The following is a 57671-nucleotide window of genomic DNA, read 5'->3' as shown; positions in this document are numbered from 1 at the left end:
GAATCAGGGCAGACGAAGGACCTGTCCGGGGTAGATCCGGTCTGGATTGGGCACAGTATCGGCGTTGGTCGCGATCAAAGCACCGAGATCCACTCCGAACTGTGCGGCGATGCCGCTCATGGTGTCTCCCTGCTCCACCACCACCTCCGTGACGCGCGGGGCCACAGGTCCCTGCTGTCCTGCCCCGACAGCGGCCTCAGAGGCCGCCTCCTGCGCCTGCAGCCGGACTTCGGGGGCATCGGGTTCCAGCCCTTCCTGACGGGCCTCCTGGGCTGCTGCGGCGTCCGCGGCTGCCTGTTGTTGGGCCGCCTGGGCTGCAGCGGCCTCGGCGGCGTCCCGGTCAGCTGCTGACACCCCGACGGCGGCAGCGTCCTCCGCGGCCTGGCTTCCGGCTGATGGGGCTGCTGGAGCGGTGGCCTCGGCGGGAGCTGCGTCGCGGGCAGCGGACCCTGCATCATCCCTGTGATCCTTGTCGCCGTGCAGTAATTGATCGCCGCGCCCCTTGTCACCCAGGCCCAGGTTCTTCTTCACGTTGTCCAGCAATCCCATGGAGCACCCTCCTGCGTTCTACTTGCGTTCTGCCGTGCCTCGATCGTACGGCCGGCCGGGGCCACAGGGAACCCGTGCCCTTATGGGACGCCAGGGAGCGGGATCGGGGGCGATGGAGCATCGACCTTAAATGCCGCAGGGGGCCGGCTCGAAAGCCGACCCCCTGACGGGAATAACTGAGTGTCCAGCATGTGGTGGTGTTTACCACCAGGAAGTGTTTACCACTTGCCCTTGCGGTTGAAGTCGCGGTTTGCGCCTTCTCCACCGGTGCGGGGCTTGCGGGCGCCGTCACCATGACCGCCGAAGCGTGAGCCGCTGGCCTGGCCGCGATCGCGGTCGCCGTAGCTGCCTGCAGTGCGCTCGGAACGGTCGCTGTAGGAGCGGCCGCCACGGTCAGCGGAGGTACGCTCGCCGTCGGACTTGCGGAAGTCCTTCTTGAAGCCACCATTGCCCTTGAAGTTGCCGCCACCACGGTTCTCGCGGTCGCCATAGCCACCACGTCCACCGGCGCCACCACCGGAGTAACTGCCGCGGTCGCCACTGGGCTTGCGGCCGTTGTCCAGTTCGAGGTGGATCAGTTCGCCACCGATGCGGGTGCGGGACAGAGCGCGCAACTGATCCGCGCTCAGGTCTGCCGGAAGCTCCACGAGGGAGTGGTCCGAGCGGATGTCGATGCCACCGATCTGTGCGGAGGAAATGCCACCTTCGTTGGCAATGGCGCCAACGATGGAGCCCGGCATGACACGCTGACGGCGTCCGACGGCGATCCGGTAGGTAGCGTTGCCCTCGGTGAGTGCGCGGGTCGGGCCACGCGAGCCGAAGCCGTCCTTGGAGCGCTCGCGCTTCTGGTACTCAGGAGCGGCAGGCAGTTCCTTGACCAGCAACGGCTGTCCCCCCTGGGCCATGACGGCCAAGGCTGCAGCGATCTCGGAAGCCGGAACGTTGTGCTCTTCCTCGTAGGAGGAGATGAGGTCGCGGAACGCTGCAACATCCTCGGACGCAAGGGTCTCGGTGATGCGCTCGGCGAACTTGCCCAGGCGCAGCGTGTTCACGGTCTCGGCGGTGGGCAGGTGCATCTGCTCCACCGGCTGGCGCGTTGCCTTTTCGATGGAACGCAGCAGGTACTTCTCGCGCGGCGTCATGAACAGGATCGCGTCGCCGGAACGGCCTGCACGGCCCGTACGACCAATGCGGTGCACGTAGGACTCGGTGTCATGCGGGATGTCGTAGTTGATGACGTGGCTGATGCGCTCCACGTCAAGGCCACGGGCAGCGACGTCGGTAGCGACGAGGATGTCGATGCGGCCTTCCTTCAGCGCGTCCACAGTGCGTTCGCGCTGCTGCTGCGGGATGTCGCCGTTGATGGCGGCAGCCTGGAAGCCGCGGGACTTCAGCTTGTCGGCGAGGTCCTCGGTAGCCATCTTGGTGCGCACGAAGGCAATAACGCCGTCGAACTCTTCAACCTCGAGGATGCGGGTCAGTGCGTCCAGCTTGTGCGGGCCCATGACCTGGAGGTAACGCTGCTTGGTGTTGGCGCCGGTGGTGGTCTTGGACTTCACCGAGATTTCAGCCGGGTTGTTCAGGTACTGCTTGGACATGCGGCGGATCTGGCCCGGCATGGTGGCAGAGAACAGCGCAACCTGGCGGGTTTCCGGAGTCTGCTGGAAGATCTGCTCAACGTCATCGGCAAAGCCCATGCGCAGCATTTCGTCAGCTTCGTCCAGCACCAGGTACTGGAGCTCGGACAGGTCCAGGGAACCCTTGGCGATGTGGTCGATTACGCGGCCGGGGGTACCGACAACAACCTGGGCGCCACGGCGCAGTCCGGCGAGCTGCGGGCCGTAAGCCGAGCCACCGTAGACCGGGAGGACCGTGAAGTCGTCAATGTGCTTGGCGTAGGAGGTGAAAGCCTCGGCAACCTGGAGGGCCAATTCACGCGTCGGGGCCAGGACCAGTGCCTGGGTCTTGCGTGAGGGACCGTTGAGGTCGTGGAGTTCTGCCAGGCGGGACAGGGCGGGAACAGCGAAAGCTGCAGTCTTGCCGGTACCGGTCTGGGCGAGGCCAACGACGTCGCGGCCTTCGAGGAGCAGCGGGATGGTGGCTGCCTGGATGGGTGACGGCTTCTCGTAGCCGACATCCTGCAGCGCGGCCAGAACGCGGCCGTCGATGCCAAGATCGACGAAGCGTACGCCTTCTTCTTCCGCTTCTTCTGCCTTGGGGGCAGGAGCTTCGGTTTCTTCTGCCTTGGGAGCAGGAGCTTCGGTGAAGGTGGGGGCTGCAGACTCGGCTGCAGCGTTCTCGACGGGGGCAGCGGCAGCAGCCGGTGCTTCAGCTTCGGCGGGCGCGGTGGTCTCTGCTGCAACAGCGGACTCAGCGGACTCAGTGGTCTGGGCGTCGAAGTTTTCGTTGAGATTTTCGGTCATAGGGGGAAATTCCTCATCCATAGGGTAGTCGGCGCGGCCCGGTTGGGCTTGGCCGCAGTACTCGTCGCGAAGGCAGGCAAAGTGCCCTGCTCTCGCAAGAAGTCCGGCGCTATCGCAATCCCATGGCAGGACTTCCCGCTGCATCTCTTGGCTGCTATCCCAGCAGTCTGTACAGCGTTTTCTTTAGCCGGCTCTCCCTATGAAAATGCCCGCACACAATTGCGGGCCCCAACACTTACCAGTCCTGCCTCAAGAATTGGGCAGGATAAAGGGATTTCCGGAGTGGGGGATATTTCAAGTGTAGGGCACGGGGTGGCCTCACCGCGACTTAAGCCTCAAGGAAGGGCGGTGAGCTTGTTCACACCCTTGCTGTCGGCGCCGCTTCGCAACTACTGAAGGCCGTGACGGCGCAGGACTTTGTCGAACGTGGAGTGGTAGTCGTCCTGGAGCCGGATCTCCCCGTCGGCCTGCGCATCGAGCAACGCCTGGACAAGGTCCGGCGTCGGCTCGCTGAACCACTGGCCCACCGTGATGCCATGCTTCGGGACGAACGTCCGGTGAATATGGTCGCCTGCGGACAAGGTCCCTGTCTTGATCACCCGGAGGTACGTGCCCACACGTCCGGCCTGCGTGAACCGCTTCACCCACTGCGGCTCGTCCAGAACCCGCTGGAACGTAGCGCAAGGAACCCGCGGGGACGTCACTTCGACCTCCACTTCCAGGCCGATCCGCCACCGTTCCCCGATGACCGCACCGGTGGTTTCGATGCCGGCCACCCGCAGGTTCTCGCCGAAGAGACCGGCCGGCACCTCCCGTTGAAGCTCGCCCGCCCAGTAATCGGCATCCGCCTGCGAATAGGCATACAGCGCTTGGTCTTCTCCACCATGGTCGATGCGGTTCGCCTGCACATCCCCGTGGACGCCCAGTTTATGAACCTTGACGGGTCCTTCGACGGGGCGCTTGTCCAAGGCTGTGACTCCCACACTGCCGGAGTCGGGCAACAGCTGGTGGACACGGCAGACGGCCAGGAGGGAAGCAGTGTTCATGGGATCAGTCTACGGACGGTCCGGGGCGGGGTTAAGGATCAAAACGGTAGCCCATGCCCGCTTCCGTGTGCAGATGGCGGGGCTCTGCCGGATCCCGCTCCAACTTCCGGCGCAGCTGGGCGATGTACACGCGCAAGTATTGGGTTTCCTTGGCGTAGGCCTGCCCCCACACCTGGGTGAGGATCTGCTGCTGGCTCACCAGCTTCCCCTTATTACGGACCAGCAGCTCCAGGATGTTCCACTCCGTAGGCGTCAGCCTGACCTCAGCCCCGTCCTTCACGATTCTCTTGCCTGCCAGGTCCACCATGAAGTCGGTGGTGGCCAGCGTTGGTTCCTCATGCCCGGTGACCACACGGCGCGAGGCGACCCGAAGCCGGGCAAGCAGCTCATCCAAACCGAAGGGCTTGGTCACGTAGTCGTCCGCACCGGCGTCGAGCGCCTCCACCTTGTCCTCCGACGCGTGCCGGGCAGAGAGCACAATGATGGGCATGCTGCTCCAGCCGCGGATCCGGCGGATGATCTCCACGCCGTCCATATCCGGCAGCCCGAGGTCCAGCACCACGATCTCCACAGGCTGCTTGGCAACGGCCTGAAGGGCATCGGCACCGTTGCCTACCGACAACGCCTGGTAGCCATGGGCCTGAAGCGTGACCTGCATGGCGCGGGCGATCCGGGCCTCGTCCTCGACGATAAGTACCAGCGTCATTGCGCGCCACCAGTCCACAGCGGCAAAGTGACCACCATGGTCAAGCCACCACCCGGCGTCGGCTCCGCAGCGAGTCTCCCGCCCATGGCCTCGCAGAACCCCTTGGCCACTGCGAGGCCCAGCCCGATCCCGCCGCCGGCAGTGTGTCCGGGCGCCGGCGAATCACCGAAGCGCTGGAACGGCTGGAACATGGTGAGGACTTCCTCACTGCCCACTCCCCTGCCATGATCGACAATCCGCAGTTCGCCGGCAGGCCGGTCACCCAAGGTGATGCCGGCACCAGCCCGTGCTGTCAGGACCACATCCGATTCCGGTGCGTACTTCACGGCGTTCTCAACGATATTGGCCACCACGCGCTCAAGCATGCCGGCATCGGCCTGCACCGGGGGAAGGTTGGGTGGCAGTTCGTTGCGGAGGCGCTCAGGCGGAAGACCTCGCAGGGCCTGCGGCAGTACCTCAGCCCAGCCGATCCCGGTCAGCAGCGGATTGACCGCGTCTGCGGTGATTCGGGACATGTCCAGGAGATTATCCACCAAGTGATCCAGGCGGTCCGCATAATCCTCGATGGTCTCCAGCAGTTCCCGCTCCACCTCTGGAGGAAAACTCACGTCCTCCTGGCGCAGGCTGCTGACAGCCAGCTTGATACCGGCCAACGGCGTCCTCAGGTCATGCGACACGGCGCGCAGAATGGATGTCCGCATCTTGTTGCCCTCGGACAGCCGGACATTGTCCCGCCGGCTCTTCACCAACTGTTGCCGCTCGCGCACGGCCACCACAAAGGCTCCGAAGGCGGCCAGCAGCCGCTGGCGCTGCGGTGTCAGGGGTCCGCCGCGCAGCAGCAGCGTGTACTGGGGATCGACGACGGCGGCATGGTCGGCGGCGGCATGGGTCACCGGCGGATTGGGGCCGGCGCTCGCCAGGACCTGCGATGCGGGAGCCGCCCCGGGCGTGGCTGCCGCGCCCGGGGGTGCGGAGCCCAACAACGTCACCGCTTCCATGCCAAGGTTGCTCCGGACCTTCTCAAGGAAGGTCTCCAGGCTTCCATCCGAACTCAGGATCCGAAGAGCCAACTCGCTCAGGGCAGTGGCTTCGGCTTCGGATCGTGCTGCTTCCTGGGCCCGCCTGCTGGCCAGGCCCACCGCGAGCGCCACACCGCAGGCCACTGCCAGGAACACCACCAAGGTGAACAGCGTGGTGGGGTCGGCAATGGAAAGCGAGCCAACCGGATCGGCCGAGAAGTAGTTCAGCAGGAAGCTGCCCAAAACCGCGGCCACCACTGCAGGCCACAACCCGCCGATCGCGGCGACCGCAACCGCCACGGCCAACTGCAGCAGCATGATCATGGCGAAGTTACGGAAGTTCAGTAACGTCACCAAGAGTTCGACGGCGGGCGGCAGCATGAGTGCCAGCACCAAACCTGTCACCACACGCCCCCGGCCGATGCCTCGAACCGGCGGGAGCCGGAGCAGCACGCCGTCGTCGCCGTTGCTGTAGGTCTCAGGTGCCGCCATGGCTACATCCTTACACGCTTCCCGCGGTGGGGAGTTCTCCCCATTTACCGGCGTCATCCGTGCCTGCACGGCGCGCAAGGACTAGGCTTGCTCTGAGCATTCCGGTCCGGTGTACCGCCGGACACTTCAACGGTCTATCCAGGGGGATATACATGGGCCCGAAAGACAGCCCTGACGCAGCCGGCAACAACGGCAGCAGCAGGGACAACAACAGCGACTTCGGAGCGGGCAACAATCCGCCCAAGCCCCCACCTTGGCAGGTGCCCAAGCCAGAACTCCACCCTGAGCTGTTCACTCCTGTCCAGGAGAACCCGCAACAGGACAAACCGACGCGGAAGAGCAGGAAAGCACCTGCAGGCGCTGCTCCCAGCGCGACCGGAGCTCCTCAACCGGGGCAGCCCCTCCCCGTGGTGGATCCGTTCGCCAAGGAACGCGAACGCGGCGAGGCCGAGGCAGCGAAGAAGAAGAAGCGGTCGCAGCGCCGCACCGTCGTCGTCGGCCTTGGCGTGACAGCACTGTTGGCTGGAACCATTACCGCGATCGTTGCCAGCAACGAGCAGGAAGCTGACTACGCCCAGGTCTGTTTCAATGAGGAAACCGGCGAGCGTGTTGACGACAACGAGTGCAACAACAGCAGCTCGGCCGGCCGTAGCTCCGGTGTCTACGCCTGGTACTTCTACTCCCGCGGCGCCAGCGTGCCTGCTGTGGGGCAAAACCGCAACGCCTACCCGAGCTACACCAAGAACGTCCCAACAGGAGCCAAGTCCTCCACGGGCTACAGCACCAAGGGCGGAACGGTCAGCCGCGGCGGCTTTGGCAGCAGCTCCAAAAGCGGCGGAAGCTCGGGAGGCTAGGCGTGCGTCGACTGCCCTCCGAGCCCAGGCCGGACTGGAAGCAAAAGATCGAAGAACAGGGCCTGGTTTTTTCGACCACCACCATGCCCGACGGCCGCAAAATCGAATACTGGAACGAATCGGCGTATTACGAATTCACCGTGGACGAGGTGGAGACCCTCGAGAAAACCGCGGAAGAAATGCACATCATGTGCCTGGAGGCCGCCAAGTACCTGGCCACCGGCGCCATGGGCGACCTCGGCATTGGGCAGCAAGCCCTGGAGTTGGCAGGCGAGTCACTGCTGGCCGCGGATGTGGACGTCTATGGCCGTTTTGACTTCATCTATGACGGCAAGGGCGGCCCCGCCAAGATGTTGGAGTACAACGCCGATACCCCTACCGGGCTGATCGAAGCCTCCGTGGCCCAATGGTTCTGGCTCCAGGACGTCTTTCCGGAAAAAGACCAGTGGAACGGAATCCATGAGGCCCTGATCCGGCAGTGGAAGAAGCTGCAGTTCCGCACGGGCATGAGCACGCTCCACGTAGCCCATTCCGAAGCGGAGGAATCCGGCGAGGACTGGATGACGGCGGCCTACATGCGGGATGTCGCAAGCCAGGGTGGCTGGACCACCATCGGCATCAACATGTCCGACATCGGCTGGGACCCCAACCTGAACCGGTTCGTGGACCTGGACAACTTCATGATCAGCACCATGTTCAAGTTGTATCCATGGGAGCTGATGATGAAGGAGCCGTTCGGGCAGCGCCTTCTGCAGCGCGCCCACAATCCGCGCTGGGTTGAGCCGGCATGGAAAATGCTGCTGTCCAACAAAGCACTGCTGGCGGCCCTGTGGCATCTGTACCCCCACCACGAAAACCTGCTGCCGGCCTACCTCGGCGATCCCGGCCCACTCAAGGAATGGGTGGCCAAACCGCTGCATGGACGCGAAGGCGACAACATCCGCATCCACGCCCCCGGCATTGAGATCCAGCAGCCAGGCGGCTACGGCCGTGAAGGCTGGTGCTTCCAGCAATACCACTCCCTGCCCGACTTCGATGGCAACCATCCTGTCCTGGGTCTATGGGTAGTGGATGGCGAATCCGTCGGTTGCGGCATCCGGGAATCGGACGGCCCCATCACGGACTACTTCTGCCGTTTTGTCCCCAATACCATTGACGCCCCGGCGCCCATCGCGCCCCCTGCTACTTCCTACGGAGCTGCACTATGAGCACTGAAACCTCGACGCCGGGTGGCGGCTCAGCGGGCGGCGACCCCACCGCCGTCGTGCCCTCAAAAGGCCTTCACGCCGGGATCCTTGACCTTGGCGACTCCGTCATGCTGGGCCTGGCATCCACCGCGCCCGTCTATTCGCTGGCGGCCACGCTGGGGCTCATTGTTGCCGTCAACGGAAACTACACGCCGCTGATCCTGATCCTCGGCTTCCTCCCGGTCCTGTTCATTGCCTACGCCTTCCGTGAGCTGAACAGCGCCATGCCGGACTGCGGCACCACGTTCTTCTGGGCCCGCAAAGCCTTCGGCCCGTGGGCCGGCTGGCTCGGCGGTTGGGGCGTGGCCCTCGCCGGAATCGTGGTTTTGGCCAACCTGGCGCAGATTGCCGGCAAGTACCTTTGGCTCCTGATCGGCGATGGTTCCCTGGCCGACAACACGTGGCTGGTGACGGCCACCGGCGTGTTGTTCATCGTATTCATGACATATGTGAACCATCGCGGCATCCGGTTGGGCGAGCACGTCCAACGCACCCTGACCTATATCCAGTACATCTCACTGGGTATCTTCGCGGTGGCCATTGTCTTCCGCATTGCCGGCGGAGCGCCTGAAGGACAGGCGTTCGACTTTGAATGGTTCAACCCGGCCGGCGCATTTGCCGACCCCGGCGCAGTGGTCCATGGTGTGCTGCTGGCGTTGTTCATCTACTGGGGCTGGGACACGTGCCTGGCCCTCAACGAGGAAACCGAAAACCCTGCCAAGACCCCCGGCCGAGGGGCCGTCATCTCAGCCTCCGTGCTGGTGGCGATCTACGTTTCCGTAGCACTGCTGGTGATGATGTACGCCACGATCGGTACTGACGGCATCGGCCTGGGCAATGAGGCCAACCAGGATGACGTCTTCCTGGCCATGAAAGACGTAGTGCTGGGTCCCTGGGGCTGGCTGATCATCGTGGCTGTGCTGGCGTCCGTCCTGTCTTCCACACAAACCACCATCCTGCCCACCGCGCGCGGAACACTGTCCATGGGCGTGCACGGTGCGCTCCCCGCCCGGTTCGGCAAGGTCCATGAGCGCTTCATGACCCCGGGCTTCTCCACCCAGGTCATGGGTGCGGTGGCCGTGGTGTACTACGTAGCCATGAGTTTCCTCAGCGAAAACCTGCTGTCCGATTCCATCAGCGCCATCAGCTTGTTCATCGCGTTCTACTACGCCCTGACCGGCTTCTCCTGTGTGTGGTTCTTCCGCTCCACGCTGAAGGATTCTGCCCGCAACCTGTGGTTCCGGGGCATCCTGCCACTCCTCGGAGCGTTGTCCCTGACGGCGGCTTTCTTCATCTCGGCAGTGCAGATGTGGGACCCGTCGTACGGGGACACGCAGATCTTCGGCATCGGCGGGGCATTTGTCAGCGGCGTACTGCTGCTGGCCCTTGGTGTTGTGCTGGCCATCGTGTGCCGCTTCGCACCGTCCACCCGCGGCTACTTCACCGGTGAGCGGCCCGAGGCCGGAGTGGTACGCGGCGAATAGTCTTGGCGCACCTTCCCGGTTAGTCCTCCAGAAAGGGCCGGAAACCCCCGCGACACGGGTGTTTCCGGCCCTTTCTTTGGTTCTGTGGCTGGAAGCCGGGACCAAATGGAAAGGAACGCAGGCTCAGCGTTGCCTTGCGGCCCATTGACGCAGGCGGGTCGGCACATCCGGAACGTCCTCAATCCGGACTGAGTGACGCCGGAGGGCAACGAACCAGCAGACGAGGATGGCCACGGCACAGAAAACACCTGCACTGGACGCCATAATCCATAAACCAGGCGTCTGGACATTCAAGTCAGGCGAACCCAGGGCGGTGCCGATGGTCTTGGGCGAGAAAAAGAACACCAGTGTTGAAACAGCCAGCACGGCACTCATCACTACCCGTTGGGCCTGGTAACGGGCCGGTGTTTCCTTGATGGTCCAGGCGAACGCCGGCAGGATGACGGCCATCCAGACCCAGTGGTGGGACCACGAAACCGGGCTGATGAGCAGCATGGCAAGTGCCGTCGTCGAAAGGGCAATAACGCGTGCACCTTGGTCACTGGCCGCCTTGATGAGCAAAGCCGCCAGGATCACGGTGGCCACGCTCAAGACGATCCAGGGCAGGGTTACGGCGTCGTGCGGGACGCCGAAGTGCAGGAGGGCGCCCTTGATGGAGAGGTTGTCCACGTAGCCGGCGCCGCCGATTCTGGACGTATCGGGGAGGATTTCCAACCAGAATTGCAAGGACTCCGCAGGCCTCAACAACCAGCCAAGCAGCACCGTGCCGGCAAAGCCGATGGACATGTTCGCCAGCCCACGCCAGTCCTTGCGCATCAGGAAGTACAGGCCAAACACCAAAGGCGTCAGCTTGATGCCGGCCGCAACACCCACCAGGAAGCCTGCGCCCCGGAAGCCCCGCCGCTTGGACAGACCGCCCAGGAGGTCGATGACCATCAGGCCCATGAGGATGATGTTGATCTGCCCGAACGCCAGCGTTTCGCGCCACGGCCCCAGGAACAGGACTCCGAGGAACAACGCGGCGGCTATCCAGCAGTTCTTCTTGGACGACAGCGCACTCCGAAGATCTGGCTTCGATGACCAGTACCGGACGATGGTGACAGACACCCAGGCCGCCACGGCGACGCCTGCAACGTTGAACAACATGAGCGCCGATGATTGTGGCAATCGGGCCAACACACCAAACACGAGGGCCGCGAACGGCGGGTACGTAAAGGGGAGCTGCGGGCCGCCGGCGGAAGCGACAGTGGGGCCGTACAGGTCCGACGGCGACGTCCCGGACTGGTTCAGGATGCTTCCGCCGAACCAGTAGACGCTGAAGTCCAGGCCTTGCTTGGCCCAGTCGGCGAGCATCATCCATACCGGAACCGCCACCACGGCCAGCGGCAGCAGGCGAAGGAGCACCGAGGATGGTTGTGTACGCGGTGGTGCGGCCGCCGCCTCGGCCCTTAAATCGACGTCAGGCAGTGCCATGCAAAATCCCCCAAGTTAACCAAATCGCAGAGGGGGACGTGTGCGACCCCCGCCTCCATACTACTGAAGGGGATTCCCCGGCCGGCGGGCTGCATGGTCCAGACCGGCGGGCCAGCCGCCTAGGATGCTGGAATGAGCGATTCAACGACGAACACCTCCGACGTCCTGGCCCTCGACTCCCTGCTGACGGTGGAGGAGCTGGCTCTCCGCGACAAAGTCCGTGATTTCACGGGCCAACGGATCCGTCCCGCCATCGCACGCTGGTATGAGGACGCTCATTTCCCGAGGGAGATCGCCCCCGAGCTGGGCGAGCTCGGGGTTCTGGGGATGCATCTTGAGGGGTACGGCTGTCCCGGCAGGTCCGCCGTCGAGTATGGTTTGGCAGCCATGGAATTGGAGGCCGGAGACTCCGGGATCCGCACGTTCGTCTCGGTGCAGGGTTCCCTCGCCATGACGGCGATCCACCGCTGGGGCTCCGAGGCGCAGAAGGAGCAGTGGCTTCCGCGGATGGCGGCCGGCGAGTTGATTGGATGCTTCGCGCTAACGGAACCCAGCGCGGGTTCGGATCCATCATCCATGACCACGTTCGCCCGTGAAACTGCTGATGGCTGGGTCCTGGATGGCGCCAAACGCTGGATCGGGCTCGCGTCCATTGCGGATGTCATGGTGGTGTGGGCCAACACGGAGGATGGAATCCGGGGCTTCCTTGTACCCGCCGGAACAGCCGGGGTAACGGCGACGCCGATCGAGCCGAAGCTCTCCATGCGTGCCTCAGTTCAGTGCGATGTAACGTTCGACGACGTGCGGCTGGGTCCTGAGGCCATCCTCCCGGGCGCCGCTGGACTTCGCGGACCGTTCACGTGCCTGAACGAGGCGCGTTACGGCATCGTATGGGGGGCCATGGGGGCTGCCCGCGACTCGTACGAAGCTGCCCTGGAGTACGCGGGCACCAGGCTCCAATTCGGCCACCCCTTGGCCGGTTACCAATTGACCCAGGAGAAACTGGTGAACATGCTGGTGGAGATCCAGAAGGGCACCATGCTTGCCCTTCACCTGGGCCGTTTGAAGGACGCCGGCCATCTTAGGCCCCAGCAGATTTCCTTGGGCAAGCTGAACAACGTCCGCGAGGCCATCAAGATCGCCCGGGAAGCCCGCACCATCCTGGGCGGGAACGGCGTCACCCTGGACTATTCACCCCTGCGGCATGCCAACAACCTTGAATCCGTGCGGACCTACGAGGGCACGGATGAGGTCCACACGCTGATCCTGGGCCAGCACATCACGGGCATCGGGGCCTTCCGCGGCTAACTCACCCAAGTAAGTCGCAGTTGGGTCAGGGCTCGGGGAGGACCACCAGCGTGAAATAGCCGCGCAGGCCCTTCACCACGTCCACCTCGTCGGGGGCCAGCAGCCATTGCGTCTGCAGCCCGTCCCACAGGGCAACCAGGGACATGGCAGCCAATTCAGGGTCCACGCCGGGCCTGAGCCTGCCTTCGGCTGCCAGCTCGGCGAAGCGCAGCGCGTAGCTCTTACGCAGCCGTTCGAAGCGTTCGGTGAAGTACACCCGCCCGGGGTGCGAGTCGGTGACGGATTCCGCACACAGAACGATGTACAGCTCAACCACGCCCGGAATGTTCTCGTTGAAGAGCGCCGTCCGGATGACCGAGTCAACCAGGCCTTCTTCCATGTCGTCCGGAAAGGCGTCGCCGGTGATCTCGTCGCGCCGCTCCAGGACTGCCATCAGGAGATCCCGCTTGGATGGGAAATAGTGCAGCAGGCTGGTTTGGCTCATCCCCACCCGGTCAGCAACATCCTGCAGCGATCCGCCACGGTACCCGTGGGCAGCAAACACCTCGTGGGCAGCATCCAGGATGGTCCGGCGGCGTTCCTCGGATTTCGCGTAGGGGCCCCGCCTCGCTGCGCGGCCCACGTCCTTTGTGGTCATGGCTAGCCAGTGTACATGCGCGTTACAGCCTTCATATGAAATTCGAGTGGCTACTCGAATTTTCTGTTACCGTGGTCACACTTGCCTCGGCGGGACCCACAAATCCCAGAGCGCGGCATCGTCAACCTGACACGAAGAGGTGAAGGCTTATGACCCGATTCACGCGAAGACAACTCCTGGGCGCTGGCCTGGGAACAGCAGCCATGGGCTTGCTGACCGGGTGCGCAACTCCAGGAATGCAGTCCGTTAACGCTGCCCCCACCATTCCCGCCGCAGGAGAGCCCGTGCGGCTGACCTACTGGGCTTGGCTCAAGGACTTCCAAAACGTTGCAGACGTCTGGAATGCTGCCCACCCCACCATCCAAGTGGACGTGGTGTGGATTCCGGGAGGCAACTCCGGCGGGTATCAAAAGCTCTACTCGGCCTTGGCAGCAGGAGGCGGCCCGGACCTGGCACAGGTCGAATTCCGGTCCATACCGGAGTTCATGCTGGTGAATGGACTGGTGGACCTCTCGCGCTACGGCGCCAACGACCACGCCCACCTGTACGATCCCACCCTGTGGAAGCAGGTCAGTTACACCGGAGGCGTCTACGGTATCCCCCAGGACGCGGGCCCCATGGGCATGTTCTACCAGCCGGCCATCCTGGACAAAGTGGGGGGCAGCATCCCGAAAACCTGGGACGAATGGGCCGCCCTGGCCGCCGAACTTCGCTCCGTGGACAGCTACCTGGACTGCTTCCCCATCAGCGACGCCTCTCCGTTTGCCTCTTTCGCCGGCCAGGCCGGTGCGCAGTGGCTGCGCCCGGAGGAGGATGGCTGGATCATCAACATGACCGACGACGCCACGCTGAACACCGCGCGTTTCTTCGACAAAGCGATCGACGACGACCTCGTGACCACAGCGTACGGCTCCTTCTCCCCCGGCTGGTTTGCGGCTGCCGGCCGGGGTGGGATTGCCTCGACCATCACCGGCAGCTGGGGCGATGCCCTGGTTCAGGGTGTCAGCGGTTCCGAGGGAAAGTGGCGCGCCGCAGCGATGCCCACGTGGGGTGACACGGGCTTCGGTTCGAGCTACCTTGGCGGTTCCACGGCCGCAGTCCTTGCCAACAGCAAGCACCCTCAGGAAGCACTCGAGTTCGCGGTGTGGCTGACCACGTCCACAGAGGGTATCGACGCCCAAATCAAACACAGTGGCATCGGCTGGTCACCCAACCCCGATTTCATTGGCACGGCCCGCCAACAGCCGTCGGCGTTCTTCGGCGGCCAGCGATACAACCAGGAAGTCTTCGTCCCGGCCACCGAACAGCAGAACCCGGACTGGTCCTGGTGGCCGGTGACCCAACAGTCCTTCAACATCCTCAGCGACGGTTTCCGCAAGAAGGCCTTCGGGACGTCGCTGGTGGATTCCATCGCCGCTTCGGAGCAGCAGATCATCACCGTTTTCAAGAACAAGGGCCTCACCATCCGGAAGGAAACGGCATGACGACCACCCGCACCGCACCCCCAGTGCGCCGCCCCGCCGCCCCTGGCCGCTCCGTCAAACAGGCCGGCAAGAGGAACGGCGCTGCCGCACGCGCCCCCTGGCTGCTGCTTGCACCCTTCCTTGCCCTCTTTGTCCTCACGTTCCTGCTGCCCATAGTGGTGGCCATCATGTCCAGCTTCACCAAAGTGACCCGCAGCGGGCTGTTCGGCGAGGCCGGCGTGAGGAGTGAGTTCGCCGGTTTCAGCAACTACGCCCAGGCCTTGGCCGACGGCAGCTTCGTGGCGTCCATCGGCAGGATGCTGCTGTTCGGCGTCGTCCAGGTGCCCGTCATGATCGTCCTGTGCACGGTGCTGGCGCTCATGCTCGAATCAGCCTCGGCAAAGTGGCCGGGCTTCTTCCGCGCCGCCTACTTCCTGCCCTATGGCGTTCCCGGCGTCATCGCCACCATCCTGTGGTCTTTCCTCTACGTTCCCGGCCTGAGCCCCCTGTTCGACGCCGCGAAGATGGTGGGCCTCACCCCCGATTTCCTTGGCGCCAACAGCGTGCTCTGGTCCATCGCGAACATCGTCACGTGGAGCTACACGGGCTACAACATGTTGATCATCGTGGCGCAGCTCAAAGCCATCCCGGTGGAACTCTATGAAGCAGCCAAGGTAGACGGTGCTTCCACCTGGCGCGTGGCCAGGAGCATCCAACTGCCCCTTATTCGTCCGGCCCTAATGCTCACCACGGTGTTTTCCATCATCGGAACCCTTCAACTCTTCGCCGAAGCACAGGTCCTTAAGACGGTCGCTCCCGCCATCGACAGCCAATACACGCCCAACCTCAGCGCCTACACCACGGCCTTCGCGTACAACGACTACAACGTCGCCGCAGCCCAGTCGGTCATCATCGCCGTGGCCGCATTCGCCCTTTCCTTCGCCTTCCTCGCACTGACGAACAGGAAGTCCTCATGACCGGCACAGCAACCAAACAACCCACAGCCCCGGTCCGCAGCACACCACCCGCGGGCCCGGACCGATCCGCCGGACGACGACGCTCGTCCACCATCATTGTCACCGCCCTCTTGGTGGTGGTTGCCCTGTACTTCCTGATTCCCGTGTACTGGGTTGTCGTGGCCTCCACCAAGTCCACGGCCGATCTCTTCTCCACCAACGGATTCTGGTTCGCCCCGACATTCTCCCTGTGGGAAAACATCGGCCGTGTGCTCAGCTACGACAACGGCATTTTTGGCCGGTGGTTCCTGAACTCCGCGATCTACGCGGGCGTCGGCGCCCTCCTGGCCACGTACTTTGCCGCAGCCGGAGGCTATGCCTTGGCCAAGTACCAGTTCCGTGGCCGGAACCTGGTGTTCGGCACGATCCTGGGCGGTGTACTGGTTCCCGGCACGGCCACCGCCCTGCCGCTCTTCCTGCTGTTCAGCCAGATGGGCCTTGCGAACACCTACTGGAGCGTCCTGCTGCCATCGCTGGTATCCCCCTTCGGCCTGTTCCTTTGCAGGATCTATGCACAGGCCACCGTGGATAGCTCGCTGATTGAGGCCGCCAGGATCGACGGCGCCGGTGAGCTCCGCATCTTCCACACCATTGGGCTGAAGGTGCTGACGCCGGCACTGGTCACCGTGTTCCTGTTCCAGTTGGTAGGCATTTGGAACAACTACTTCCTGCCCCTGGTCATGCTGTCCGACTCGGAGCTCTACCCCATCACGCTCGGCCTCAACAACTGGCTGAGCCAGGTTGACCGTTTGCCCGAATTCTACGAACTGACCACCGGTGGAGTACTGCTCTCCATCATTCCGCTCAGCATCGCCATGGTTGTCCTGCAGCGCTTCTGGCGTGGCGGGCTGACAGAAGGAGCCGTTAAGTAATGACCCCGTCACCCGACGTCAACTACATCACCGATACCGGACCCGGTACCGGCAAGAGAGTCCCGGCCCGGTCCTGGCTCCACACTGACGCCCCCACGCTGTCCCTCAACGGCCAGTGGCGGTTCCGGCTTCTTCCCGGCGCACCCGGTACGCCGGGTGGACGTGGAGTCCTTCCTCCCGATGAGGACATCGAAGCCATTGCCGATGAAGCGTTGGACGACTCCAGCTGGGACACCATCCCGGTTCCGGCCCACTGGGTCTTGGAGGGTGAGGGCCGCTACGGGCGCCCCATCTACACCAACGTCCAGTTCCCCTTCCCTGCCAATGCGCCGCACGTCCCGGATGAGAACCCTACGGGCGACTACCGCCGTACATTCGAACTCCCGGCACACTGGAACGACGCCGGGAGGACAGTGCTGAGGTTCGACGGCGTCGAGTCCCGCTACAAGGTCTGGCTCAACGGGGTCGAAATCGGCGTTGGCACGGGCAGCCGGCTGGCGCAGGAATTTGATGTGACCGAGGCACTCCGCCCGGGACGCAACGTGATTGCTGTCCGAGTCCATCAATGGTCGGCCTCGAGTTATGTGGAGGACCAGGACCAGTGGTGGATGCCCGGCATCTTCCGCGACGTGACGCTCCAGGCCCGCCCGAAGAAGGGCATCGACGACGTCTGGTTGCGGACGTCCTACACCGCCGGCTCAGGCGTTATTGACCCGGAAATCACCGCGGACAACGCCGCCTACCCGGTTCGGCTGTCAGTTCCGGAACTGGACATCGACGTCGTCTGGGACTCCCCTGCCGACGTCGGCCCGGTGGCGATCACCGACGTCGAACCCTGGTCCGCGGAGGTTCCGCGCCTCTACAACGCCACCGTGGCAAGCGGAGGCGAGACCATATCGCTGCGCCTGGGTTTCCGCACCGTGGAGATCAAGGGTGACCAGTTCCTGGTGAACGGCCGGCGCGTGGTGTTCCACGGAGTCAACCGGCACGAGACGCACCCGGACCGCGGCAGGGTCTTCGATGAGGACTTCGCCCGGTCCGACCTTGCCCTGATGAAGCAGTTCAACGTCAACGCGATCCGGACCAGCCACTACCCGCCACACCCGCGCTTGCTGGACATCGCGGATGAGATGGGTTTCTGGGTGATCCTCGAATGCGATCTGGAGACCCACGGCTTTGAACGGCACGGCTGGGTGGGCAACCCCAGCGACGACCCCGCGTGGCGCGAAGCCTACGTAGACCGGATGGAACGCACGGTGGAGCGGGACAAGAACCACCCCTCAATCGTCATGTGGTCCCTCGGCAACGAATCCGGCACGGGCTCCAACCTGGCGGCAATGTCGGCGTGGACCCACGCCCGGGACAGCGGCCGGCCTGTCCACTACGAAGGCGATTACACCGGCGCTTACACCGACGTCTACTCACGGATGTACTCCTCCGTTCCCGAAACTGAAGCGATTGGCCGCGACGATTCCGGCTCGCTCCTGCTGGGTTGCTCCGCGGCGGAGTCCGCCCGGCAGCGGAGCAAGCCGTTCATCCTGTGCGAATACGTGCACGCGATGGGCAACGGTCCGGGCGCGATCGACCAGTATGAGGATCTGGTGGACCGTTTCCCCCGCCTGCATGGCGGCTTCGTCTGGGAATGGCGGGATCACGGCATCCGCACCACGACGGCCGAGGGCACGGAGTTTTTCGCCTATGGTGGCGATTTCGGCGAGGTTGTGCACGACGCCAACTTTGTGATGGACGGCATGGTGCTCTCCGACTCCACGCCCAGCCCTGGCCTCTTCGAGTACAAGCAGATCGTCTCTCCCCTGCGCTTGGGCTTCTCCACGGAAGCGTCCGACGGCGGCACGCGCCGTTACGTCTCCGTCGCCAATTTGCGGCACACGGCGGACGCGTCCGACGTCGTCCTGCGCTGGCGTACCGAAGTGGACGGTGTACTTGTTGATTCCGGAGAGCTCGACGTCGTCACTTCAGCGGGCGGGCCACTCGCCGCCGGCGACACCGCACTGATCGGGCTGCCGGAGTTCACCACCCTTGAGGCCGGAGCCGGCGAGCACTGGCTGACGGCGGAGGTTGTCCTCCGCAAGGACACCTCGTGGGCTGAAGCCGGCCATGTGATCTCTGTGGCGCAGCTCGAACTGACCGAAGCCCGTCCGCGTCTCAGCGCCCCGCGCCCTGCAGCATCCTCCCAACGTGCGGCTGACGTTGCCAAGAGAACACTTTCGTTGGGTCCTGCCACCTTTGCCGACGGCCGCTTGGTCTCCCTTGCCGGATTGCCGGTCTCCGGACCGCGGCTGGAGTTATGGCGCGCACCTACGGACAACGACGCCGGTGCGGGCCGTGGCAGCTACGACCACGCCGATCCGTGGCTCAACAACGGCAACGGCACCCCTGCCCCGTCCATGGAAGAGGTGTGGCGGGCTGCAGGCCTGGACCGGCTCACAGCCCGCGTGGAAAAAATTTCTGCCGCCGAATCCGGGGTTGTGGTCCAAACCCGCTACGCCGCTGCAGATGCTGCCCAATGGGTGTCCGTAGAGGAAAACTGGCAGCTCTCCGGTGGCGAACTGTTCCTGCGTGTGGACATCGTCCCAAGCACTGGCTGGGACATCATCTGGCCAAGGATAGGAGTCCGATTCGACCTGCCCGGGTCCGTGGACCAAGCGTCGTGGTTCGGCGCCGGACCACGGGAATCCTACCCGGACAGCATGCACGCCACGCTGGTGGGACGGTACGGAGCAGGCATCGATGACCTCACGGTGCCGTACGCCAAGCCCCAGGAATCGGGACATCGCAGTGCTATACGCTCGCTTGACCTGCAGCAGGCCGGGCAACCCTGGCTGACGCTCGATGCCGCCCCGGACTCCCGTGGCCGCCTGCCCGGGTTTACTCTCTCCCGGCACACAGCGCAGGAGATCTCAGCAGCTGGTCATCCGCACGAGTTGCCGGCAAGCAAGGGCAGCTTCCTCTACCTCGATGCTGCCCAGCACGGCCTCGGATCCAGGGCGTGCGGGCCGGACGTTTGGCCGGAGTACGCGTTGCGCCCCGAAGCGCGGACGCTGACGTTCCGGATCACTGACGCAGGCAAGCCGAGCTAGACGGAGCGTTGTGGGGCCCGCTCTGCGTCCTTCCCGGTGGGGATGGCACGCAGAGCGGGCCCCACAACCTTCAGGAACCGCAGCGTCAGGCAACCTGCACGGGCTCTTTCTTCACGGCGTCCTTCCGGATGGTGGCACTGATGACCGCAGCCACGGTGCACATGGCAGCCGCACCCAGCCATGCATAGTTGTAATGACCTGTGGCGTCCCGGATGAATCCTGCCAGCAGTGCTGCCACTGCGGCTCCGAGCTGGTGGGCAGCAAACACCCAGCCGAAGACCACGGAGCCGTCGGCGCCGAAAACCGAGCGGCAGATGGCTGCGGTGGGAGGCACGGTGGCAACCCAGTCGAGCCCGTAGACCACCACGAAAATGATCATGCTCGGCTCCACGGTCGAGCCCAGCAGCAAAGGCAGCACCAGCAACCCGATTCCCCGGAATTGGTAATACACCGCCAGCAGCACCTTGGGGTTGAATCGGTCGGTCAGCCAGCCGGAAGCAATGGTCCCCACAATGTCAAAAATCCCGACGACGGCCAACAAGCCAGCCGCTGTGGTCTCGGGCAGGCCGTGATCGTGGGCCGACGGAATGAAGTGCGTGCCGATCAGTCCATTGGTGGTTGCTCCGCAGATCGCGAAGCCCGCCGCCAAGGCCCAAAAGGTGCGGACTTTGCTGGCCCGTTTGAGGACCTGCAAGGCACGGACAGCCGCGTTCGCGGAATCCTTCGTCGCCGTCGTAGTTGCTCCGGCGTCGGCTGTTTGAGGGTCAGCTTCGTGCGCACGAGGCTCCCGCGTCACGGGTTCCTCGGCGCCGTACGGCAGGACCCCGACGTCGGCGGGTGAGTTCCGCAACCAGCGCAGCACCAGCGGCACCACGGCGAGCGCACCGGCGGCGATGAGGAGCGAGGCCCCGCGCCACCCCGGGTTCTGGGCGAGGGCGGCGATGAAGGGGAGGAACACCAGCTGCCCGGCGGCACTCCCGGCGGTCAGTATCCCGATCACCAGTCCACGGCTCTTGGCGAACCAGGTGTTGGCGATGGTGGCCGCGAACACGAGGGCCATGGAGCCTGTGCCGAGGCCGATCAGCACACCCCAGGTCAGCAGGATCTGCCAGGACTGGTTCACGAACACGGTGAGGGCCGACCCCAAACCGATGAGGCACAGCGCCAGCGAGGTTACTTTGCGGATGCCGAAGCGTTCCATGAGCGCTGCCGCGAATGGCGCCGTCAGGCCAAACAGGACCAGGTTGATGCTGACGGCCAGCGACAACACTGTGGTTGACCAGCCGAACTCCTCCTGTAACGGAACCATGAGCACGCCGGGTGCCGCACGGAATCCTGCTGCCCCTACCAACGCCAGGAAGGCCACCGCTGCCACGATCCAGGCGGGGTGGATCCGGCGTCGCCTGCCGGTGGGAGCACCCGCTGGTTTGTCCTGGTCTGTCTTTTCGGGCGGGGTCATGCGGGGATCTCCGTTTCAGGGGATGGGGGCAGGCGGGTTTCCGGCGCGACGGCCAGTGGCAGCGGATGCTCGCTGCGCGTCAAGCTGTGCCAGCTGGTGTTGGCGGCAGTCAGCGCGGTGCCGCAGTGAGTGCAGGTATCGGCTGAGGATGTTGACTGACCGCAGTCGGTGTGGACCACCTTCATGTGCGACACCTCGTTGGGTGCGTCCAGGTTCTTCTCGGCCCATATGATGATGGCGTTCAGGACGGGGAGCGCGTCTTCGCCTCTGGCGGTGAGGACGTATTCCTGCCGGGTGCGCGTGCCGTCGTGATAGGGGCGCCGGTCCAGCAGACCCGACTCAACCAGCCAGCCAAGCCGTTTGCTCAGGACGTTGTCCGCAACCTCCAATCGTTGCTTAATGGCTTCGTACCGGCCGTTGCCGAAGAAGATTTCGCGGAGGACCAGGCTTCCCCAAGGGTCGCCAAGGACATCGAGCCCGCGGGCCAGGCTGCACGTGCGGGCGGACCAGTCGGAGCGAAGAGGCATGGGGACAAAGTAGCTGACTTTTCTCAAGAAAGCTACGGTGTATCGCCTTCGTGACGCGCAACCAAGTAGTGCACGCCGGAAAGACGAGTATCCGCATCCGGTTCATATCGGCCCGGGAGTTCCTACAATCGAAAGTGTCTGGGGATTCCTGAATATCCGTTCCGGCTTTCACAGCGGATCCACTCCCGCTTGGAGTTCCCATGACTCTGCAGGGCGAACCAGAACCGCACACAACGCCGCCGACGGGCACACTGCTCCGGTTCCACCGGGCAGGGCCGCGCAGTACCGTCAAGGCCTTGGTGCTGGCCGGCGCCATGATTGCAGCCATCGCCATGACGCCGCCGCTCTCCGGTCAAAGCGCTGCTCCGGCAACGCGCCCGGAGTTAACGCGCCCGGGATCCTCCATGGCTCTCGAGGCAGCATCGTTTGAGCGGCAAGTCGCACCCGCCGTCGTGAGCCCACCGGCGGAACGTGCCACGCCCAAGGAAGCACCTCCTGCCCCGGCACCTCCACCACCCGCCGCGCCCCCTGCTCACGCACCCGAGCCACCCGCCGCACCCGAGCCACCCGCCGTACCCGAGCCACCCGCCGCACCCGAGCCACCCGCCGTCGTGATTCCACCAACGGAATATGTCCCACCCGTCAGCGAACCGGTCCCAGCACCCGCCAAGCTGGCCGCCCGGACCATCTACATTGCCGGATCGGGCGGCCAGGAGCTGGTGGACGCGTGCATCGGCCCGGTCCACTACACCCCGACCGATGCCTTCGCGGTGTTCATCACCGAGCACGACTACTGCGGCGGATGGGACCGGTTCTCCGGCATCGGCGTGGGCCAAACGGTCACATTGGCCGGTTATGGAACCTACACGGCGCACGCGCGTGGACAGGTCCCACTGGGCGGGACAACCAGTGACGTCTCAGCAGTTTTCGGCGGCTTTCCCAAAGCTGTGTTGCAGACCTGCATCCCGGGAACCAACCAGATGCTGGTGATCGCCCTCAACTAGGGGCTGGGCGGCTGCTGTGTGATCTGCGCGACACACCCCGCCGGTTTGCCCCTGTTTCACCCGAGGTTCATCCGGGCTGCTTAGGCTTACCCGGTCATCTCTGACCACGAAAGGCACTCCTGAATGTCCTCGAACTCCCCTAACATGGTTAATCGTTCAACCGAAGCGCAAGGATTCTCCCGCCGCGGCTTCCTCGGCACGGCAGCTGCCGCGACGGCGCTGGCAGCCACGGGATCCCTGCTGCCACCCTCGGTGCAGGCCGCCATGGCCAAGCCGGTCCCGCCCGGAAACCTGCAATCCATCAAGCACGTGATCGTGTTGATGCAGGAGAACCGCTCCTTTGACCACTACTTCGGCTCGCTGCGCGGCGTCCGTGGCTATGGGGATAAATCCATAGCCCGACTGCGCAGCGGCACGTCGATGTTCGAGCAGCCACGCGCAACCGGCGAAACCGTCCTCCCCTTCTCTTTGCGCAAGGCCGCCGAACTGGCAGGCAGGCCCGGCTCCGACATCCAGTACCTGGGCGACCTCGACCACTCCTTCGCCGGCACCACCACGGCGTGGAACAACGGCTGGTGCGACAAGTGGATTCCGGCCAAGAGTGCCTCCACCATGACGTTCTACGAGCGTGCGGACATCCCGCTCCAGTACGAGCTCGCGGACACCTTCACCATCTGCGACGCCTACCACTGCTCCGTCAACGGCTCCACGAACCCCAACCGCAACTACCTGTGGAGCGGCACAACAGGCACCGAGCCGGGCAGCACCGCGCGTGCAGTGACGAACGCCGCCTACGGTTATGCCCACGGTGGTTACGACTGGACCACGTACCCCGAGCGTCTGGAACAGTCCGGCGTCTCGTGGAAGATCTACCAGGACTGGGACAACTTCACGGACAACGCCGTGGAGTACTTCCAGACCTTCAAGGCGATCGGCCGGAAGATGCTCAGCTCCGTGGAAGGCAACCTGCGCACCACCGAGGAGTTCTACGACAAGCTGGCAGGCAAGTCTGCCGCCGAACAGGACCGCCTTCTCGCCCAGCTGGAGCAGGGCCGCGCAGCTCTCACAGAGGCTGAAAGGTCGCTCTTCGACAAGGCCATGTGGCGCGGGCGTCCCGATACTCTCCTGGAACGCCTCAGTGCAGACATCACCGGAGGAACATTGCCGCAGGTCAGCTGGCTGGTTCCGTCAGCCGCCGATTCCGAACACCCGGGAGCATCCACTCCTGTAGGCAGCGCCAACTTCGTCTACCGACTCCTGGACACCGTGGCCAGCAACCCTGACACGTGGGACAGCACCGCGATCTTCCTGAACTTCGACGAGAACGACGGCTACTTCGACCACGTCCCGCCTCCTGTCCAGCCACGCCCGGCGTCAGGCGAATCCACTGAATGGACCACAGCGAGGCCCATCGGACTTGGCCCCCGCGTGCCCATGACCGTCGTCTCACCCTGGACCGTGGGCGGTTACGTCAGCTCCGAGGTCTTCGATCACACCTCGGTGCTCCGCTTCCTGGAGCGCTGGACGGGTGTGGAGGAGCCGAACATCTCGCCGTGGCGCCGCGAGGTCTGCGGCGACCTGACCGGCGTCTTCAACTTCACCAGCCCGGGCACGCCGCCCGCCCTTGAGCACCCGGGCGCGGTACCTGCCAAAATCAGCCGCTGGCGCCCGAATCCTCCGACGGTCCAGATAGCGCCACTCCAGGAAACCGGAACCCGCCCTGCCCGGCCACTTCCTTACCGGCCGAAGGTTTCGGCAGCGGTCCAGTCCGGAAAGGTCACCCTGGCACTGGGCAACAGCGGCTCCCGTTCCACGCACTTCACTGTCTACGGCTATGCAGGCGAGGTCACGGAGCCGAGGCACATCGACGTCCTCGGCACCCAGAACCTCGAGCTCCCCGTGGCCGCCGGCACCTTTGATGTCATCGTCACCGGCCCCAACCGCTACCAATACGAACTGAAAGGCACGACGGCGGGCGCGGCGTCCGGCGTCGACGTCGCGTTGGCTGGCCGCCGCGGCAAGAAAGCGGTGGAACTGGAGCTGCGCAACAACGGCACCGCGACCGTGACCTTGGCGCTGGAATCACTGCAGTACACCGAAAACGCCGACACCGTGAAGCTCAAGCCGGGGCACACGAAGAAGATCGGCTGGGAAACACTGGGAGGTTGGTACGACATCCAGGTGACGTCAGCTGACGATGCGACGTTCCGGCGACGCCTGACCGGCCGTGAGGAAGACGGCCAGGAAGGCATTTCGGGCTAGGTCCGGCCAGCGGATCCCGCGCCCGGGCGCCTCACTCGCCGTTGAGCGGTGAGGAAAGCGAACGCGCGCGGGATTCGAGGGCACCCGTCCGGGATGGACGGTACGCCAGGGCCCAATACACAAGCATGGCAATGGCACACACCACGCCCAGGCTGGAAATGATGAGCTGCCATTGGGTCTGCGGGTCCTTGCCCCACTCGGCCGCCCCAGCCCAGACGGCCAGGTTCTTGGGCGTCATGTAGAAAGCGATGGTGGAGCACACCACGATGACCCAGCCCGCCGTGCGCATCCGTCCGCTGCGGGAAGGAACCCGGTGCATCGCAAAAGCCATGCTGGGCAGGGCCACTGCAACCCACACCCAGTGGTGGGACCACGACACCGGGCTGATCAGCAGCATCAGGATGGCTGTGGCCGATACTGCGATGAAATTCTCGTCAGCATCCAGGGCCCATTTGATGATGAGTCCAGCCAACACCACCGTGGCCAAGGAGAGGACCAGCCACACCACGTTGGTGATGGATGAATCCGGCATGCCGAAGTGCAGCAGCATCCCCTTCAGGGAGAGGTTGTCCACATACGCCGGTCCACCGATCCGGCCGGTGTCCGGCAGGATCCTGGTCCAGAAGGCAAGCGACGCCTGTGGCAAAACAGCCCAGGCCAGTGCGATCGAGCCGAAGAAGCCCACGGCCATCCACGCCAGGGCCTTGAAGTCACGGCGCACCAGGAAGTACAGGCCGAAGGCGAGCGGAGTGAGCTTCACTCCCGCGGCCATGCCGATCAGCAGGCCGGCGGGCCAGCGGAGGGCACCGGCCCTGGCCTTGGTGTAGAGCAGGAAATCAACCAGGATCACCCCCATCAGGATGATGTTGATCTGCCCGAAAACGAACGTGTCACGCCACGGTCCCAGGAGGAGGATGGCTCCCGTAACCACCAGGGCCGTGGTCCTGAAGCGGTAGTCTGCGAACGCTGCCCGCCACATCGACAGGCCGAAGTAGTGCCTTGCAAGCCAGGCAGCCACCACGGCGGCACCCACCAGCGCAGCAAGGATGAAGACCATGCTGCCCGCGAAGAAGCCCATGGCCGCCAACCCGGTAAAGAGCAGCGCAGCGAAGGGCGGATACGTGAACGGCAAGCCTTCCCGCACCGCGTAGAGGTCGCCACCCTCGAGGACCTTGCCCCCGCCGTAGTAGTAGACCTCGAAGTCGTTGAGGAACGGTTCGTAGTCCGTATACAGGAACCACACGGCGACCATGAGGGTCAGCGCGCCGGCCACCGTGAGGATCCAGCCGCGTTTGGTGGTGGAAACCACTGGTTGTGAAACCGGGTGTGAAGGAGAAGCCACAGTGTCAGCCGTTACTGATCTTGGCAAAGGCCTGCTCAAGGTCGGCGATCAGGTCCTCGGCTTCCTCGATCCCGCAGGAAAGGCGCAGGAGGTTGACCGGAACCGCCAGTTCGGTGCCCTTCACGGAGGCGTGGGTCATCTCCGACGGATAGTTCATCAGGGACTCGATGCCACCCAGGGATTCCGCCAGCGTGAACACCGAGGTGGATTCGGCGACGGTGCGTGCCGCTGCCTCGCCACCCTTGAACTGAACGGAGACCATGCCGCCGAACTTCTTCATCTGCTTCGCTGCAAGCTCGTGTCCGGGGTGGTCAGGGAGGCCGGGGTAGAGCACCGCTTCCACCTCGGGACGCTGCAGCAGCCACTCAGCCACTGCCTGTCCGTTGTCACTGTGACGGTCCATGCGAACGCCCAGTGTCTTCAGTCCGCGGGTTGTGAGGAAAGCATCCATGGGACCGGAAACCGCACCGACCGCGAACTGGATGAAGCCGATCTTCTCTGCCAACTCATCGTCCTTGACCACAATCGCGCCACCCACGACGTCGGAGTGGCCGCCGATGTACTTGGTGGTGGAGTGGACCACCACGTCAGCACCCAGGGCAAGCGGGGTCTGCAAGTAGGGAGACGCGAAGGTGTTGTCCACCACCAGGAGGGCACCGGCGTCGTGCGCTACGGCGGCGAGGGCTTCAATGTCGGTGATCTTCATCATCGGGTTGGATGGCGTCTCCACCCAGACGATCTTGGTGTTGTTCGCTGCGACAGCTGCTGCCACGGCGTCGAGGTCCGACATGTCCACGGGGGTGTTGCCAATGCCCCAGTCGCCCAAGACGCGGTTGATCAGGCGGTAGGTGCCGCCGTAAGCGTCGTTACCCAGGACGATGTGGTCACCGGGGCGGGCGATCGCACGGATCAATGAGTCCTCGGCAGCCAGGCCCGAGCCGAAGGAAAACGCTGCGGTACCCCCTTCGAGGGCGGCCAACTGCTCCTGGAGGGCGTCGCGGGTCGGGTTGCCGCCGCGTCCGTACTCGTACCCGGACCGCAGGTTGCCGATGCCGTCCTGGGCATAGGTGGAGCTGAAGTGCAGCGGCGGCACCACAGCACCGGTCCGGGGTTCGAAGGCCTGTCCGGCGTGGACGGCGCGGGTGTTGAACCCGGCGTTGTTGGTGGCAGACATGGAAGCTCCTCTTGGGTCGTTGGACGATTGGATGGGCGCCGGGGTTGGACCGGCGCCGGCGCCTAGTTGCTCAGGTACGCCAGAAGGTCGTGGCGCGTCAGGATACCTACCGGGGCGCCTGCGAAGGTCACCATGACGGTATCGACGTCGGACAGCAGCTCACGCGCGGCTGAAATGGTCTCCAGTGAGCCGATAACGGGCAGCCGTTCCCCCATGTGTTCGGAGATCTTGTCCGACAGCTTCGCTTCGCCACGGAACAGTTTGCTGGTGAGCCTTCGCTCGTCCACAGCTCCCACGACCTCGCCCATGACTACGGGTGGTTCCTGTGAGAGGACCGGGATGTGGGAGACACCGAATTCGTTCATGATGTTGATGACATCGCGGACGGTCTCGTTGGGGTGGATGTGGACCAGGTCCGGCATTTCGCCCGTCTTGGACTTGAGGACCTCCCCCACGGAGGACTCTTCGCCGCCGGAGAGGAAGCCGTAAGAGCGCATCCACTGGTCGTTGAAGATCTTGGCCAGATAGCCGCGGCCGGAATCCGGGAGGATGACCACCACGACAGCTGACTCATCCAGGTCCTTGGCAGCCTGCAGTGCAGCCACCACGGCCATACCGGACGAGCCGCCCACCAGGAGGCCCTCTTCGCGGGCAAGGCGGCGGGTCATGGAGAAAGAGTCGGCATCGGAGACTGCAAGGACGGCATCCGGAACGGAGGGATCGTAGTTTCCGGGCCACATGTCCTCGCCTACGCCCTCCACGAAGTAGGGCCGGCCGGTGCCGCCTGAGTACACCGAACCTTCCGGGTCCGCGCCGATGATCTTGACCTGGCCGCCGTCGGACTCTGCACGGTCCGCGGAGACTTCCTTGAGGAAGCGGCCTGTGCCGGTGATGGTGCCGCCTGTTCCGGCGCCGATGACCACGTGCGTGACCCGGCCGTCGGTGTCCTGCCAGATTTCCGGGCCAGTGGACTCGTAATGGCTGCCGGGGGCGGCGGGGTTGGAGAACTGGTCCGGCTTGAAGGCGCCAGGGATCTCGCTGACGAGGCGGTCGGAAACGCCGTAATAACTTTGCGGGCTGTCAGGGGCCACGGACGTGGGCGTGACAACTACTTCGGCGCCGTACGCCTGCAGGACGGCACGCTTGTCCTCGCCCACCTTGTCCGGCACAACGAAGATGCACTTGTAGCCCTTTTGCTGGGCTACCAGTGCCAATCCCACCCCGGTGTTGCCCGACGTCGGCTCTACGATTGTTCCGCCCGGTTGGAGCCGGCCGTCTTTTTCCGCATCCTCGATCATCTTCACGGCGATCCGGTCTTTGATGGATCCGCCGGGATTAACGTATTCGAGCTTCACCAGGACGGTGGCTTTGATGCCCTCGGTGACGTGGTTGAGCTTGATGAGCGGGGTATTGCCGATGAGGTCCAACACGGACTGGGCGTACTTCATAGGTACAAAGTTACCGCCTGCCAGGTGCCGGGCTTGCTTCGGCCCCCTGGCTACGTGCCGGCGGAGGTGTCGGTCTGCCACACACCCAGGACGTTGCCCTCAGTGTCCTTGAAGTAGGCATACCAGCCCATGGTGGGGACGGCGTCCTTGGCCTGGACCACGCTGCCACCAGCAGACTCCACCTGAGCCAGCGCTGCATCAATGTTGTCCACGTCGATGGTGAGCACAGGTGTCTTCAGCGCGTCCGTCCGCGGGAACAGTGCCCCGTTGATGGCTCCGGGCTCCTTCGGCGTACCGGTCTGTTCGTCGGAGGGTGCCGTGATGGCTATGGTGTAGTCCATCCCTTGCATAGGGCTGAGGTTCCAGCCGAAAGCGCTTTCATAGAAGGTGTTGGCACGGTCTTTGTCGTCCGTGGGAATCTCGAAATGCACTATTGCGGCCACGATTCGCGCTCCTTGTACCTGGGATGTGGCGCGGCCCACCCACGCCACATCAGGGAGTCTAGACCCGGGCGGCCGCCGTCGTAAGGGGTCCAGCCAGATGATTGTCAGCCGGACGTGGGACCATGAAAACATGACCATCGCAGACGCCCCGCCCGTTGTTGCGGCCGCGGCAGACGCAGCCGTAAGGTGGCATCCGGGCGGTGCCTTCCGTCTGGACCAGACCATGTTTCCGCTGATGCGCTGCAACGCTGATCCGTCATTCGCCGCCCACGCCAACGGTTTCTGGATGGCCTTCACCGCAGCGTCTGGCCCGGTCACTATGAGGCTATCCGCAGGCGGGGTGGGCCCTGACACGTTTGTGGACGCCCAGGCTTGGGGACCCGGTGCCCGGGACGCCATTGCTGGAGTGCCGCGCTTGCTGGGCGCCCATGATGATTGGTCGGCCTTCGACGAGCCCGCTTTCCACGCCACGCTCCCACGGCTTGTCACAGAAGCACGACGCCGGAACCTGGCTCTGCGGCTGCCCTCCACCGGGCGCGTGGTTGACTCCCTGGTGCCCACCATTTTGGAGCAAAAGGTCACCACCTTGGAGGCACGTCGCGGGTACCGGTACTTGATGTATCGCTACGGAACATCTGCCCCGGGCAGGGCCCCCGCAGGTCTGCTGGTTCCTCCCACCGCCGGGGAATGGCTGGCCATCCCGTCGTGGGAGTGGCACAAAGCCGGGGTTGGACCACAGCGCTCGGCGACGGTGATGCGGGCGCTGCAGTCCGCCGCAGCGCTTGAACGGCTGGCAGGCCTGGACTCAGCGCAGGCGAGCGCCAGGATGCAAACCATCCCTGGGATCGGCATCTGGACCGCATCCGAGGTGGTCCAACGGACGCATGGCTGCCCCGACTCGATTTCCGTGGGGGACTACCACCTGGCCTCGTACGTGGGCTACGCACTGACGGGCCAAAAGACGGATGACGCCGGCATGCTGGAATTGCTCGAACCGTGGCGCGGGCAGAGGCAGCGGCTGGTCAGAATGCTCTATTTGAGTGGCTTCCGCAAACCCACTTTCGGTCCACGGATGACCGTTCAGGATCATCGCCGGCACTGACTTTTTATTGCGGACGGGAGCTGTCCGCAGAGCCGTGGACTGGCCGAAGGCACGGGTATAGCGTGGCGTCTACGAGCCATCACCAGCCCTCCCTGGAGCCACCGTGATCCACACGAAAAAACTCACCAAAACGTTCACCGTGAAAAAGGAAACCGTAGAGGCCGTCAAGGGCGTGGACATTGATGTGGGTCCCGGCGAACTGGTCGCTTTCCTTGGCCCCAACGGAGCCGGTAAATCCACTACGCTGCGCATGCTCACCACCCTGCTGAAGCCCACCTCCGGGTCAGCCACCGTGGCCGGCGTAGACGTCGCCAAGGACCCCGCAGGCGTTCGTGCGCGGATCGGCTACATCGGCCAGGGCAACGGCGGCGGCCACAGCTACCGCGTGATCGACGAACTCATTATGCAGGGCCGCTTCTACGGTATGAACACCACCGATGCCAGGGCCCGCGCCGAAACCCTCATGGCATCCCTGGACTTGGCCGACCTCGCCAAACGAACAGTCATCAAGCTCTCGGGCGGACAACGCCGCCGCATGGACGTGGCGTTGGGATTGATGCACTCCCCCGGGTTGCTGTTCCTCGATGAGCCGTCCACCGGGATGGACCCACAAAACCGAGCCAATCTGTGGGAGCACATCATGCGGATGCGCGAGGAACACGGGACCACCATCGTGCTCACCACGCATTACATGGACGAGGCCGATTCGATGTCCGAGCGCGTGATCGTGATCGACCACGGCACCATCATCGCGGACGATACCGCTTCCCGGCTCAAGGCGAACCTGGCCGGAGACCTGATGGCCGTGGAAGTTGCGGCCGGTTCCGCGTCAGAAGTCCGCGGCCTGTTGGGCCGGGCCGCCGCCGAGGGCGACATCCAGGAAAATGCGTACGACGGCGTGGTCCGTTTCCGTCTTCGGCTGGCCCACGGTTCCCGGCTGGCGCCCGGGTTGTTGAAGGACATGCACGACGCCGGCGCTCCCGCCCAGTCGCTGGAATTGAAACCACCGACGCTGGACGACGTTTTTCTGGAACTGACTGGCCGCAGCCTGCGGGAAGGAGCTGAAGTCTGATGATTGAACAAGCCGTGGCGCCGGGAGTCGCCGTGCAAAAGCGAGGTGCCGGAAGCATTGTGACGGACACCTGGTTCGTGTTCTGGCGGGAGATGCTGCTGCCCCTGCGGGATCCGTTTTCGTTGATTTTTTCCCTTATCCAACCGCTGGTGTTCCTGGGTCTCTTCGGTCCGCTCCTGGGTGCGGCGGTGGGCGCTCCGGCTTTCGGCGGCCAGTCCACCCTCCAGTGGTTCCTGCCGGGCGTGGTGGTGATGATCGCCTTGTTCGGTACATCCATGACCGGGTCCAACCTGCAGTATGAGCTGATGACCGGCTCTTATGAGCGGATCCTGGCCACGCCATTGTCCCGGTCCTCGCTCATGATTGGCCGGGCCCTAAAGGAGTGGGCCCCCTTGGTGGTGCAGGGCTTGCTGATCTCCGTGGTGTGCATCCCGTTCGGCTTCGTGTTCCACCCCATGCACGTCCTGCTGGGGCTGGTGATCCTGGGCATTTTCGGCATCGGACTCGGCGCGTTGTCCTACGCTTTGGCTTTGGTTTCGCAGAACAAGGAATGGATCTTCTGGGGCGTCCAGCAAACCCTGCTCTTCCCGCTCATGATCCTGTCCGGGATCATGTTGCCCATCGAGGCGGGCCCGGGGTGGATGAAGGTGGCCAGCCTGTTCAACCCCTTGACCTACCTCGTCAATGCCGAACGCGAACTCTTCTCCGGGACCATTGGGATGGACACGTTCTGGGGCCTCGTAGCCGCTGTGGCAACTGCCGGCGTCGGACTTGCCGTGGGAATCCGGACCATCAGCCGGAACACCAACTAGGTGTACTTCCGCCCATGGGCGGAAGCGTCAGCGCCTTTTACAGCTGCAGGCGGTTCACTGCTTCCTGCCGCATGTCCACCTTCCGAACTTTGCCGGAAACCGTCATGGGGAAGCTGTCGCGTACATCCACATAGCGGGGAATCTTGTAGTGCGCCAGCTTCCCACGGCAGTACTCGGCCAAGTCCCCGGCAGTCAGGGCCGCAGCCCCGGGTTTGAGGATGATGCACGCCATGAGTTCCTCACCGTATTTGTCATCCGGAACGCCGATCACCTGCACGTCCTGGATGGAGGGATGCAAGTACAGGAATTCCTCGATTTCACGCGGGTAGATGTTCTCGCCACCGCGGATCACCATGTCCTTGATGCGGCCTTCGATCACCACGTACCCCTCTTCATCCATGCGGGCGAGGTCGCCGGTGTGCATCCATCCTTCGTCGTCGATCGCTTCCGCAGTTTTGTCCGGCTGACCCCAATAGCCGCTCATGACCGCATAGCCCCGGGTGCACAGCTCACCGATCACGCCCCGCTCCACCACCTCTGCCGAGCCGGCGTCCACAATGCGGCTCTCCAGGTGCGGCATGGTCCGGCCCACCGTGCTGGTCCGGTGTTCGAGGGTGTCCCCGGTGCGGGTCATGGTGGACACAGGCGAGGTCTCAGTCATGCCGTAGCAAATGGCAACATCCACCATGTGCATCTCTTCGATGACCCTGCGCATCACTTCCATGGGACACAGCGAGCCGGCCATCACGCCGGTCCGCAGCGTCGAGAGATCGTAGGAGCCAAAGTCCTCCAAAGCCAGTTCCGCAATGAACATGGTGGGCACCCCGTACAGGGACGTCCCGCCGAAGTCCTGCACCGCTTCCAACGCCGCCGACGGATTGAATCCGCGGCTGGGGATGATGGTGGCCGCACCAAAGCTGAGGGCATTCAGGTTCCCGATCACCATGCCGAAGCAGTGGTAGAACGGCACCGGAATCACCACGCGGTCGCGTTCGGTGTAGTTCAGGAGCCGGCCGATGGAGTGTCCGTTGTTGAGGATGTTGTGGTGCGTCAGCGTCGCGCCCTTGGGAAAGCCCGTGGTGCCCGAGGTGTACTGCAGGTTGATGGCGTCGTGTGGGTCAAGTTCGGCCATCCGGTCCTGAACCGCGGAAGGCCCGACGCCGTCAGCCCGGGCCAGGAGTTGGGCGTACGTCAGTTCGTGGTTGGCTTCCGGTTCGCCCCCGGCCAACTCCTGCAAAGGGTTTCCCGGGAGGAAGACGATCTCCCGGAGTTCCGGACAGCTTCCGGCCGCATTCCTGGCCATGCCCACATAGTCGCTGTTCTTGTCCGAAGGCGCAGCCACCAGCATCCGCATGCCGTTCTGCTGCACCACGAACTCCAGTTCGTGGCTCCTGTAAGCGGGGTTGACGTTGACCAGCACCGCACCGATCTTGGCCGTTGCGTACTGCAGGATGGTCCACTCGGCGCAGTTGGGGCTCCAGATACCGATCCGTTCGCCCTTGGCCACACCCAGAGCGAGCAGTGCGCGGGCGAGGCGATTGACGTCGTCGTTTAGTTTTTCATAGCTCCAGCGGCGGGCCTCCCCGCCCGGCATCGCGGCCGCTTCAATCAGGGCGTCCCGCAAGGGGTATTGTGCGGCGATGCGCTCAAAATTGGCGCCGATGGTCTCTTCGAGCAGCGGGACGTCAGTGTCTCCGGCAGTGTAGGACAACATGACGGAACGCTACCAAGGGACGGGGCGCAACAGAACCGTAACCACCTCCAAGGGGGCCGTGTCCTGCCGGTAGGGTTGGATCCATGAGTGCACCCATTGACCTGCAGGCCACGTTCATCCCCAACGACGGCGAATTCTTCCGCGTGAAGCTCGCCCTGGAAATCGCCATCGACGAGGTCGTGAACGAGCCCGGCTGCATCCGCTATGAACTGACCGAGGCCACCGAGGAAAAGCTCGTCCTCACGGAGCGCTGGGAATCCGAGGAACTCCTCGAGAAGCACTCCAAGGGCATCGCTGTCCAGGACCTGAACGAGTCCCTCAGCGCCTTGCTGGCTGAGCCCGTCAAGCTCGAACGGCTCTGATCACCGCAATACAGCGAAAACGCCTTAAAGCCTCGAGGTCGCCGGAAATTTCCGGCGACCTCGGTGCGTTTCCAGCGGTTTCAGTGTTTCAAACCGCCGCTCGTTCTTAGTTTTCCTGCGCCTCGGCACGCGCCTTGGCAACGTGGGCGTGGACCTCTTCCATGTCCAGGCCCTTCACGGCTTCAATGACCTGCTCAAGCTGCTGGCCGTTGAGGGCACCGGGCTGCGAGAAGACCAGGACCTTCTCGCGGAAAGCCATGAGTGTGGGGATGGACGTGATTCCCGCTTCGGCGGCCAGTTGCTGTTCGGCCTCGGTGTCCACCTTCGCGAAAACGACGTCGGAGTGCTTGTCCGAAGCTGCCCCGTACGTGGGCGCAAACTGGCGGCACGGGCCGCACCATGCAGCCCAGAAATCCACCAGGACAATGTCGTTGTCCTCGATGGTCGATGCGAACTGTTCTCCAGTGATGTCAACTGTAGCCATGGTTCCACGGTACGCGACCCTGCCCGCTAAGTCCCGTGGAGGGGCGCCCTGTTCGCTTCCCGCGTTACCGGGAATAAAGCAGGGTTTCCTTACTTGCCCAACACGTGCTTCAGCGCGGACGCATACAGCGGCGCCACCTTGTTGTGGCCGGTCTGGTTCATGTGGGTGTCGTCGAGGTAGTCGCCGGCCGCTCCCGCAATGGTCGCCGTACCGGCCATGGAAATCCGCGGCCAACCGCGAAGTGCAGCTTCGCGGGTCACGAGGCCATCCACCCACCGGCGCTGGACGTGGTTGGAGTCGTACCGTGACAGCACGCCGTTGACCAGTATGGTGCTGCGGGGGTACTTGCGCCGGAGCTCGTCCCATAGCCGGTTGGCTTGGGACAGGATGGCTGCATCCGTGGCGCCGATCCTGGCGTCGTTGCCGCCCAAAGTTACCACTACCAGCCCGGGGCTGCCCTGCGGCAGGAGGATCCGGTCCTGCGCCAGCGCATCAGTCGCTGAGCCACCCCCGACGGCGGGACTTCCGGAAACGTAGCCGAGCCCGCCAATGCTGCGGACCACCTGGCGTGGGTACCCGGCGCCGCGGGCACCCTGCTCGCCCCAGGAATCCAGGTCCAGTTGGGAGTCACCCAGGAAAACAACAGTGGATGCGTCAACGGCCTCGGCCGAATAGAGCTCTTCCGTGGCGTCGCTCCAGATGGTTTCCAGCTTCTGGAAGGCCACATGGGTTCCGCGTCCGTCCATCCAGGTGTCGCGGACGGGCCAGCCGAACTCACCCGGGTTGGCGGACCACACTTTATAGGTGGGGTGTCCAACGATCCGCGCCCCGGTGGACGGCCCCCACACCAGCCAGCCGTTGACGAACTGTTGCACGAGTCCGCCGGCACGCGGAAGCTTGTCCGTGAGAGGAAGCCCCAACTGTCCGGCCGCTCCGCCCAGCGAGTTGTATCGGTTGTGGACATCGCCGTGGGTGGTGGAATGCGCCCCCGTCGCCGCGGACCAGTAGACCGTGCCGCCCTGGAAGAGTTGGTAGACAAAGGTGTTTTGCCGGACTTCCTCACCGACCGGATATCCGAGGGCGCCATTTTGGCCTCCTGTGGAGGACCAGTAGCTCCGGATGGCACCGGTCAATGCGCGGGCACCGGTGGCTGGTGACCAGATGATTGTTCCGCGCTGGTACTGCTGGGAGGAGCCGCCATTCTTCAGGCCCAGGGCTTCATCCGTGGCGGGGTACCCCAGCTCGCCTTCTTCCATGCCGGCTTTCCGCCATCGTTCACGGATGGCCCCCATAGATGGGTGTGCCCCGGTGGCCGGCGACCACACCACAAAGCCTCGTTCGAAAGCCTGCCAGGCGCCGCCGTCGCGCAGTCCCGTACTTTCCCCGGTAACCGGATAGCCCAGGTAACCGGTTTCAAAGCCGGCACGTCCCCAGGCCAGATGGATGGATCCGCTGGTCCGCTGCGCACCCGTTCCCGGCGAGTACGTGATGGCGCCACGTTCATAGGTCTGCTTGGACCCTCCGTTGCGCAGCCCAGTGGTGGTGTCTGTCTTTGGATAGCCGTGAAATCCGGAAGGGCCGCCCGCAGCCCACCACGATGTACGGACCGGTCCGTTGACCACCACGCGCGCCCCGGTACGCGCGGACCAAGCGATGTCACCGCCGGCAAACCGTTGTACGCAACCGCTGGTGCTCCCGCTGCCGGAACATTCCTCGGTACTGGTGGGGCGGAGCAGCACGCTTCGTGCCCACGCGCTGGTGTTGTACAGGTTGCCGATCGCACCAGTAAGGGGCGGCGTCGAGGTCTCCGCCGGAACAGCCAGCGGGACTGAGGCTTGGACGGAAGTGCTGAGGGCGGGAGCGGCTTGCGCGGGAAGTGCCGCACCCAGCGCACCAGGAAGCAGCAGCCCCATGGCTACCGCGCCAAGAAACCAACCCCGCGCCGGCCCCACGGCCGTCTTGTTAAAGCCCACTTCGCCAACCCCCACCTGCTGCCCCATCAATAACACTGAGGCAAGTATCTGCGACGCCGGCACACTCAACACCGGCGACCCAACCAATGGTGTCACATCGTTATGACCCTGCCACTTGATGGACATTGAACAGGTGTTTAGTGTTTGAAACATGCGTTCAAGCGCAGAGGATCTCACCACCCGGGCCCGCATCCGCGACGCCGCCATCGACCTGTTCGGCCGGGATGGATTCGCCCGCGCCACGGTCCGGGCCGTCGCCTCGCTGGCCGGGGTCAGCCCAGGCCTGGTCATCCACCATTTCGGCAGCAAAGAAAACCTCCGCGCTGCCTGCGACCAGCACGTCCTCGCCCAAACAGCCAGCCAGGGCCGCGAGAAGACCCACCCGGGATCAACACGCCAACTGATCCAGGACTACCTCAACCACCCGGAACAATACGCCCAGGAGATCGCCTACATCCGCCAATCACTGAGTGACGAGTCCGATGCCGGCGATGCCTTCTTTGATGCTGTCGTGAGGCAAACAGAGGACATCATCAACGCCGGAATCGCGGCAGGAACCATCCGGAAGTTCAACGACGTCCGATCCACCGCCGTCGTGATTGCCTCCAACAGCCTGTCCATCCTCATGCTGGGCAGGCATCTCTCAAGGACGCTGGGCGAATTCACTCCGGAGCCCCACGGAATCGGACCCGGGTTGCTGCGGCAGCTCACGCTGCCCGCCCTGGAGATCTACACCCACGGTTTTTATACCGATTCGCGGTTCCTTGAGGCGGCCCGCGACGCTTTGCAGCAAGACACCATCAACCACTGAAGGGAGCATGCCCCGTGACCCAGGCAATCGTCGTCGAGGGGTTGCGTAAGAAGTTCGGTCACCGCGAGGTCCTCCACGGACTGGATTTTGCGGCGGAGGCCGGGACGGTGTTCGGCGTCATCGGGCCCAACGGCGCCGGCAAGACCACCACCATGCGCTGCCTGTTGGACATCATCCGGCCCAGCGCGGGTTCCATCTCGGTTCTCGGACAGAATCCCCGCCGCGCGGGTACCTCCCTTCGCCGAAGGATCGGCTACCTGCCCGGCGAGCTCCACTTGGAGAACCGCACCACAGGCCGCCGCACGTTGGAGCACTTTGCCGCCATCAGCGGCCCTGTGGACCCCCACCACGTCAACGACCTCGCTGACCGCCTGAACCTGGACCTGAGCCGCCAAACCCGGAAACTCTCCAAAGGCAACAAACAGAAGCTGGGGTTGCTGCAGGCCTTCCAGCACCAACCCGAACTCCTGGTGCTGGACGAACCAACCAGCGGCCTGGACCCCTTGGTCCAGCAGGTTTTTCATGCCATGGTCCGCGAGGCAGTGGCCGAAGGCGCCACGGTGTTCCTCAGCTCCCATGTCCTCAGTGAAGTCCAACAAGCAGCCGACGCCGTCGCCATCCTCCGCGACGGCGAAATCGTCACCGTGTCCACGGTGGAGGCCCTGCGGATGGCGGCCGTCCGGCAACTCCGGTTCAACAGCACCGGTACCGCAGCGAACGACGTCGGGGCGCTGCTGGCCCGGGTGCCGGGCATCGCCAACGTCGCGGTGCGGGAACTCCCCGCCGACGGCCACACTGCCGGGACAGTGGTGGCAACGGCGACGCTTTCCGGGCACGTCCGGCCCCTGGTCCAAGCATTGGCGCGACTGGACCTGACGGACCTTGTCCTGGAAGAACCGGACCTCGAAGAGGCCGTTCTGACCTTGTACACCGGCGGCGCTGGCAGCGAACCAGCTGCTGACACGGGCGGTGCCGGTCCGGCTGACTCTCATCGTCGTGCGGAAGGAGCCCACCGTGCCTAGGATCCTGCCCCTCTTCACCAAGGCCCTGACCGACTCCTGGCGTTCCACGCTGGCTTGGGCGTTGGGCCTGGCGGCGGCCTGCATGCTGTACCTGCCGCTCTACCCCTCGATCGGCGGCAGCGCGCAGATGCAGGACCTGATCAACGCGCTTCCCGCCGAGATGACCAAAGCCCTGAACTACGATCAGATCGCATCGGGCCCCGGCTACACACAAGCCACCTTGTTCGGCCTGATTGGCTTCCTGCTGACCTCCATGGCCTCCATTGGCTGGGGCGCGGCGGCGGTGGGAGGAGACGAAGAATCGGGGCTGTTGGAGCTGACCCTCGCCCACAGCGTGACCCGCGTGCAGGTGGTGCTGGAACGCGCCCTCGCCATCCTGGTTCGGATCGCGTTCCTTTCCGTCCTCGTCTTCCTGATGGTGCTGGGACTGAATGGGCCTGCGCAACTGGGCATCGACGTCGGACATCTCGCCGGAGCGGTGCTGCTGTTCGCCGCTCTTGCCCTTCTCAGCGGAACAGCGGCGCTCTTCGCCGGTGCGCTCAGCGGCAGGAAGGTGTACGGGATCGCTGCGGGCGCCGCCGTCGCTGTCCTCGGATATGTGTTCAACGCAGTGGGACGGCAAAGTCCGGACGTCGAATGGTTGCTGAACCTTTCGCCGTACCACTGGGCGTATGGCAATTCCCCGGTAGCCAACGGCGCTGATTGGGGAGCGGCCGCAGGCCTATTCGGTATCTCGGCGGTACTTATTGTCCTGGGAGCAGTGGCGCTGCGGCACCGTGATGTGGGTGTTTAGCTCCAGACGTGCGGGGCGGGGCGACGTGCTCCGGGGAGCGCATTGTTCTCGCGCCACTCATGGATCCATTCGGGCAACTCGAGGCCTGCCGGAGGCGCGCCGAACTCCGCGATGATTTCTTCCTGGGTGACGGGCTTGCCCTTTGCCACCAGTCGTGTGGCAATGTGCGCACGGGCGTAGATTTCACCGTCCACCACCATCCGCTGTTCAAAGTAGATGGCTTTGGTATCCAGGCCGATGATGCGGGTCTCAATGGTGTAGCGCTGCCACAGTTGCAGGGACTTGCGGAAAGCGATGGTTTCGCCGGCAGCCACCGGAGTCCACCCCTTCTTGCGCATCTTGGCCCAAATGCCACTGCGGACCATGAGGTCGAAGCGGCCAAGGTCCATCAGCGAAAAGTACATGCCGTTGTTGACGTGCAAGGCAATGTCGATGTCCGTCGGCAGCACTTTCAGGGGAAGGGAGGACTCCTCCCAGACACCCAGGGGCGAGCGCTTGGAAGAAGTGAAGAGCAGCATGAGGGTGCGAAGAAGCAGATGCATGCCCACAATGTTACCCGCGGGTAACTTCCGGCGAAAGGCGTGGACCGCATGATGGACAGGCCGGTAGTCCATAACCTGCTTTATGTCCAACGTTTGCACTAACGTTTACCGCTGGTTCATCAAAGCCATGCAGAATATCTGAAACTCATCTGATGAATGACCATACAAGGGGGACCCTTTGAGCACGCTGCAAACCACCAGGCCACAGGGCCAGGTCTGGCCCGAACTTTCACGCCACCAGAACGTTGTCCTTCAGGACGCCCGCGGCAACCGCATTGAGGGAACCATCGACGGCATGACCGAGGACCGCAGCACGCTGTGGATCCAGCTCAAAGGCGGCCTCGGCAGGCAGTTGATCCACCACCTCGACGGATACTGGCTGGAGACGCCAGCTGCCTGATGCGTCCGGTGCAGGCTCATCCTGCAGGGGCTCGTCCGATAGTCCCGTCCGGGCTGAGGTGCCTGCGGTGGCTAGTATTCCCCTATGACACAAGCGCGATACCGGGACCTGGTGGAATGGCCCCTCATGGCCACGGCACTGATTTTCCTCACTGCCTATGCCTGGCAGGTCATCGGCCGGGTGGACGGTGCCGCGGCAGTGCCGTTCGAGATTGTCCTCTGGATTACCTGGGGCATCTTCGCGCTGGACTACTTCGTCAACCTGTGGCTTGCCGAAGACAGGATGCGGTGGTTCCTCTGGAACCTGCACGAACTCCTGATTGTGGTGCTCCCCTTCTTCCGGCCCTTGCGGCTGCTGCGGTTGGTCACTTTGCTCTCCGTTCTCCAGCGCACCGTGGGCGAAACTTTGCGCGGGCGGGTTGCCACCTACGTGGCAGGAGCGGCCGCGATGCTCATCCTCATCGGCGCACTGGCCGTACTGGATGTCGAGCAGAACGACCCCGCCGCCAAGATCCTCAACTTCGGTGACGCTGCCTGGTGGGCCGTCACCACCATCACCACCGTGGGCTACGGAGACCTGTATCCCGTGACCCCCATTGGAAGGATCGTGGCCGCGGCCCTCATGATGAGCGGCATCGCGGTGCTGGGTATTGTCACAGCATCCATCGCTTCCTGGCTGGTTCAACGGATTGAGGAGAACGCGGAGGGCGTGGCAGCGGCAGCCGAAGAGAAGGCGGTCGCCGCCGAGGAACCCGTTCGCGCGGAGATGGCTGACCTGGTGACCGAGATCGCAGCCCTGCGGATGGAGATCGCCGAACTCCGGGAAGCCACGGCGGTCCGGCAAACCACGGAATTCGGGCGGGAGCGCGAGGTCTAGGCGCGGCGTCCCGCGCGAACACGTACCGTCACCACCTACTTTGACAGCCCGGATGCCATGACACGCACTGGGTTACCGCGAGTCGACGGGTACGTGCGATCAAAGCAGGTGGTGGCGGCACGGCCAAACCTGTGCTCGTTGGATCCCATGCCGCGCAAGGTCGAGCAAGGCGGCCAACAGCCCGATCCCCCGGCAGGAATCCGGCGGCGGGAACTCGCTGGACACACAAAAAAATCCCCGGAACCAGTGGTTCCGGGGATTTTCTCTGGGTGGCAGATGAGGGATTCGAACCCCCGTAGGCGTTGCCAGCTGATTTACAGTCAGCCCCCTTTGGCCGCTCGGGTAATCTGCCGAACTTCAAAAGAAGATCACTTCCGGAGACCATTTCTTTCGATCCGGTAACCGAAGGCAGAGACAACCTTACAGAACTTTCTGCAAAGAATCTAATCGGGGGAAAACGCCCGGTATGTGGCGGTATGTCAGGCTTCCCCGAGGATCCGGCCGGCGAGTTTCGCTTCGAACTTCTCGGCCTGCTCGGCGGTGATCTGGTTGAGCTGCACAGCCCGCAGCAGGTCAGCGTGCACTCCGTCCATGCGTGCTGTGGCATCGGGTACCGGGCTCAGGACGATCGACGCTGCCACGGCCGCGGCCGCAACAGCACTGGCTGCGGCAACTGCTGCCGTGCCAAGGGAGCCAGCCGCTGCAGTAGCGGATTTACTGATGGACTGGACGGCCTTGCTGCTCATGCTGATCCTCCACTATGCGTTCTTCCAACTGGTACAACTCTCAACCCGCAGCCTCAGTTCCAACCTTGCATGTGCTGTGAGCGAACTGTGAATGCCCTCCACCGCCCCAAGCAGCACCTTCCGTACTAGGCTGGATGCCAGACCAACCCGCCCTCACAGGGCCCCCAACCTAAGGAGAGTCATGGCAGGCGAATCCACATTCGACGTCGTCAGCAAGGTAGACAAGCAAGAGGTCGCCAACGCACTGAACCAGTCCCAGAAGGAAATCGCGCAGCGATACGACTTCAAGGGCGTTGGCGCGGAGATCGACTTCAGCGGCGAGAAGATCCTCATGAAGGCCAATTCCGAGGACCGGGTCCTTGCTGTCCTGGATGTTTTCCAGTCCAAGCTGATCAAGCGCGGCATCTCGCTGAAGTCCCTGGACCAGGGCGAGCCTTTCCCCTCCGGCAAGGAATTCCGCCTGGAGTGCACCATCAAGGAGGGCATTGCCCAGGACATCGCCAAGAAGATCAACAAGATCATCCGCGATGAAGCCCCCAAGTCCGTCAAGTCCCAGATCCAGGGCGACGAACTCCGCGTGACCTCCAAGTCCCGTGACGACCTTCAGGAAACCATGAACATCCTGAAGAAGTTCGAAGAGGCCGACCTGCAGTTCGTGAACTTCCGCAGCTAGTCGCACACCGTTCGAAAAGCCGGGATGCAGGCCCACCAAGGGGTCCGCATCCCGGCTTTTTGCTGCCCGGGAATACGGACGACACCAAGACCACGGGCGCCACGGATGGTCCCATCCAGGTCAGTCCGGCAAGGTGGCTTCATCGGCGAGGGGCTGTTCGCGTAGTCCGGGCGGGCTGGTTCATGGTGGACCTAGGAAAGCCGGCGGCCGGCCATCTGTTCCAAGCGGCTGATCCGTTCATTCATCGGCGGGTGGGTGGAGAACATGCGGCGCATGCCGCCGCCCCGGAATGGGTTGGCAATCATCAAGTGCGACGCGTTGACGAGCTTCTGGTCCTGCGGGAGCGGCAGCTGGGTGACGCCGGACTCGATCTTGCGCAGGGCTGAGGCGAGTGCCAGCGGATCGCCGGTGAGCTCGGCACCGTCCTCATCGGCGTCGTACTCCCGCGTGCGGGAGATGGCCATCTGGATGAGCGAAGCCGCGAACGGAGCCAGCAACGCCATGGCGATGGTGGCCAGCGGGTTGGCGTTGCGCCGGTCCCCGCTGCCGAAGATCAGCAGCATCTGCCCCACGGACGTAATGACTCCGGCCACTGCAGCAGCCACCGACGAGGTCAGGATGTCGCGGTTGTACACGTGCATCAGTTCATGCCCCAGCACTCCCCGGAGTTCCCGGGCATCCAGGAGGTGCAGGATCCCTTCGGTGCAGCACACGGCGGCGTTCTTGGGGTTGCGGCCGGTGGCAAAGGCGTTGGGGGTCATGGTGGGCGACAGGTAGATCCGCGGCATTGGCTTGTTGGCCCTGACGGAAAGCTCCCGAACGATCTGGTACAGATGAGGAGCCTGGGACTCAGTGACCGGGTAGGCGGCCATGGACCGGATGGCGATCTTGTCGCTGTTCCAGTATCCGTAGGCGGTGGTGCCGACGCCGATCAACGCCATGATCCAGATGGGCGTGGTGCTGCGCGTGCCCGCTGCGATGAGGGCGCCCAAACCCAACAACACCGCCCACAGCACGCCGAACAGTGCCGCCGTCTTGAGTCCATTGTTGTGTTTGTGCACGGTGGTTCTTGCCTCTTTCTTCGGCTCCAGCAGGGGTTCTGTACGGATTAACGCCGACGCCGGTCGTCATGTTCCGATCCCAGCCTACGGCGGCGGCGTGGACGGCAGTGCTAGGGCACCGGGTGTTTAGCGTCGTAGGCAACGAACCCGGGCTGAAGCCGCGAAGCCAGCCACGCCAGGACGATGCAGAGGAGTCCACCTATCAGCAACACTCCGCCCTCGCTGAGGAACTGTGTGACACCTCCGGCCAGCATGTCCCCCACCCTCGGTCCCCCCGCCACCACCACGATGAACACGCCCTGCAGCCGGCCGCGCAGATGATCCGGGGTGGCCGACTGGAGGATGGTGGTGCGGAAGACGGCGCTGACGGAGTCTGAAATACCGGCAAGGGCACAGCACAGGGCTGCCGGAATCAGCCACGGCGTAACTCCATCGCGTCCCGAGTCCCCCGCCAGCAGTACCACCAGCCCGAAGCCCGCAATGGAGGCTCCCCAACCCACCACGGACCACACGACGGCGCTGCCCTGCCGCCGCACCCGGCCCAGTGGCCCGGAAAACAGGCCTGCGAGGAAGGCGCCCACAGCCGTGGACGCAAGCAGCACACCCACCGTGGTTTCACCTCCGCCGATCATGACCGCACCGATGGCCGGCATGAGGGCACGGGGTTGGGCGCAGATCATGGCGATGAGGTCGATGATGAAGGTCATGCGGACGTTGGGGCGGGTACCGAGGAAGCGGAACCCTTCCACCACTGATCGCAGCCCCGGCCGCACAGCGTCCTTGGACGGCGGCAAGGGCGGGAGCTTGAAGAGGCCCCAGAGGGCGAACGTGAAGCTGATGACATCGATCGTGTAGGTCCAGCCGAAGCCGATGGTGGCCACCAGAACGCCTGCCAGGAGTGGTCCGGCAGTCATGGACAGGCCGAACGTCAGCATGCTCAGCGCGTTGGCTGCAGGGAGCAGGTCCTTACGGACCAGCAACGGAATGATGGCGCTGCGGGCGGGGCCGTTGATGCCTTGCGCTCCACTTTGGACGGCCACCAGTGCGTAGAGTATCCAGATGTTGCCGATCTCCAGCCATGCCTGCAAGGCAAGCCCCGCAGTGGTCGCCCAGAGCACAAGGGAGGCGATGATGGCCACTTTGCGGCGATCATAGGCGTCCGAGATGGACCCGCCGTAGAGTCCGGCGATCACCAACGGGACCAGCGCGAAGATGCCCAGCAGTCCCACGTAGAAGCTCTCCTGGGTGAGCCGGTAGACCTCCAGGCTGACCGCCACCAACGTCAGTTGGGTACCGATGGCAGCCACCGATGCGCCCAGCCAGAGCCGCCGGAAAGCCGGGCTCTCCTTCAACGGGGTGATGTCTGCCAGTAGTTTCGCCACCGTCCTACCTTAACGACCGTTGCGGCGGCTGCCCCGCACCCTCCCGCCTGCGGGCACCGCTTGGTAGGCTCACCCGGGGGAAGGAGTTGACATGGTCACATCGCGACGATTGCTGTACCGTTCGGCTTTTTGGGAGATCGCCAGGCCACGTCACCCCCTTACTGCCGGGCATGTCGTCATCCGGTTGTCGGATCCCGCAACAGAGTTTGCACACCCCTCGGCCACGGACTGGCTTTTCTGCCACGGCCTGGTCCGTGCCGCCTTGGCCGACGTCCTTGGTGCCACCCGCTGCGCCATCATGTTTGCTTACCAATGGCATCCCCTGGGCTCAGCCATTGGAGAGCCTGTAGCGGAATCGTCAACGCCGACATTCCACCTCTTCAGCCGATGGGACGGAGAAACCACGACGCCGGGACACCAGCTTTCGCTTCCGGCGCACCGACGGGTTGGCGAGACGGACCACGATCTGGAAGCCACCGATGATGCCCTGCGCGAGGCGCTCAGGCTGGCCGTACCGGAAACCATGGTGGGCTCCGACGCTACGGTGCGTGCCGGCGTCGAGCCTTTTTCCGGGCCGGAACCGCTGGTCCGGGCTGTGGACGCGGGTCCCCGCCATACGATCCTCGAACCAGTCAGGAACGTGGCGGCCGTCAGCGAGGTCAGGCCGGTCGAGTTACTGGCGATGGGTGCAGCCCTGACCGCACTCCCCCGGGCTGGCGGCTTCAGCGGTGTCAGTTGCGTGGCCCTGGAAGGAGCGGGCACAAGTGCCCCTGTTCGGGTCCATGCGGTCCGCAGATCGGCAGCCGAAGACCACAATCCCCTGGAAGATCTGTTCAATTCACCGGAAGTTAGCCTTGCCTTATTGTGAACTCCTCAAAATAAGTGTTTCAATGAATGCATGACAGATCACACAGCCGAGCAAGCAGAATGGGCAGCTGCCCTGCATGCCCACGGCCGGCGTGTGACCAAACAGCGGCTGGCAGTGCTCGCCGCGGTCCAGCACCATCCGCACTCTCCGGCTGAAGGCATCCTTGCCGCTGCCCGCAAAGAGCTTCCTGAACTGACGGCGCAGTCCGTTTACGTGGTGCTCAGCGACCTAACGGACCTGCAGATGTTGCGACGCTTTGAGCCTCCGCACTCCCCGGCCCTTTACGAGACCCGGGTGGGCGACAACCACCACCACGCCGTCTGCATCAGTTGCGGCAAAGTGGAGGACGTCGATTGCGCCGTGGGACACGCACCGTGCCTCACCCCGCACTGGGATGAGAACTCCAAGCCCATGACCATCCAGATCGCAGACGTCCTGTACCAGGGCATCTGCCAGGACTGCCAGTCCAAACAACAGCTTCCCGTAACTTCCGTAACTCAGAAACAAGAAAAAGGAGAACAATGACTGCCATTTCAACTACCCAGTCAGGTGCCCCCGTTACCTCCGACGCGCACTCCAAGTCCGTCGGCGCTGACGGTGCCATCATCCTCACCGACCACTACCTGGTGGAAAAGCTTGCACAGTTCAACCGCGAGCGGGTCCCGGAGCGTGTAGTGCACGCCAAGGGTGGCGGCGCATTCGGTACGTTCAAGACCACCTCGGACGTTTCGGCCTACACCAAGGCAGCCTTCCTCCAGCCGGGCGTCGAGACGGACATGCTGATCCGTTTCTCCTCCGTCGCCGGCGAGAACGGTTCTCCCGATACCTGGCGTGACCCCCGCGGTTTCGCCGTGAAGTTCTACACCTCCGAGGGCAACTACGACCTCGTTGGCAACAACACCCCCGTCTTCTTCATCCGCGACGGCATCAAGTTCCCTGACTTCATCCACTCCCAGAAGCGCCTCCCAGGCAGCCACCTGCGTGACGCTGACATGCAGTGGGACTTCTGGACCCTCTCCCCCGAGTCCGCCCACCAGGTCACCTGGCTCATGGGCGACCGCGGCCTCCCGGCTTCCTGGCGTGAAATGCAGGGCTACGGCTCGCACACCTACCAGTGGATCAACGCCGCCGGCGAGCGTTTCTGGGTCAAGTACCACTTCAAGTCCAACCAGGGCGTCAAGACCATCACCGGCGACCAGGCTGAGCAGCTTGCCGGCTCGGATGCAGACTTCTACATCCGCGACCTCCAGGAAAACATCGACGCCGGCAACTTCCCCTCCTGGGAACTGCACGTCCAGGTCATGCCGTACGAGGACGCCAAGACGTACCGCTTCAACCCGTTCGACCTCACCAAGGTCTGGCCGCACTCGGACTACCCGCTGATCCACGTGGGCACCATGGAGCTGAACAAGAACCCGGAAAACTACTTCGCGCAGATCGAGCAGGCCACCTTCGCGCCGTCGAACTTCGTACCGGGCATTGCCGCTTCCCCGGACAAGATGCTGCAGGCCCGCATCTTCTCCTACGCAGACGCACACCGTTACCGCGTGGGCACCAACCACGCACAGATCCCGGTGAACCAGCCCAAGAACCAGGTCAACAACTACAGCCAGGACGGCCAGGGTCGTTACCTGTTCAACTCCCCGTCCACCCCGGTGTACGCACCGAACTCCGTTGGTGGCCCGGCTGCTGTTGAGCCTACGTCGCCCGCCGGTGGCTGGGAGAACGACGGCGAGCTCACCCTCTCCGCCCACACCCTGCACGCTGAGGACGACGACTTCGGCCAGGCCGGTACCCTGTACCGCGAGGTCTACGACGACGCTGCCAAGGCCCGCCTCCTGGACACCATCACCGGTGCTGTTGGCGGCGTGAAGAACGCTGACATCAAGGAACGCGCCATCCAGTACTGGACCAACGTTGACTCCGATCTTGGCGCCAAGCTCCGCGCCAACCTCGGTGCAGGTCAGACCGAGTCCGACGCCGAAGCAGCCAACAAGCTCTAAGCGTCTTCGCTCTCCAGCATTTCCTGGAACACCCCGTCGCGGATCTTCTCCGCGGCGGGGTGTTCTTTTTGTTTTTCCACATAGCCTTCTTTGGCTATGGCTGGCCGGGTATCGCCGTCCCTAGGATCCTTCTATGACCACATTCAAAGGCATCCCTACCGCCGCATTCCGTTTCTACGCCGAGCTTGAAGAGAACAACAACCGTGAGTGGTGGCTTGAACACAAAACCACGTACGACGCCGAGGTCAAGGAGCCGCTGACAGCTCTCCTTTCAGAGTTGGAGCCGCAGTTCGGGCCAGCCAAGATCTTTCGTCCCAACCGCGATATCCGGTTCTCCCAGGACAAGTCTCCGTACAAGACAGCGCAAGGGGCCTTTGCAGCTACTCAGGAAGGTGTTGGCTTCTACGTCCAGATCAGCGCCGATGGCCTGCTGATCGGCGGGGGCTACCACTCGCACACTCCGGCGCAGCTGGCCCGTTTCCGGGCGGCAGTGGATGCTCCTGACAGTGGGTTGGAACTGCAGGAGATCGTCGGTGCTGTGGCCGCCGCCGGCTTCGCCATCGAAGGCGAGAAGCTGAAGACTGTCCCGCGGGGATTCGACAAGGATCATCCACGCGGAGAGCTCCTCAAGCACAAGTCGTTGTCGGCCGGCGTTGAGGTTGGGCAACCGGAGTGGCTCTCCACTCCCGCAGCCCGTAACGAGATTGCTGCCCGGTGGGAAGTGCTGAGGCCCCTGGTGGAATGGGTCGGCGTTCACGCGGCGCCGTAATGGCGCTGGTGTTGGCGGGAACGCGCAAAAGCGCCCGGAAACCGATGGTTCCCGGGCGCTTCATGGAGCGACTTCTGGAGCTAACGAGTGCAGCTGTCTGACAAGCTGCCGCGATTGGTTTAGACCTTCGTGTAGCTGTCTTCGTCCTCGTCGCCGTCGACCTGGCGGCTTCCGGGAGCACCGTTCACGGAGGCCTTGGCCGCAGCGAACTTCTCATTGAGCCGTGAGTGGCGCTGGCCGTAGGAGAAGTAGATGACCATGCCAATGACCAGCCAGATCGCGAAGAAGATCCAGGTTTCCACAGCCAGGTTTGTCATCAGGTAAAGGCAGAGGATTGCTGAGACCCACGGCAAGACCTTGCCGAACGGAACGCGGAAGGCGGGCTTGAGGTCCGGGCGCTTCTTGCGCAGCACCAGGATGCCCAGGCTCACCATCACGAACGCAGACAGCGTTCCGATGTTGATCATTTCCTCGAGCAGGTCCACCTTCGTTACGCCGGCCACCAGGGCTACGGCCGCACCGCAGATGATCTGCAAACGGGCCGGCGTGGAACGCTTTTCGCTGGTTTTGGACAGCGAACGTGGCAGGAGTCCGTCGCGGCTCATTGCCAGGACCACGCGGGACAGGCCCATCAGCAGCACCATGATCACGGTGGTCAAGCCCACCAGGGAACCGAAGGCGATGATCTTGGCAGCATCAGTGTTGCCCACGGCTTCGAAAGCTGTGGTCAGGGTGGGGTTCTTCACCTCGGCCAATTGTGTGTAGGAAACCATGCCAGTCAGCGCAAGGGAGACCAGGATGTACAGCAGCGTCACAACGGCAAGGCCACCGAAGATGCCCCGGGGAAGGGTCTTCTGCGGATTCTTGACCTCTTCCGCGGAGGTCGCCACTACGTCGAAGCCGATGAAGGCGAAGAAGACCAAGGCTGCGCCGGCGAAGACGCCCAGGGTTCCATACTGGGCCGGAGCGGCGCCCGTGAGGAAGCCGAAGAAGGACTGCTTCATAACGTCGGCGGCGCCGGAGTCGGTGGGCTCGGAGGCTGGAATGAAGGGGGTGTAGTTGGAGAACTTCACGTAGCTGAAACCAACCACGATCACGAACAGCACCACTGCAATCTTGATCAACGTAAAGACGTTGCCGACGCGGGCGGACAGCTTTGTCCCCAGCACCAGCAGCACGGTGAAGATCGCAACAATGAGGAACGCACCCCAGTAGAGGTCAACGCCGGCTACCTGGATTGACGGTGGCATCTCTACGCCCATCAAGCCAAAGACCGTACTGAGGTAGATGCCCCAGTACTTGGCGATCACGGCTGCGGCGGTGAAGAGTTCAAGGATGAGGTTCCAGCCAATGATCCACGCAAGGACTTCGCCCATGGTGGCGTACGTGAAGACGTAGGCGGAGCCTGCCACAGGGATCGCCGTGGCGAACTCGGCGTAGCACATGATGGCCAAAGCACAGGTGACAGCTGCAATGGCAAAGCTAAGGGTGACGGCGGGGCCGGCAAAGTTGGCAGCGGCCTTGGCGCCGACGGAGAAGATACCGGCGCCGACAGCAACGGCGACGCCCATGATCATGAGGTCCCAGGTGCTCAGGCTGCGCTTGAGCTTGCGACCGGGTTCGTCGGCATCGGCGATCGACTGCTCGATTGACTTGGTCCTGAAAATGTTCATAAAAATGCCACATTCTGGATGGGAGTGGTATAGGACTCATCAAGAATAGTGTCCGGCCAATGGACGGCCATATTTATCCCAGATAGTGAGACGCCTACGCAATTCCCGTGACAGGTGTGGCTGGTGTGATGAAGGCACGTAGCGTCGATCACACCAGCCAGCCACCCTAAATGCTGGGCACGTCCCAGTCCATGAGGGTTGAACGGATCAGGAACCGCTTCCCTTCCGGAGACTCAACGGAGAACCCACTCCCCCGGCCCGGAACCACATCTACGGTGAGGTGGGTGTGGGACCAGTAGTTGAACTGTTCCTTGGACATCCAAAACTCGAGAGGCTGTGGCTCGCCGCCGATTCCAATGTCGAACCTGCCAAGGAGGATATCGGAGTCGCCGGTCAGGAACTCCCCCGCCGGGTAGCACATGGGGGCGGAGCCGTCGCAGCAGCCGCCCGACTGATGGAACATGAGAGGCCCGTGCTGGTCCCAAAGCTTACGGAGCAGTTCCACGGACACCGCAGTGAGCGCCACCCGGGAGAAGTCTTCCCCGGGCAGCGTCACCGCGGCTTCCAAGCCGTTGGGATTCATCAGAACTTCAGCACCACACGGCCGTCGATCTTGGCGTGCTTCATCTCGTCAAAGACCGCGTTGACCTCGGAGAGCTCCCGGGTAGAGACCGTTGGCTTGATCTTTCCCTGGGCGTAGAATTCCAGCGCCTCTTCAAGATCCTGCCTTGTGCCCACGATCGAGCCGCGGACGGTCAGGCCCTTGAGGACGATCTCAAAGATGGGCGCCGGGAAGTCTCCTGGTGGCAACCCGTTGAAGACGATCGTTCCGCCACGACGAGCCATACCGATCGCTTGTCCAAAGGCCGACGGGTGCACAGCCGTCACCAGGACTCCGTGGCAACCTCCGGTTTCCCGCTGAATGACTTCCGCCGGGTCCTCGTGGAGGGCGTTGACCGTCAGTTCGGCGCCGTGCTCGCGGGCCAGAGCCAGCTTGTCGTCGGCAATGTCCACGGCAACCACGCGAAGCCCCATGGCCACCGCGTACTGAACCGCGATGTGGCCCAGTCCGCCGATCCCGGAAATAGTGACCCATTGTCCCGGCCTGGCTTCCGTCATCTTGAGGCCCTTGTAGACCGTGACGCCGGCGCACAGTACGGGCGCCACTTCCACGGGGTCCGAGCCCTCCGGAATCCGAGCGGCAAAGCGTGTGTCTACCAGCATGTACTCACCGAACGAGCCATCCACGCTGTAGCCACCGTTCTGCTGGGACTCGCACAGGGTTTCCCACCCGGTCCGGCAGTACTGGCAGTCACCGCAGGCAGACCAGAGCCAGGCATTACCCACCAGGTCGCCGACAGCAACATCCGTGACACCCTCGCCGAGGGCCACTACTTCTCCCACACCTTCATGGCCCGGGATAAACGGTGGCGTCGGCTTGACCGGCCAGTCGCCTTCGGCGGCGTGCAGGTCGGTGTGACATACCCCCGAGGTGATGAGGCGGACCAGCGCCTGGCCGGGACCCGGCGTCGGCCTTTCCACTTCCTTGATCTCGAGGTCGGTACCGAACTTGGTGACGACTGCAGCTTGCATGGTGGTCATTGACGATCTCCTTTGATCGGTAGACAAGACGGTTTAGAAGAAGCCGAGCTTGTTCTCGTTGTAGCTGACCAGGAGGTTCTTGGTCTGCTGGTAGTGGTCCAGCATCATGGCGTGGTTCTCACGGCCAATACCTGAGGACTTGTAGCCGCCGAACGCAGCCCCTGCCGGGTAGGCGTGGTAGTTGTTGACCCACACGCGGCCGGCCTGGATTTCCCGGCCTGCGCGGTAGGCGACGTTTCCATTGCGCGACCAGACTCCGGCACCCAAGCCGTAGAGAGTGTCGTTGGCGATGCCGATGGCGTCGTTGTAGTCGCTGAACTTGGTGACGGACACCACCGGGCCGAAGATCTCCTCCTGGAAGATCCGCATCCGGTTGTGGCCTTCGAAAATGGTGGGCTGCACGTAGTAGCCGCCTGCCAGGTCACCCGAAAGCTCCGCCCGGGCACCACCGGTGAGCACCTTGGCGCCCTCCTGCTTTCCAATGTCGATGTAGGACAGGATCTTCTCCAGTTGGTCGTTGGAGGCCTGGGCTCCAACCTGGGTGTCGGTGTCCAGCGGGTTGCCCTGGATGATCTTGCTGGTCCTGGCCGTGACGTCGGCCATGAAGGAGTCGTAGATGCCTTCCTGGACCAGGGCGCGGGATGGGCAGGTGCAGACTTCGCCTTGGTTGAAGGCAAAGAGCGTGAACCCTTCCTGGGCCTTGTCGTAGAAGGCATCGTTCTGGTCGGCGACGTCATCGAAGAAGATGTTCGGGCTCTTGCCGCCCAGTTCCAGCGTGACCGGAATGAGGTTGTTCGACGCGTACTGGCTGATCAAACGGCCAGTGGTGGTCTCACCCGTAAAAGCGATCTTGCGGATCCGGGAGCTGGAAGCCAGCGGCTTTCCGGCCTCAACACCGAAGCCGTTCACGACGTTCACCACGCCGGCCGGAAGGAGGTCTCCGATGAGTTCCATGAGGACCAGGATGGACGTCGGCGTCTGCTCGGCGGGCTTGAGCACCACGGCGTTGCCGGCGGCGAGCGCGGGTGCCAGCTTCCAGACCGCCATGAGGATGGGGAAGTTCCAAGGGATGATCTGGCCAACAACGCCCAGCGGCTCCTTGAAGTGGTAAGCCGTAGTGTCCTCGTCCAGCTGGGACAGGTGGCCTTCCTGCGCCCGGACGGCGGAGGCGAAGTAGCGGAAGTGGTCCGCTGCCAACGGGATGTCGGCGTTAAGGGTCTCGCGGACTGGTTTGCCGTTGTCCCAGGTTTCAGCAACTGCGAGGAGCTCCACGTTCTCGTCAATGCGGTCGGCGATCTTGTTCAGGATGGCTGCTCGCTCGGTGGCGGAGGTCTTGCCCCATGAGGGTGCAACCTTGTGGGCGGCGTCCAGCGCCAGCTCGATATCCTCGGCGGTGCCGCGGGCAACTTCGCAGAAGGCCTTGCCCGTAACCGGTGTGATGTTCTCGAAGTAAGCGCCCTTGACCGGGGCAACCCATTCGCCGCCGATCCAATTTTCGTAGCGGTCCTTGAACGTGACCTTCGAACCCTCGGCACCCGGCTGTGCGTAAACAGTCATTGCTAGCTCCTTTGCTGCGAATCACGGTGGCTGTCGCCATTGATCCGAGCCTAGGAGTCGGGAGGTTGCAGCTACGTTGCAACCATGTGAGTCAGCTCACGCTTTGAGTTCCGTTTCGATCCGCTCAAGATCCGCGACGACGGCGGCCCGCTTGGGCGAGCGCGGCGGCAGCAGCTTCAGCACCGCAAGGCGGAGGTCGACGTCGTACTTCGCCTCGGGCAGCTCAGCGTACTTCAGGAGCGAATCAACGCTGCCGTCGCTGAGCAGCGCCTCACGCAGCAGATGCGAAACCCGCTCACGCAACTGCACGACGCCGGGCGCCTCCGAGCGTGGCAGGACCGCACCTTTGTAGATTTCCAGGGCAATGCGGTGGGCGCCACGCTGTAAGCAGTTGAGCACCTGGCCGGAGTCGGGAAGCAACTCCACGGGGAGCCGGTATGGACGCGATTCAGGAACCGCGTCCGGGCTAAGCTCCTGGATCACTTTGCGGAGGCGCACCATCTCGGCCCGCAACGTGGCCGAGTAGCCGTCTCCGGGGTACAACTGGGCGCAGAGGTCCTCAGCGCTGAGCCCGTCAGGATGGCTGCCCAGGATGGCCAGGATTTCACTGTGCCGCGCGGAAAGGGACACGGTCCGGCCGTCGATGCTGAGAAGGGCCTGGTCGCGGCCCAACAGTTGCAGGCTGTTGCGGTACAGGGCATGGCCGGAGGTGGCGGCTGCGCTCCGGCGTCGTGGTTTCTCGCGGACGGCCGCGGCCAGCGTCAGGCGTTCGATCCGCAACTGGGCCTGCGCAGCGGCGACCGTGGCCTCCACCAGGGAGAGGGTGTGCGCGGCGACGGCGGTTTCGGTGCCCGTGATATCCACGACGCCCAGCACGGCACCGGAATCGGGGTCGTGGAAGGGAACCGCGGTGCAACTCCACGGGTGGACGGAGCGTTTGAAGTGTTCAGCACCGGAGATCTGGATGCTTCGGTCCAAGGCGAGTGCCGTGCCGGGTGCGCTGGTGCCCACGGAAGCCTCGGACCAGTCGGCGCCGGCCACGAACATCATGCTTTCAGCGCGGCGCTGCATCACCGGGTCGCCATCCACCCACAGGAGCCGGCCGACGTCGTCGCCCACCGCCACCAACAGGCCGCTGTCATGGCTGGGTTGGACCAGCAGCTTCTTGATCACGGGCATGATGGTGGCCAGCGGATGCTGCCGGCGGTATTCCTCCAGCTCGTCCTGGTCCATCGCGAGGGGAGCCTCTGCGACGTCGGGGTTGGCTTGCAGGCTGGCCGAACGCTGCCAGGACTCGCGCACCAAGCGGCGAAGGCCTGAGATGTCCTGGGTGGCTGCCGTGGTTCCGGGACGGAGGGAGTCCAAGCGCTCGTGGCCCATCAAGGCACGCTTCTGCACCAGCGCCGCGGCCTCGCTGCCTGGAACAGGCGGATGGATTGGATTCCTCATCGAACTCCCTGGTAGTCCGCACTAACGGTGCTCTGCACGTGTGGTGGGCGGGACAGTACGGTGAAGTCTAGTTCGGGGAAGGGAGAATGTCAGCCGCGGGAGATGCGGATCATTTCCTCGCGCGGAACAACCTTGATGCGCTCACGGACCACGCCGTCACCTTCGCTGTCGGGCCCTCCCCCGGAAGTCCACGCGGCACCCAGCGCAGCCTCGTGGGCATCGAGCCGGTTCCAGCCCTCCCAGGTGGTGTACTCGATCCCGCGCTCCTCAAGGAGATCGATAATCGCCTGCGGATCCGGGTTTTCGGCCGGGGGCAGGTTGAGCCTGTCTTCCAGAAGGAAGCCAATGGTCTCCAAGGCATCACCCTTGGTGTGGCCGATCAGTCCAACCGGTCCGCGCTTGATCCAGCCTGTGGCATAGATTCCCGGTACGGGCTCGCCGTCGGCACCCAGGACGCGACCGCCGTCGTTCGGTATGACGCCGCGGCGGGCATCGTACTCCAGCTCCTCCAGAGGGGAACCGTGATATCCGATGGCACGGTAGACGGATTGCACCGGGTACTCGATGAATTCACCCGTTCCCTTGACGTTGCCCGTTCCGTCCAGCTGCATGCGCTCGAATTTGATCCCCGAGACCTTGCCGGGAGTTTCCGGCGAGTCCAGGATTTCCACTGGGCTGTGCAGGAAGTGCAGGTGCAGGCGTCGGGAGGAGGGCTGCTCGGATTCGGTGTGCTCTTCCACCAGCCAGTTGGTCATGGTGTTGACCATGGTCTTGATCTGGTTGTTGGACTTGATGGCTTCATCCGAGGCCGCGTCAAACTCGAAGTCCTCCGGGTACAGGACAATGTCCACGTCCTTGCAGTGGGACAGTTCGCGCAGTTCCAAAGGGGTGAATTTCACCTGTGCAGGGCCACGGCGGCCGAAGACGTGGACATCGGTGACCGGAGACTTCTTCAGCCCGGCGAAGACGTTGTCCGGGATCTCCGTGACCAGCAATTCCTCCGGGTGCTTGACCAGCATCCGGGCCACGTCCAAAGCGACGTTGCCGTTGCCGATGACCGCGATCTCTTTGGCGTCAAGGGGCCAGTCCCGGGGAACGTCCGGGTGTCCGTCGTACCAGGAAACGAAGTCCGCGCCGCCGAAGGAGCCCTCCAGCTCGACCCCCGGGATGTTCAGGTCCGCATCCTTGATGGCGCCCGTGGAGAAAATCACGGCATCGTAGAAAGCCCGGAAATCGTGGAGCGTCAGGTCCCTGCCGTAGGTCACGTTTCCCAGGAACCGGATATCACCGCGGTCCAGGACCTTGTGCAACGCGTTCACGATGCCCTTGATGCGCGGATGATCGGGAGCCACGCCGTAGCGGATCAGCCCGTAGGGCGCCGGGTACGCCTCGAAAAGGTCAATGCTGACCTCCACATCGCCGTCCTTGACCTCGTTGGATTTGGTCAGGATGTCCGCGGCATAAACACCTGCGGGACCTGCGCCGACAATGGCAACGCGAAGTGGACGTTGGGGGGTGGTTGCGGCTGAGTTGGACACCGTTAGCCCTTCCGAAGCAGTGAGCCACGCCGTTGTTGGGGCGCGCAGGTTCCAATTCTAGATGTCCACCCCACGCCCGGCCGCTTATATGGCAGGAGTCACGGAAATTCACCAAGATTGCGGAATATTGCGTGCCTAGGTGGTGTTGCCGACAATGTGTCGACTCCGGATCAGATAGCTGCCAGCTCTCCCACTACAAGCCAGCCCACGACGACGACAGCCGGGGGCGGCGGGCAAAGTACCGGCGGCGTCGGCAAACTTGGCAAGGGTTCCGGCAAGCCAGTACGCAGTGAGTCGACGGCGGGCATCCTCTTCGGTATAGGCGCCTACGGCCTGTGGGGCCTTCTTCCTCTGTACTTCTTCGTCCTGATGCCGGCCAGCGCCATCGAGATCGTGGCCAACCGGATCGTCTGGTCCCTGCTCTTCTGTGCGCTGCTCATCACCATCACGCGGGCATGGCGGGTTTTCGGTGCCGCGGTGAAGGACCGTAGCGTGTTCGGCCCCTTGGCCTTGGCAGCGGGCCTGATCGCCATCAACTGGCTCACCTACACTTTCGGGGTCACCACCGGCCACGCCGTTGAGACGTCACTGGGCTATTTCATCAATCCCTTGGTCTCAGTCCTCCTGGGTGTCTTTGTTCTCAAGGAAAAGCTGCGTCCCCTGCAGTGGGCAGCGGTGGGTATCGGCTTCGTTGCAGTGGGAGTCCTGACCTTTTCCTACGGCCAACTCCCGTGGATCGCCCTGATCCTGGCCTTCAGCTTCGGCCTGTACGGTTTCGTCAAAAAGCGTGTGGGACCTAAGGTGGACGCCCTCACCAGCCTGAGCGTTGAGACAGTCGTCCTGGCTCCATTCGCGGCCATCACCATGGTGGTCCTGGGTGTGACAGGCGCTGAAACACTCACCACCATGGGCGCCGGCCACTTCTGGTTGCTGGTGGCTTCCGGTGTGATCACGGCCGTGCCGCTGCTCTTCTTCGGTGCTTCAGCCCGCCGTTTGCCCATGACCACCATCGGCCTGCTGCAATACTTTGCCCCGGTC

The 57671-nt window shown here is 63.7% G+C and carries 51 protein-coding genes and 1 tRNA gene (1 of these 52 running past the window's edge); 25 read left to right on the top strand and 27 right to left on the bottom strand.

Going from position 1 to position 57671, the window contains the following annotated elements; all coding sequences use genetic code 11:
• Positions 1–3: 3 nt before the first annotated feature.
• From WBN73_RS01740 to WBN73_RS01720, 5 genes are all read right to left on the bottom strand, one after another.
• Positions 4–549, bottom strand: coding sequence for a LysM peptidoglycan-binding domain-containing protein (locus tag WBN73_RS01740; protein WP_207594284.1), 546 nt, complete (start codon positions 547–549; stop codon positions 4–6).
• A 218-nt stretch (positions 550–767) separates the two neighbouring features.
• On the bottom strand, positions 768–2972 hold the full coding sequence (locus WBN73_RS01735; RefSeq protein ID WP_207594285.1) for a DEAD/DEAH box helicase: 2205 nt from the start codon (positions 2970–2972) through the stop codon (positions 768–770).
• A gap of 389 nt (positions 2973–3361) precedes the next feature.
• The gene (locus tag WBN73_RS01730) at positions 3362–4018 is read right to left on the bottom strand and encodes an MOSC domain-containing protein (RefSeq protein ID WP_207594286.1); all 657 of its coding nucleotides are present in this window, start codon (positions 4016–4018) and stop codon (positions 3362–3364) included.
• A gap of 31 nt (positions 4019–4049) precedes the next feature.
• The gene (locus tag WBN73_RS01725) at positions 4050–4724 is read right to left on the bottom strand and encodes a response regulator (RefSeq protein WP_207594287.1); all 675 of its coding nucleotides are present in this window, start codon (positions 4722–4724) and stop codon (positions 4050–4052) included.
• Positions 4721–6235 carry a sensor histidine kinase gene (locus WBN73_RS01720; protein WP_207594288.1) on the bottom strand — a complete coding sequence of 505 codons (1515 nt, stop codon included), beginning with the start codon at positions 6233–6235 and terminating at the stop codon, positions 4721–4723. Before WBN73_RS01720 ends, WBN73_RS01725 begins: the two co-directional genes overlap by 4 nt.
• Positions 6236–6387: 152 nt before the next feature.
• On the opposite strand from WBN73_RS01720, the gene WBN73_RS01715 reads away from it, so the two are divergent.
• From WBN73_RS01715 to WBN73_RS01705, 3 genes are read left to right on the top strand one after another with little or no spacing between them, the layout of a single operon-like run.
• A complete protein-coding gene (locus WBN73_RS01715; RefSeq protein WP_207594289.1) occupies positions 6388–7089 on the top strand; it encodes a Tat pathway signal protein in 702 nt (233 codons plus the stop codon).
• A 2-nt stretch (positions 7090–7091) separates the two neighbouring features.
• A complete protein-coding gene (locus WBN73_RS01710) occupies positions 7092–8297 on the top strand; it encodes a glutathionylspermidine synthase family protein (protein WP_207594290.1) in 1206 nt (401 codons plus the stop codon).
• Positions 8294–9820, top strand: coding sequence for an APC family permease (locus WBN73_RS01705; protein ID WP_207594291.1), 1527 nt, complete (start codon positions 8294–8296; stop codon positions 9818–9820). The genes WBN73_RS01710 and WBN73_RS01705 overlap by 4 nt, the downstream gene beginning before the upstream one ends.
• A gap of 123 nt (positions 9821–9943) precedes the next feature.
• Here the strand turns inward: WBN73_RS01705 and WBN73_RS01700 are convergent, their stop codons facing one another.
• Positions 9944–11293: a glycosyltransferase 87 family protein gene (locus WBN73_RS01700; protein WP_337339325.1), complete on the bottom strand. Its 1350-nt coding sequence runs from the start codon at positions 11291–11293 to the stop codon at positions 9944–9946.
• A 132-nt stretch (positions 11294–11425) separates the two neighbouring features.
• Between WBN73_RS01700 and WBN73_RS01695 the strand changes: the two genes are divergently transcribed.
• Positions 11426–12601 (top strand): acyl-CoA dehydrogenase family protein, encoded by a 1176-nt coding sequence (locus tag WBN73_RS01695; protein WP_337339324.1) that lies wholly within the window; start codon positions 11426–11428, stop codon positions 12599–12601.
• 25 nt (positions 12602–12626) lie between these two features.
• On the opposite strand, the gene WBN73_RS01690 is transcribed toward WBN73_RS01695, so the two are convergent.
• Entirely contained in the window at positions 12627–13238 is a 612-nt protein-coding gene (locus tag WBN73_RS01690) for a TetR/AcrR family transcriptional regulator (protein ID WP_280623293.1), read from the bottom strand.
• 149 nt (positions 13239–13387) lie between these two features.
• Here WBN73_RS01690 and WBN73_RS01685 point away from each other — a divergent pair, with 149 nt between their 5' ends.
• The 4 genes from WBN73_RS01685 to WBN73_RS01670 are packed head-to-tail and all read left to right on the top strand — an operon-like array spanning position 13388 to position 19690.
• Positions 13388–14722, top strand: coding sequence for an ABC transporter substrate-binding protein (locus tag WBN73_RS01685; RefSeq protein ID WP_337339323.1), 1335 nt, complete (start codon positions 13388–13390; stop codon positions 14720–14722).
• Positions 14719–15678: a carbohydrate ABC transporter permease gene (locus WBN73_RS01680; RefSeq protein ID WP_207594295.1), complete on the top strand. Its 960-nt coding sequence runs from the start codon at positions 14719–14721 to the stop codon at positions 15676–15678. The genes WBN73_RS01685 and WBN73_RS01680 overlap by 4 nt, the downstream gene beginning before the upstream one ends.
• Positions 15675–16589 (top strand): carbohydrate ABC transporter permease, encoded by a 915-nt coding sequence (locus WBN73_RS01675; RefSeq protein WP_337339322.1) that lies wholly within the window; start codon positions 15675–15677, stop codon positions 16587–16589. The genes WBN73_RS01680 and WBN73_RS01675 overlap by 4 nt, the downstream gene beginning before the upstream one ends.
• Positions 16589–19690: a glycoside hydrolase family 2 TIM barrel-domain containing protein gene (locus tag WBN73_RS01670; protein WP_337339321.1), complete on the top strand. Its 3102-nt coding sequence runs from the start codon at positions 16589–16591 to the stop codon at positions 19688–19690. The genes WBN73_RS01675 and WBN73_RS01670 overlap by 1 nt, the downstream gene beginning before the upstream one ends.
• Before the next feature lie 85 nt (positions 19691–19775).
• On the opposite strand, the gene WBN73_RS01665 is transcribed toward WBN73_RS01670, so the two are convergent.
• Positions 19776–21149 (bottom strand): MFS transporter, encoded by a 1374-nt coding sequence (locus tag WBN73_RS01665; protein WP_337339320.1) that lies wholly within the window; start codon positions 21147–21149, stop codon positions 19776–19778.
• The gene (locus tag WBN73_RS01660) at positions 21146–21676 is read right to left on the bottom strand and encodes a winged helix-turn-helix transcriptional regulator (RefSeq protein ID WP_207594299.1); all 531 of its coding nucleotides are present in this window, start codon (positions 21674–21676) and stop codon (positions 21146–21148) included. The genes WBN73_RS01665 and WBN73_RS01660 overlap by 4 nt, the downstream gene beginning before the upstream one ends.
• Before the next feature lie 200 nt (positions 21677–21876).
• On the opposite strand from WBN73_RS01660, the gene WBN73_RS01655 reads away from it, so the two are divergent.
• Positions 21877–22680: a peptidoglycan-binding protein gene (locus WBN73_RS01655; protein WP_337339319.1), complete on the top strand. Its 804-nt coding sequence runs from the start codon at positions 21877–21879 to the stop codon at positions 22678–22680.
• Between the two features lie 144 nt (positions 22681–22824).
• Positions 22825–24942: a phosphocholine-specific phospholipase C gene (locus tag WBN73_RS01650; protein ID WP_337339318.1), complete on the top strand. Its 2118-nt coding sequence runs from the start codon at positions 22825–22827 to the stop codon at positions 24940–24942.
• Between the two features lie 31 nt (positions 24943–24973).
• On the opposite strand, the gene WBN73_RS01645 is transcribed toward WBN73_RS01650, so the two are convergent.
• The 4 genes from WBN73_RS01645 to WBN73_RS01630 form a co-directional block, all read right to left on the bottom strand.
• The gene (locus WBN73_RS01645; protein WP_337339317.1) at positions 24974–26284 is read right to left on the bottom strand and encodes a glycosyltransferase 87 family protein; all 1311 of its coding nucleotides are present in this window, start codon (positions 26282–26284) and stop codon (positions 24974–24976) included.
• A 4-nt stretch (positions 26285–26288) separates the two neighbouring features.
• On the bottom strand, positions 26289–27458 hold the full coding sequence (locus WBN73_RS01640; protein ID WP_337339316.1) for a cystathionine gamma-synthase: 1170 nt from the start codon (positions 27456–27458) through the stop codon (positions 26289–26291).
• Positions 27459–27520: 62 nt separating this feature from the next.
• Positions 27521–28906, bottom strand: a complete 1386-nt coding sequence (locus WBN73_RS01635; RefSeq protein ID WP_337339315.1) for a cystathionine beta-synthase — start codon at positions 28904–28906, stop codon at positions 27521–27523.
• Positions 28907–28956: 50 nt separating this feature from the next.
• On the bottom strand, positions 28957–29349 hold the full coding sequence (locus WBN73_RS01630) for a VOC family protein (protein ID WP_207594304.1): 393 nt from the start codon (positions 29347–29349) through the stop codon (positions 28957–28959).
• Positions 29350–29479: 130 nt separating this feature from the next.
• Here WBN73_RS01630 and WBN73_RS01625 point away from each other — a divergent pair, with 130 nt between their 5' ends.
• From WBN73_RS01625 to WBN73_RS01615, 3 genes are all read left to right on the top strand, one after another.
• Positions 29480–30451: a DNA-3-methyladenine glycosylase family protein gene (locus WBN73_RS01625; RefSeq protein WP_337339314.1), complete on the top strand. Its 972-nt coding sequence runs from the start codon at positions 29480–29482 to the stop codon at positions 30449–30451.
• Positions 30452–30554: 103 nt separating this feature from the next.
• Positions 30555–31523, top strand: a complete 969-nt coding sequence (locus WBN73_RS01620) for an ATP-binding cassette domain-containing protein (protein ID WP_337339313.1) — start codon at positions 30555–30557, stop codon at positions 31521–31523.
• Positions 31523–32335 (top strand): ABC transporter permease, encoded by an 813-nt coding sequence (locus tag WBN73_RS01615; protein WP_207594307.1) that lies wholly within the window; start codon positions 31523–31525, stop codon positions 32333–32335. Before WBN73_RS01620 ends, WBN73_RS01615 begins: the two co-directional genes overlap by 1 nt.
• Positions 32336–32372: 37 nt before the next feature.
• On the opposite strand, the gene WBN73_RS01610 is transcribed toward WBN73_RS01615, so the two are convergent.
• Positions 32373–34049 carry an AMP-binding protein gene (locus tag WBN73_RS01610; RefSeq protein WP_337339312.1) on the bottom strand — a complete coding sequence of 559 codons (1677 nt, stop codon included), beginning with the start codon at positions 34047–34049 and terminating at the stop codon, positions 32373–32375.
• An 83-nt stretch (positions 34050–34132) separates the two neighbouring features.
• On the opposite strand from WBN73_RS01610, the gene WBN73_RS01605 reads away from it, so the two are divergent.
• Positions 34133–34411: a putative quinol monooxygenase gene (locus tag WBN73_RS01605; RefSeq protein ID WP_062073318.1), complete on the top strand. Its 279-nt coding sequence runs from the start codon at positions 34133–34135 to the stop codon at positions 34409–34411.
• Positions 34412–34517: 106 nt separating this feature from the next.
• On the opposite strand, the gene trxA is transcribed toward WBN73_RS01605, so the two are convergent.
• On the bottom strand, positions 34518–34895 hold the full coding sequence (gene trxA, locus WBN73_RS01600; protein ID WP_337339311.1) for a thioredoxin: 378 nt from the start codon (positions 34893–34895) through the stop codon (positions 34518–34520).
• 89 nt (positions 34896–34984) lie between these two features.
• Positions 34985–36895: a GDSL-type esterase/lipase family protein gene (locus tag WBN73_RS01595; protein ID WP_207594309.1), complete on the bottom strand. Its 1911-nt coding sequence runs from the start codon at positions 36893–36895 to the stop codon at positions 34985–34987.
• Between the two features lie 124 nt (positions 36896–37019).
• Here WBN73_RS01595 and WBN73_RS01590 point away from each other — a divergent pair, with 124 nt between their 5' ends.
• From WBN73_RS01590 to WBN73_RS01580, 3 genes are read left to right on the top strand one after another with little or no spacing between them, the layout of a single operon-like run.
• Complete coding sequence (locus WBN73_RS01590) at positions 37020–37679, top strand: TetR family transcriptional regulator (RefSeq protein ID WP_337339310.1); 660 nt, start codon at positions 37020–37022, stop codon at positions 37677–37679.
• 14 nt (positions 37680–37693) lie between these two features.
• On the top strand, positions 37694–38701 hold the full coding sequence (locus WBN73_RS01585) for an ABC transporter ATP-binding protein (protein ID WP_337339309.1): 1008 nt from the start codon (positions 37694–37696) through the stop codon (positions 38699–38701).
• Positions 38694–39494, top strand: coding sequence for an ABC transporter permease subunit (locus WBN73_RS01580; protein ID WP_280623307.1), 801 nt, complete (start codon positions 38694–38696; stop codon positions 39492–39494). Before WBN73_RS01585 ends, WBN73_RS01580 begins: the two co-directional genes overlap by 8 nt.
• On the opposite strand, the gene WBN73_RS01575 is transcribed toward WBN73_RS01580, so the two are convergent.
• Entirely contained in the window at positions 39491–40036 is a 546-nt protein-coding gene (locus tag WBN73_RS01575) for an acyl-CoA thioesterase (RefSeq protein WP_280623308.1), read from the bottom strand. The genes WBN73_RS01580 and WBN73_RS01575 overlap by 4 nt on opposite strands.
• Before the next feature lie 178 nt (positions 40037–40214).
• Between WBN73_RS01575 and WBN73_RS01570 the strand changes: the two genes are divergently transcribed.
• Together WBN73_RS01570 and WBN73_RS01565 are read left to right on the top strand one after the other, a co-directional pair.
• Positions 40215–40436, top strand: a complete 222-nt coding sequence (locus tag WBN73_RS01570) for a hypothetical protein (protein WP_089595880.1) — start codon at positions 40215–40217, stop codon at positions 40434–40436.
• Positions 40437–40520: 84 nt separating this feature from the next.
• Positions 40521–41312: a potassium channel family protein gene (locus tag WBN73_RS01565; protein ID WP_280623309.1), complete on the top strand. Its 792-nt coding sequence runs from the start codon at positions 40521–40523 to the stop codon at positions 41310–41312.
• 270 nt (positions 41313–41582) lie between these two features.
• On the opposite strand, the gene WBN73_RS01560 is transcribed toward WBN73_RS01565, so the two are convergent.
• Both WBN73_RS01560 and WBN73_RS01555 read right to left on the bottom strand, forming a co-directional pair.
• Positions 41583–41664: transfer RNA gene (locus WBN73_RS01560), tRNA-Tyr, on the bottom strand.
• 127 nt (positions 41665–41791) lie between these two features.
• Positions 41792–42058, bottom strand: a complete 267-nt coding sequence (locus WBN73_RS01555; protein ID WP_337339308.1) for a hypothetical protein — start codon at positions 42056–42058, stop codon at positions 41792–41794.
• Between the two features lie 181 nt (positions 42059–42239).
• Between WBN73_RS01555 and WBN73_RS01550 the strand changes: the two genes are divergently transcribed.
• A complete protein-coding gene (locus WBN73_RS01550; protein WP_017200185.1) occupies positions 42240–42731 on the top strand; it encodes a YajQ family cyclic di-GMP-binding protein in 492 nt (163 codons plus the stop codon).
• 191 nt (positions 42732–42922) lie between these two features.
• On the opposite strand, the gene htpX is transcribed toward WBN73_RS01550, so the two are convergent.
• On the bottom strand, positions 42923–43792 hold the full coding sequence (gene htpX / locus WBN73_RS01545; RefSeq protein ID WP_280623311.1) for a zinc metalloprotease HtpX: 870 nt from the start codon (positions 43790–43792) through the stop codon (positions 42923–42925).
• Positions 43793–43902: 110 nt separating this feature from the next.
• Positions 43903–45174 (bottom strand): MFS transporter, encoded by a 1272-nt coding sequence (locus tag WBN73_RS01540; RefSeq protein WP_337339307.1) that lies wholly within the window; start codon positions 45172–45174, stop codon positions 43903–43905.
• A gap of 91 nt (positions 45175–45265) precedes the next feature.
• On the opposite strand from WBN73_RS01540, the gene WBN73_RS01535 reads away from it, so the two are divergent.
• The 4 genes from WBN73_RS01535 to WBN73_RS01520 all read left to right on the top strand — a co-directional run bounded on the left by WBN73_RS01535 (position 45266) and on the right by WBN73_RS01520 (position 48814).
• Positions 45266–46042: a hypothetical protein gene (locus tag WBN73_RS01535; RefSeq protein ID WP_337339306.1), complete on the top strand. Its 777-nt coding sequence runs from the start codon at positions 45266–45268 to the stop codon at positions 46040–46042.
• A gap of 30 nt (positions 46043–46072) precedes the next feature.
• Positions 46073–46567, top strand: a complete 495-nt coding sequence (locus tag WBN73_RS01530) for a Fur family transcriptional regulator (RefSeq protein ID WP_337339305.1) — start codon at positions 46073–46075, stop codon at positions 46565–46567.
• A complete protein-coding gene (locus tag WBN73_RS01525; RefSeq protein WP_207594319.1) occupies positions 46564–48045 on the top strand; it encodes a catalase in 1482 nt (493 codons plus the stop codon). Before WBN73_RS01530 ends, WBN73_RS01525 begins: the two co-directional genes overlap by 4 nt.
• A gap of 133 nt (positions 48046–48178) precedes the next feature.
• Positions 48179–48814, top strand: coding sequence for a DUF2461 domain-containing protein (locus WBN73_RS01520; protein WP_337339304.1), 636 nt, complete (start codon positions 48179–48181; stop codon positions 48812–48814).
• Positions 48815–48933: 119 nt separating this feature from the next.
• Here WBN73_RS01520 and WBN73_RS01515 read toward each other — a convergent pair whose 3' ends face one another.
• From WBN73_RS01515 to WBN73_RS01490, 6 genes are all read right to left on the bottom strand, one after another.
• Positions 48934–50487 carry an amino acid permease gene (locus tag WBN73_RS01515; protein ID WP_337339303.1) on the bottom strand — a complete coding sequence of 518 codons (1554 nt, stop codon included), beginning with the start codon at positions 50485–50487 and terminating at the stop codon, positions 48934–48936.
• A 166-nt stretch (positions 50488–50653) separates the two neighbouring features.
• On the bottom strand, positions 50654–51070 hold the full coding sequence (locus WBN73_RS01510) for a DUF779 domain-containing protein (RefSeq protein ID WP_207594322.1): 417 nt from the start codon (positions 51068–51070) through the stop codon (positions 50654–50656).
• Positions 51070–52080, bottom strand: coding sequence for an alcohol dehydrogenase AdhP (gene adhP / locus WBN73_RS01505; protein WP_207597620.1), 1011 nt, complete (start codon positions 52078–52080; stop codon positions 51070–51072). The genes WBN73_RS01510 and adhP overlap by 1 nt, the downstream gene beginning before the upstream one ends.
• Positions 52081–52122: 42 nt before the next feature.
• Positions 52123–53646, bottom strand: coding sequence for an acetaldehyde dehydrogenase ExaC (exaC, locus tag WBN73_RS01500; RefSeq protein ID WP_207594323.1), 1524 nt, complete (start codon positions 53644–53646; stop codon positions 52123–52125).
• A 96-nt stretch (positions 53647–53742) separates the two neighbouring features.
• Positions 53743–55095: a GAF domain-containing protein gene (locus WBN73_RS01495; protein ID WP_337339302.1), complete on the bottom strand. Its 1353-nt coding sequence runs from the start codon at positions 55093–55095 to the stop codon at positions 53743–53745.
• Positions 55096–55184: 89 nt separating this feature from the next.
• Positions 55185–56633 (bottom strand): FAD-dependent oxidoreductase, encoded by a 1449-nt coding sequence (locus WBN73_RS01490; protein WP_207594325.1) that lies wholly within the window; start codon positions 56631–56633, stop codon positions 55185–55187.
• A 117-nt stretch (positions 56634–56750) separates the two neighbouring features.
• Between WBN73_RS01490 and rarD the strand changes: the two genes are divergently transcribed.
• Positions 56751–57671, top strand: the 5' portion of a protein-coding gene (gene rarD / locus WBN73_RS01485) for an EamA family transporter RarD (RefSeq protein ID WP_207594326.1). The gene runs 168 nt beyond the window's last position; the window shows 921 of its 1089 coding nt (coding positions 1–921); its start codon is at positions 56751–56753; its stop codon lies beyond the right edge, outside the window.

Origin of the sequence: Paenarthrobacter sp. CCNWLY172 (assembly GCF_037402035.1) — a bacterium.
Lineage (GTDB): Bacteria > Actinomycetota > Actinomycetes > Actinomycetales > Micrococcaceae > Arthrobacter.
The sequence above is the reverse complement of the archived record's forward strand: the minus strand, read 5'-3'. Positions and strand labels throughout refer to the sequence as shown.

Excerpts from the sequence above, each read along its gene's own strand:
- WBN73_RS01740 (WP_207594284.1), bottom strand. The coding sequence starts at position 549 with ATGGGATTGCTGGACAACGTGAAGAAGAACCTGGGCCTGGGTGACAAG.
- WBN73_RS01735 (WP_207594285.1), bottom strand. The coding sequence starts at position 2,972 with ATGACCGAAAATCTCAACGAAAACTTCGACGCCCAGACCACTGAGTCC.
- WBN73_RS01730 (WP_207594286.1), bottom strand. The coding sequence starts at position 4,018 with ATGAACACTGCTTCCCTCCTGGCCGTCTGCCGTGTCCACCAGCTGTTG.
- WBN73_RS01725 (WP_207594287.1), bottom strand. The coding sequence starts at position 4,724 with ATGACGCTGGTACTTATCGTCGAGGACGAGGCCCGGATCGCCCGCGCC.
- WBN73_RS01720 (WP_207594288.1), bottom strand. The coding sequence starts at position 6,235 with ATGGCGGCACCTGAGACCTACAGCAACGGCGACGACGGCGTGCTGCTC.
- WBN73_RS01715 (WP_207594289.1), top strand. The coding sequence starts at position 6,388 with ATGGGCCCGAAAGACAGCCCTGACGCAGCCGGCAACAACGGCAGCAGC.
- WBN73_RS01705 (WP_207594291.1), top strand. The coding sequence starts at position 8,294 with ATGAGCACTGAAACCTCGACGCCGGGTGGCGGCTCAGCGGGCGGCGAC.
- WBN73_RS01700 (WP_337339325.1), bottom strand. The coding sequence starts at position 11,293 with ATGGCACTGCCTGACGTCGATTTAAGGGCCGAGGCGGCGGCCGCACCA.
- WBN73_RS01695 (WP_337339324.1), top strand. The coding sequence starts at position 11,426 with ATGAGCGATTCAACGACGAACACCTCCGACGTCCTGGCCCTCGACTCC.
- WBN73_RS01690 (WP_280623293.1), bottom strand. The coding sequence starts at position 13,238 with ATGACCACAAAGGACGTGGGCCGCGCAGCGAGGCGGGGCCCCTACGCG.
- WBN73_RS01685 (WP_337339323.1), top strand. The coding sequence starts at position 13,388 with ATGACCCGATTCACGCGAAGACAACTCCTGGGCGCTGGCCTGGGAACA.
- WBN73_RS01680 (WP_207594295.1), top strand. The coding sequence starts at position 14,719 with ATGACGACCACCCGCACCGCACCCCCAGTGCGCCGCCCCGCCGCCCCT.
- WBN73_RS01675 (WP_337339322.1), top strand. The coding sequence starts at position 15,675 with ATGACCGGCACAGCAACCAAACAACCCACAGCCCCGGTCCGCAGCACA.
- WBN73_RS01670 (WP_337339321.1), top strand. The coding sequence starts at position 16,589 with ATGACCCCGTCACCCGACGTCAACTACATCACCGATACCGGACCCGGT.
- WBN73_RS01665 (WP_337339320.1), bottom strand. The coding sequence starts at position 21,149 with ATGACCCCGCCCGAAAAGACAGACCAGGACAAACCAGCGGGTGCTCCC.
- WBN73_RS01660 (WP_207594299.1), bottom strand. The coding sequence starts at position 21,676 with ATGCCTCTTCGCTCCGACTGGTCCGCCCGCACGTGCAGCCTGGCCCGC.
- WBN73_RS01655 (WP_337339319.1), top strand. The coding sequence starts at position 21,877 with ATGACTCTGCAGGGCGAACCAGAACCGCACACAACGCCGCCGACGGGC.
- WBN73_RS01650 (WP_337339318.1), top strand. The coding sequence starts at position 22,825 with ATGGTTAATCGTTCAACCGAAGCGCAAGGATTCTCCCGCCGCGGCTTC.
- WBN73_RS01640 (WP_337339316.1), bottom strand. The coding sequence starts at position 27,458 with ATGTCTGCCACCAACAACGCCGGGTTCAACACCCGCGCCGTCCACGCC.
- WBN73_RS01635 (WP_337339315.1), bottom strand. The coding sequence starts at position 28,906 with ATGAAGTACGCCCAGTCCGTGTTGGACCTCATCGGCAATACCCCGCTC.
- WBN73_RS01625 (WP_337339314.1), top strand. The coding sequence starts at position 29,480 with ATGACCATCGCAGACGCCCCGCCCGTTGTTGCGGCCGCGGCAGACGCA.
- WBN73_RS01615 (WP_207594307.1), top strand. The coding sequence starts at position 31,523 with ATGATTGAACAAGCCGTGGCGCCGGGAGTCGCCGTGCAAAAGCGAGGT.
- WBN73_RS01610 (WP_337339312.1), bottom strand. The coding sequence starts at position 34,049 with ATGTTGTCCTACACTGCCGGAGACACTGACGTCCCGCTGCTCGAAGAG.
- WBN73_RS01605 (WP_062073318.1), top strand. The coding sequence starts at position 34,133 with ATGAGTGCACCCATTGACCTGCAGGCCACGTTCATCCCCAACGACGGC.
- trxA (WP_337339311.1), bottom strand. The coding sequence starts at position 34,895 with ATGGCTACAGTTGACATCACTGGAGAACAGTTCGCATCGACCATCGAG.
- WBN73_RS01595 (WP_207594309.1), bottom strand. The coding sequence starts at position 36,895 with ATGGGGCAGCAGGTGGGGGTTGGCGAAGTGGGCTTTAACAAGACGGCC.
- WBN73_RS01590 (WP_337339310.1), top strand. The coding sequence starts at position 37,020 with ATGCGTTCAAGCGCAGAGGATCTCACCACCCGGGCCCGCATCCGCGAC.
- WBN73_RS01575 (WP_280623308.1), bottom strand. The coding sequence starts at position 40,036 with ATGCATCTGCTTCTTCGCACCCTCATGCTGCTCTTCACTTCTTCCAAG.
- WBN73_RS01565 (WP_280623309.1), top strand. The coding sequence starts at position 40,521 with ATGACACAAGCGCGATACCGGGACCTGGTGGAATGGCCCCTCATGGCC.
- WBN73_RS01555 (WP_337339308.1), bottom strand. The coding sequence starts at position 42,058 with ATGAGCAGCAAGGCCGTCCAGTCCATCAGTAAATCCGCTACTGCAGCG.
- WBN73_RS01550 (WP_017200185.1), top strand. The coding sequence starts at position 42,240 with ATGGCAGGCGAATCCACATTCGACGTCGTCAGCAAGGTAGACAAGCAA.
- WBN73_RS01535 (WP_337339306.1), top strand. The coding sequence starts at position 45,266 with ATGGTCACATCGCGACGATTGCTGTACCGTTCGGCTTTTTGGGAGATC.
- WBN73_RS01530 (WP_337339305.1), top strand. The coding sequence starts at position 46,073 with ATGACAGATCACACAGCCGAGCAAGCAGAATGGGCAGCTGCCCTGCAT.
- WBN73_RS01525 (WP_207594319.1), top strand. The coding sequence starts at position 46,564 with ATGACTGCCATTTCAACTACCCAGTCAGGTGCCCCCGTTACCTCCGAC.
- WBN73_RS01520 (WP_337339304.1), top strand. The coding sequence starts at position 48,179 with ATGACCACATTCAAAGGCATCCCTACCGCCGCATTCCGTTTCTACGCC.
- WBN73_RS01515 (WP_337339303.1), bottom strand. The coding sequence starts at position 50,487 with ATGAACATTTTCAGGACCAAGTCAATCGAGCAGTCGATCGCCGATGCC.
- WBN73_RS01510 (WP_207594322.1), bottom strand. The coding sequence starts at position 51,070 with ATGAATCCCAACGGCTTGGAAGCCGCGGTGACGCTGCCCGGGGAAGAC.
- adhP (WP_207597620.1), bottom strand. The coding sequence starts at position 52,080 with ATGCAAGCTGCAGTCGTCACCAAGTTCGGTACCGACCTCGAGATCAAG.
- exaC (WP_207594323.1), bottom strand. The coding sequence starts at position 53,646 with ATGACTGTTTACGCACAGCCGGGTGCCGAGGGTTCGAAGGTCACGTTC.
- WBN73_RS01495 (WP_337339302.1), bottom strand. The coding sequence starts at position 55,095 with ATGAGGAATCCAATCCATCCGCCTGTTCCAGGCAGCGAGGCCGCGGCG.